This is a genomic window from Bhargavaea ginsengi (assembly GCF_900109165.1).
GTDB lineage: Bacteria > Bacillota > Bacilli > Bacillales_A > Planococcaceae > Bhargavaea > Bhargavaea ginsengi.
Genome location: NZ_FNZF01000001.1, coordinates 403733 through 460714, shown reverse-complemented (window position 1 = coordinate 460714; position 56982 = coordinate 403733). Strand labels below are relative to the sequence as shown.

Here is a 56982-nt window from a genome sequence, read left to right as displayed (position 1 = left end):
GGGATAACGGCGAACTCATCGATGCTGTTTGTTGCGATCAACCGGCTCGGCTTTCCTGTGAAGAATGTTTCATTTGTCTACTCTCTTGGGGTGCGGGAAGGAGAACTGATCTGGAACCGGGTCCGCATTCATCTTTCTGAAGATCAGATGGGCATCATCATGCCTAACCGGGCCATGCCGTTCCTCCTTGATCTTTCACCTGAACAGGAGGCGCTGTTCGACCGGATGACAGAAAGCAATCAGGTCGGAGAGTTGGATTTCTTTACATACGACCGGATGGAAAACAATTAAACTGGAGAATTAGAAGAGAGCCGCACGCCAGATATCTCTGGGTGTAGGCTCTCTTTATGTCTTATTGAGCGTCCTTCTCGGTATGGACTGCAATCAGCAGGATCGCCTCGGTGTCCCCGATGTTTTTTACGAAGTGGGGCACGCTGGCGTTCCAGCTGAATGAATCGCCTTCTTCGGCGATGACCGAGTCTTCTCCCTGTTCGGCCAGGACGGTGCCTTTCAGGACGATATGGGCCTCTTCGCCTTCGTGGGCGATCGCTTCTCCGGTCGAGGATCCGGGCGGAAGTTCGATGTGCATCATCCGGAGGCCGCTCTGGGAAGTGAGGTGCTCAATCTTGATATCATTAAATGACGTGTACACCCGCTCGGCTTTCCTCACCACTTTCATGTGCTCCTTTTTTTCAAGGAGCAGGTAGGGGAGCGGGACATCCAGAAAGGCAGCGATGGCCTGCAGCGTATTGAGGGAGGGCGAAGTATGGTCGTTTTCGATATTGCTGATGAACCCTTTGGAAAGGCCTGTCTGCTCACTCATCTGTGCAATCGTCAGCCCTTTCCGTTTGCGGATTGCACGTATTTTAGAACCGATCTCCATATCCAGCCCTCCCTGAAATCTTATTTTCGCATATAATCGTAACATGGATAAATTGACGTTATCCATCATAAGGTGTTACTTTATAGAAAACAAATATTCATGTGAGAATACTTTTGATTTGAGTATACAACCCAATATAATGGCCAATCTAAGAAAAATTTATAGATATAAGGAATGATTTTATATGGTTCAAGCAAAGCTGGAAACCAGAGTGCTGGATGTTCTGAAAGAAAAGATCCAAATGATAGAAACCGGGGAAGGTGCCATCTACCTGGTGGGCCCCATCAGACTGCCCGTCAACCTTTACGGGGAGACTGTCGTGTTCCAGTGGTATTGCTGGCTGAACCAATGCCAGGTAACGGATGATTACCAGGAAATCATCGATCGGCTGTCCTCTGCCAATCTGGCGGAATACCAGCAGTCGAGCGTCCTCGTATATGGTGACTTTGAACATGCGGATGATGCGCTGATCCGTCTGCACTCCATCTGCCATACCGGTGATATCTTCGGCAGCAAACGGTGCGACTGCGGGTATCAGCTCAAGCAGTCCATGAAGAATATCGTGGATCATGGAACGGGAGCCCTGTTTTATCTCGCGAACCATGAAGGCCGCGGAATCGGCCTGTTCTCCAAGGCGATGGCCTACGTTCTGCAGGAGCATGGCTACGATACCGTGGAAGCAAACGAAAGCCTCGGGTTTGTCGATGACTCCAGGAACTATGACGATGCAATCCGCGTCCTGAAAACTCTGCGGGATAAGCCGGTGACCCTGATGACCAATAACCCCAAAAAACTGGATGCCCTGCAGGATGCAGGCCTTCCGATTTCCGGACGCCAGGCGCTATGGGGCGATCGATCGGAGTTCAATGAAAAGTATCTGCAGACCAAGGTCCAGCGATCCGGACATTTGGAGGGAGGCACGACAGATCCAGATGACCAGCCATGACTTCTATATGAATCTTGCACTTGAAAACGCCCGGGCAATGAAAGGGCAGACCGATCCGAATCCGCTCGTCGGTTCAGTTATCGTCAATGACAACCGGATCGTGGGCATCGGGACTCATCTGAAGGCAGGCGAACCGCATGCGGAAATCCATGCCCTCAGGATGGCCGGGGACAAGGCAAAGGGCGGGACCATCTACGTCACACTTGAGCCATGTTCTCATCATGGCCGGACAGGGCCTTGTGCGGTCGCCATAGTAGAAGCCGGGATCCGAAAAGCCGTCATCGCCACGCTTGATCCGAATCCGGTTGTCGCCGGAAACGGGGTCAGGATCCTGGAGGAAGCAGGCATTGAAGTGATAGTCGGCGTTATGGAAGAGGAATCCCGCAGGATGAATGAAGTGTTCAACAAATTCATCGTGACACAAAAGCCGTTCATCACGATGAAAGCGGGCAGCACACTGGACGGGAAAATTGCCACCCATACAGCCGACAGCAAATGGATCACCTCTGCAGAGGCGCGCAAGGATGTCCACCGGCTTCGGAATGAACATCAGGCTATCCTGGTTGGCGTCAATACGGTGATCGAGGATGATCCTGAACTGACGACAAGGATTCCGAACGGCCGGAACCCGATCCGCGTCATCCTGGATTCCACACTCCGGGTTCCGCTCGAATCCAAAGTGGTCACGGACGGGCAGGCTGATACCTGGATCTTCACTGCACAACATTATGACCAGAAGTCCAGAAAGGTTTTGGAGGAAAGAGGGATTTCGGTTTATCCGACTTCGGGAGCCGAACGGGTTTACCTGGATGACGTGCTCCGGATTCTTGGTGAACAGCTTGTCTCCTCTGTCCTGGTCGAAGGGGGAGGCTCGATTCATGCGGCTTTCCTGGAGAACAGGCTCGTGGATAAAGTGGAGATCTATATGGCGCCGAAACTGATCGGCGGTGCCGAGGCGCCCACATTCCTCGAAGGCACAGGCATCGGGCTGATGCGTGATGCCGTGGAACTGGACGATCTGGAGATCACGAAGATTGGAAAGGATTTCAGGTTTACGGGATATCCGAACTACAATACGGAACAAAATGAGGGAATCTGATTTGAAATTCGGTTTTGACATCGACGACACACTGATCAACCTGAGGGAGCATGCCTTCCATCTCTACAACCGGAAATTAAACCGGAATGTGGACATCTCCCTTTTTCATGATTTGGACAAGGTGGAGATCCATGAACTGTTCGGCATGACCGCCGAAGAAGGCGGGAAGATGTGGAAGAATTCGCTGGAAGAGATCTATTACATTTCCTGTCCCCAGTATCCGGATGCCGCCGAAACGCTTCAGAAGCTGGAAAAAGAGGGGCATGAGATCTACTATATAACGGCCAGGCCGAAGGAACACGGCGAGCGCACGATGGAATGGATGATCCAGAACGGCTTTCCGGTCCAAAAAGACAGGTTCTTTTACGGCATGAACGATGAAGAAAAAATCCACATCATCAAAGATCTGCAACTGGACTATTATTTCGACGATAAGCCGGCGGTGCTTGAAACACTGAGGGACCTTCCACTGAACGTGTTTGCGAAAAACCAGTCCTACAACCGTCACTTGGATACACCCCGGATCACGGAGTGGTCCGAACTATTCGATTTGCTGATTGAAAAAGCAGAATAAGCACATGCAAAAGGCACCTCCGCAATCGTGCGCGAGGTGCCTTCTTTCAGTTATCTGATAATTTCCCATTCCCGTTCAGCCGCGATATTCCGCAGACCTTCCTCAGGACGGACAGCAACCGGGTTTCCTACGAGTTCGAGAACCGTCATGTCGGACAGCGTATCGCCAAATGCGGAGCTTTCTTCCCAGGCAACCGGAGTGTCTCCGAGGGCGGCGAGGATGCGCTCATTCTTCCGTTCGCTCCGGATATGGTAAATATTCGTCCGTCCGTCATATGTATTTCCGGAATACGGGATGTCGGTGCCGATGACGTCATCAAACGGCAAATCCCTCACGGCCTCAAGCAGGAGCGGAGTGAAGGCACCGGAGACGAGCATGACCCGGTCACCCGATTCCGCGTGGTCACGTACCCGCCGGACGACTTCCGGATTGAATCCGCTCCGCATCGCTGCGGCCATCTCGCCAAAGAAACGGTTCAGCTGTTCTTCCGCAAAGCCCGAGAAAGGGGCGAGATAGGCCTGCATCGACTTTTCCCTCATCACTGGAGAGGGGACGAGTTTCATCTTGTAGCCCGTATATACAGGCAGGATGCGCCTGAAAAACTTTCCGTAGAGTCTTCCGTATTCGGGATGATGCTTGAGGTGGCTCATCATAAAGTCAAATGTCTCGTTCTGGTAAAGTGTCCCGTCAAAGTCGAAGATTGCGACGCGCATGCGGCGGACCGTCCTTTCCTTTTCCGGCGGGCGTAACCCGCTTATCCGGCGAACTGATATTCTTTAAGCAGATTTTCCAGCTTTAGTGCGAAGCCGACATTGCCCCGGACCTTCAGCTTGCCGATCGTAAATGCCGCCATGCTGTTCAGGTCTCCTGTCAGAAGTTTCCGGAAGTGCTTGCCGCTCATCTCCAGTGTACAGGATGCTTCACCCGCGACTCCGGAGAATATTTCCGCCCGGCCATTCTCGAACAGCAGCTGCCAGCGGCTGACTTCACCTTTCTCATCGATAATGAATTCGTATCGGATATGTTCATCCTGATAAGGCTCCGGCTTTGCTTCCAGTTCCTGTCCGATTTTTGCCCAGATCTCGTCAAGCGAGAGGGCATTTAGAGGATTGCCCATGTTCATGCCCCCAACATTATAATGACTACTCATTCATCTTATGGAATCCGGAACATTTTGGCAAACTTCAGAATCCGTATAACGTATTGCCGACGATGGTTCCGATATAGTTACCGATGATGTATCCCATCGTGCCGACCAGCATGACGGGAACAATCAGATCCTTCCACCCTTTCGCAATCGCCATCGCAGCCGCCGTGGTCGGCCCGCCGATGTTGGCGTTGCTTGCAAGTATCATCTCTTCCAGGTTGAACTTGAACATCTTACCGACACCGAACGTAACAAGCATGTTGGTCAATACCATCAGGAAGACGAAGACGAGCAGCAGCGGTGCATTCTGGATAAGGAGCGGCAGGGAGGCCGGGACCCCGATGACAACGAAGAATATGTAAATCAGATACGTACCGATTTCCTGGGCTCCGTTCAGGCTGTCAAAAAACTTAGGCATGAGGGTGACTGCGGTAACGGTGATCGTCGTCAACATCAGGTACTTGTCTCCGAGCAGGCCGCTGAGCAGCTGCCAGCCTGCCCCTTCATCAGGAATGATCGAGCCGAAGATTTCGGCAATCTTAAACGATACCGCGACAATGGCGAATGCGCTACCGGCTGAAAGCGCGATGTCCTTGAGGGAAATTTCCTTGCGCTGCCAGTAGGAAGCCGCAAGCGTGCCGTCTTCTTCGTCTGCTGATTGTTCGACGCGGTCGATATGTGGCGTAGGGAACCGGCGCCGAAAAAAGCCGACAGCAGGAATGGCAATCAGAACAAAGAAGTAAAGCGCCATCATCAGATTATCAGCAACGATTGTGGAAGAGAGCATTCCCTCACTGACATCGAACTTGGCGGAAAGTGCGGCCAGATTTACGCTCCCCCCGATGTAGGAGCCTGTCATGACCGCTGTGATCAGGGCCAGCTCGGGGATAAACTCGCTTAAAGCGAAAAAGGCGATGTAGGCACCGATTACGGTTCCGATAGAGCTGACGAGGAACAGAATCAGCAGGCGGCCGCTCTCATTCCAGACACGCTTCAGGTTTGCCTGATACAGGAGAAGCGGAATGGCGAGCGGGATGACATAGGTCCAGACGGCATCATAGGCAGGGGCATCGGTGGGGATAATGTTGAGGTTGGCGAGGATCAGTGCCCCGGCAAGCGCAATGATCGCCCCTGTTACCTTCGATGCCCATTTGTACTTTTGTTCGAGATAGATGCTCACGGCAGCCCATCCGGCCAGAAATGCCCAGAGCAGCCAAGTGTCCTCCGGTTTGATCAAGGTTGTATCCATGCGGCACCTCCTATTGTTCCCACTATTATAAAGGAATGATGGCAGCGGAGGGAGGGGTCAGGGGAACGAGATGGGGGGGCGTTGGTCCCGGAATAAGAAAAGACCGAAGGTGCAAGATTCCACACTCCGATCCAGACTTCTTTATACACCTTAATCTTTATCTTCATCCTGCACGTAAGAAAGAAGCTTCAGTGACAGTGCCGCGGTAACCTCTGCTTTGGATTGACCTTTTTCGCCTTCCTCCGGCACACAGTTCTTGAGCGTCACAAGATCTCCTTCTTTAAGCGGCAGTACTGCCATCCGGAAAGCTTCCTGCTGGTCCTCCCGAATCAGACATTCTGATTCCGTAACTTTTTCTCCGTTTACAAAAACGGCCCAACGACTTGTTTCTCCTGCTGAAAGTGCAAGGATCATTTCATAAAGGCCGCTCCGGCTGATTTTAACCGATGTTTTCCGGCCTTTGACCGAAATCCCGGATGACAGGACAGACTCTCCATTGAACCTGACCATAGTTCCCTGGCCGACTTGCAGCCCGGGGGTGGTGGCAAGGAAGGCGAATTCTGCAATTCCGCCAGCATCCCCCTGGGGTCCTCTCTCTCCGCGTTCACCAGCAGGTCCCCGATCTCCCTTCGGTCCCTGTATGCCGGGAGCACCAGCCGGTCCTTCTGGTCCAGTTTCTCCGGTTTCACCTTTTGGTCCCGGAGCCCCCTCGGGTCCGGCAGGCCCCTGATCTCCCTTTGGCCCTTGTAGGCCAGCAGTACCGGCCGGTCCTTGGGGTCCGGTTTCACCTCTTGGGCCTTGGGCGCCGGCAGGTCCCATCGGTCCCTCCGGCCCTTCCGGTCCGGGCGGTCCGGGTTCACCTCTTAGACCGGTGAAGCCTCTAGGCCCGCGCTCACCGCGAAGGGGTTCAAGCGATTCCTGTTCGAACGGTTGAGCCGGGCGGTCAGAGGGACGAAGTCCATGAAGTTCCGCTGCTGCAACCTGTCTCCTGCGATGACGCCGGCCGCATTTACGGCAGGTATGCCGCTGTCCGCCACTTCCGCCGCCGGATAATGGTTTATCCATTTCCGCACCTCCCTCCTGACAGATTATGCGGTGGGCAAGGGGCCGGCACGGCAACAGCCCGATGTGAGATTGATTTGACCCGGTGTTCCCGATAAACTGAAAAGGTAAAAGGGGGGTCTATAATGAAAATCATCAAAGCAACCGTTCACGCGGTCCGATTCCCTCTCAGGGAACCATTCATCGTCTCTTATGCGACTTATCCCGACATGCCGGCGGTCATCCTCAGACTGGAAACAGACACCGGGCTTGTCGGCTATGGTGAGGCGGTGACGGACGAACATGTGACGGGAGAATACTACCTGTCGGCGTATGAAATTCTGAAACATCTGCTCATCCCGGCGGTCATTGGAGAAAATCCATTTGATATTGAGCGCATCCACGGCAAGATGAACGGAGCGGTCTCGGGAAATCCTGCTGCAAAGGCTGCCATCGATATTGCCTGCTATGATCTGATGGGGAAAGCTGCAGGACAGCCGGTGTACAATCTGATCGGAGGACGTGCCCATGAACGGATTGAATACCCGCGCGTCCTCAGCATCGAGGCCCCTGAAATCATGGCTGAAAAAGCGGTCCGTGCAGTGGAGGACGGGTATTCCTCGCTTAAGCTGAAAGTCGGCAAAGGGGATCCGATGGATGATGTCGCTCGCATCAAGGCAGTGCGGAAAGCTGTAGGCCCGGACGTCCCGATCCGTGTCGATGTCAATCAGGGCTGGAAAACTCCAGGGACTGCAGCAGCGGCTATCCGGGAGCTCGAAGGGGAGAACCTGAAATGGATCGAACAGCCGATCCGCATGGGGGACATCCGGGGGCTGGCGGATGTCCGGAGAAAAGTGACTGTACCTGTTATGGCAGATGAAAGCCTTCATGGCATGGAAGAATTCCTTGAGATCGTTCGTCTTGAGGCGGCTGATGTGTTAAACATCAAGCTTATGAAATGCGGAGGCATCTATCCGGCGATCCATATCGGCAAAGCGGCAGAGGCGGCAGGAATGCCATGTCAGGTCGGATCGATGGTGGAGTCGTCTGTCGGATCGGCGGCAGGGTATCACGTCGTTATGAGCCGGTCGAACATCCAGTCCGCCGAATTGACCGGGCCGCTCCTGTTCAGCGAAGAAATCGGCGATCTGAAATACGAGCTGCCGCAGGTCCTCCTGGCCGGACAGCCGGGCCTCGGTATAACGGTGGACGAAGAACAGCTCGAAAAACTGACGGTAAAAAAAGAAACGGTGCAATAAGCCAAACCACACAAAAAGGTTGTGCCCCCCCTGTTTCGGGAAGCACAACCTTTTACGTTTGCTTAGGAAATGAGAAATCGTCACTCTGTGGAATAACGGCTATTCACGTGGCGTCCCCGTCCAGCTCCAGCACCCAGCAAACTTCACCATTCTCCACTACGATAAGTTCAACATCGGCCCGTTCCTCGCCGTATTTCCTTTATCTCATTGCGGAGGGTTCCAGTTTGTACGTTGCTGAACGGGCGCTTGCGCTTTTGTTCTTCTCAGTTCTGTTTTTGTGCTTCGAAGAAAATACCCGCGAAGGTCCTTGCGGCCATTTCAAGTGCCGGCTCATGGAAGTCGAATTTCTCATGGTGATGCGGATAGGCAGTACGTCCATCCTCGACCTTGGCGCCGACGAAGAAGTAGGCCCCCGGGCGATGCTGGAGGTAGTAGGCGAAATCTTCAGCGGGCATGACCGGATCAATTTCCTGGTACACACCGTCGCCGTAAACACTGCCGACCGCATCCTCGATGAGGCGAACGCCTTCGGTATGGTTCTTGACCGCATCATAGCCGAATTCCACATCGGCTTCCGCGGTGCATCCGAGCGCCTGTGCGGTGAATTCCGCAATCTCACGGATTCTGCGGGCGCCGAGGCGGCGCAGTTCTTCATCAAAGACGCGCATCGTTCCTTCCATCTCGGCTGTCTGTGGAATGATGTTGCCGGCAGATCCGGAGTGGAACTGTCCGATCGAGATGACCAGCTGTCCAAGCGGGTCCGCGTTCCGGCTCACGACTGACTGGAGTGCGGTCATGATATGGGCTGCTGCAAGAATCGGATCATGTCCGTTATGCGGCTCGGCACCGTGTGTGCCTTTCCCGTTGACGGTGATGCGGATCGTGTTTTCCGCAGCCTGCAAATAGCCGTCACGGCTGTAAACATGTCCTGCAGGCATTAATGACTGCAGGTGGGCACCGAATACCATGTCGACGCCATCCAGGCAGCCGTCCTTGATCATGCCGAGGGCGCCGCCGGGATTCACTTCCTCGGCATGTTGGTGGATCAGGACAATGTTGCCCTCAAGCTCTTCCCTGAACTCGTTCATCACTTTGGCGAACACGAGGAGGGAAGCGGTATGGCCGTCATGTCCGCAGGCGTGCATGACACCGGGAACGGTCGATTTATACGGAACATCGGTTGCTTCCTGGATCGGGAGTGCGTCAAAGTCCGCGCGGAACGCGATCGTCTTTCCGGGCTTGCCGCCGCGGATCGTGCCGACGACACCCCGGCCGCCGACGTTGCGGCGCACCTCGATACCGAGCTGTTCCAAGTAATTGGCGATGTATTCGGGTGTTTTCTCTTCTTCAAAACTCAGTTCCGGATTCATGTGGAGATGACGCCGGATTTCTATCATGTCATCCAGCGATTCCCGGATTTTCCGGTCGATTTTCTGCAGGTCCATCCTATGCAACTCCTTCCGGAAATGATTATATCACCGGAAGGAGGGCAGGACAGCGGAAAAAGAAAATCCGGAAAGCAGAAAAACGCTTCCCGGAAAATATACAGTGTCAGCTTGTGCTGAAATCGCCGCCGTCGATGTGGATGGTCTGTCCGGTCATGTAACTGCCGTCCTTGGATGCAAGCAGGACATAGGCCGGTGCAAGCTCTGCCGGCTGTCCGCGACGCTTCATCGGGGTTGTGGAACCATGCTCTTCAACTTTGCCGGCATCGAAAGTCGCGGGAATCAGAGGTGTCCAGATCGGGCCCGGTGCGACTGCGTTCACACGGATGCCCTTTCCGGCGATGTTTTGCGCAAACGATCGCGTAAATGCAGTGATGGCACCCTTAGTGGCGGAGTAGTCCAGCAATGCCGGTGAACCGTTATAAGCCGTTACCGAGGATGTGTTGATAATGCTGTCGCCTTCTTTAAGATAGGCCATCGATTCACGGGTCAGATAAAACAGTCCGAAAAAGTTCGTCTCGAACGTCTTCTTCAGCTGGTCAGCGGTGATCGCTTCGATATCTTTCTGAGGATACTGTACGCCCGCGTTGTTGACAAGAATGTTCAATCCGCCGAGCTCATCCGCAACTTTCTTTAAGAGTTTCCTGCAATTTTCTTCGCTGCTGATATCTGTTTTGATCTTCATCGCGCGTCCGCCGTATTTCTCGATGTCCCGGACAGTCTGATCTGCATCCGAGTCCTCGGCATCGTCGAGGTAAGCGATGGCGACATCTGCGCCTTCCTTTGCATAGGCGACAGCCACCGCACGACCAATTCCCGAATCACCGCCTGTGACGAGGGCGACTTTGCCCTCGAGCTTTCCGGAGCCCTTATATTCGGGGTCATCATAGATCGGTTCAGGTTTCATCTCTGTTTCAACGCCTGGCTGGCTCTGCTGTGATTGGGGCGGGACTTGCTGATCCGCCTTTTCGTATTCTTTTCCGTTGCTCTGGTTTTCCGTCATGCTGATCGCCTCCTTGATTGATTGCGTATTCAGATACCGTCCATGTCGAAACGGACGCCGTTCCGGCTGCACCATTCATTAAGGAGCTTCTGGCGGGAGAGCTCCCTGTGATTTTTCCACTCATGCAGAAGCCCTTCGTTTTTTAGGATGTCCTCGAATTCTTCTGCCGGCCGGTTATAGGCGAAGATTTCGCCGATTTTTTCCTGAAGTCCGGGGTGGTCCTGCATCGTATGTGTGAAAGCCACCCGCATCTGCTGTTCGGCCGTGTCATCAAAACGGGGAAGCTCGATATAACGCGGCAGGTCATAGTCGGCCTCGTGCTGGATGACCTGACCTGTTTCCCGGTCGTACCAGGAAGGCTTTTCATCATGGGCCGCTTCATACAGGTCGCGGTATGCAATCCGATTGTGCTCCATCCGCCGATCCCTTCCTTTCCTGACTTCTCCATTCGTATACCCTGCTGCTGAGAGGAGATAAACGCAGGGCCCCAATGGGTACAAAGAAGTAGGGAAGGATGGTACAATGGGGAGATGGAACATGCAGACAATGAAAAGGAATGATGACTGTGGTCAGACGTAACGATCCGTGCCCGTGCGGCAGCGGAAAAAAATATAAGAAATGCCATGGCCGTTCGGAAAACGGCACACATATTCTTGCCGAAGAAGAACTCAAGCGGATCATGGCGGATTACATCAGCGGCACGCCGGCTGCAGGCCCTGACCGCACCGAGCTGTCACTGCTTGTGAAAACATGGATGTCCAGGCTCGGCGGACTCATGAAATCAGGGGCAATCGAAGGTGCAGCGTATGAACATTACGCATTCAACATCCGCCGCGACCTTTGGCAACGCCACTTGGCAACCTCTGCTTCCGGTTCCCGTGATGAAGTGAAGCGGGTACTTGCGGCGTGGAATGAGCCATTCATCATGTTCGCGGAACTGACCGGCAAAGAAGACGGCTATATCCTGCTCGAGGATGTATTCGGGGATGGAAAATGGGCGATGAAGGAAAACGACCGCGTCGCCTCCCCTGAAGGGACCCTCCTGTTTGGCACGGTGCTGGCAGACCCGCGCGAGAGGGAAGATGCCATACAGCCTGTATCCACTCTTTATTCGGTTCCTGTGCCAAATTCGTCTGTCAAGGACCGGATCAGCGAATTTGCTGCAACTGCAGGGGAAACGGCGGATGAAGCGTTTCTTGAGTCCCATCTGCTGGAGATTTTCGCCATTCTGCATACCCCTATGGAAGATGCAGAACTGCAGTCTGACAAGATGAGCGACGGAGAATCCAAAAAGGCGATGGAGGAAGAGGTTGCCGTCGCAGATGCTCCGGCAGCAATAGATTCTGTAAAAAGCACTGAAGTGGAGGCGATTGAGGATCTGACGGACGGGCAGCGCGGAGCTGTTGACATGCTGACGTCGGAACTGCAGTCTGACGATCTGGATCGGAGTGGCACTGAGAGCCTGCGGAATGCAATGATCCGCTACTTCCGGGAGGAGAATCCGATCGTCCGGAAACCGGGCGGCATCGTGGCCGGCCTCTATCTTGCTGCGCAGGAAGCAGAAATTCTTACGGGCGAGACCTTTACCGCGAAGGAAGCCGCCAAGCGCTTTGGTGTATCGGAAGGCACCGCACAGAAATATGCAACTGTCTTCTCCGACCGGCTGAAATAATTGATATACAGAAAAACGGGCTTGTCTCCAATGGACAAGCCCGTTTATTTTGGCTTCCGGATTAAAGCAGCCCTACCCATTTCCAGTAAGTGGCACTGAACAGCAGAATCAGCAGATAGCCCACGACCGTGAGAGGGATACCGGCCTTGATAAAGTCTTTGACTGTAAATGCACCTGTACCGTAGGCGAGCATGCTCTGCGGCGCGTTGACCGGAAGCAGAAAGCCGAACGAGATGACGAACTGCTGGATCAGAACGAACCCGACACTGTTTTCGCCAAGCGCAAGCGTCGAAGTCAGTGCGATAAAAATCGGGATCAGTGCTGACGCAAGGCTGGTGGCACTTGCGAATCCGAGATGGATGAAGATGTTGAATAGCGAGACGAGCGCAATCGTTGCCAGGAGCGGCATCGAATCAAGTCCCAATGAGCCGAACACTGTGTTTGAAAGCCACGAAGCACCGCCAGTGTTCAGCAGAATCGTGCCAAGTGTGATTCCGACGGCAAAGACGATGATTGTTCCCCACGGAATCAGCTTTTCGGCGCTTTTCCAATCGAACACACCGATTTTTGGAAGAAGCATAACAGAGACAGCGAGCAGCGTTACGCTTGTCGTATCGAGCGGGTGCAGTTTTTCTTCCGTCGACCAAAGAATAAGGAGAATGATGGAAAGGACGATCAGGCGTATCTCAACCGGTTTCAGCGGACCAAGTTCTGCGAGCTGATCCTGGACCACCTGCTTGCCGCCCTCTATATTGTCTGTCTCTGGTTTGATCAGGCGGATCATGATGAAATAAAGCACAATCGACATGATGATTGAGAACGGAGCAGCATAGAGGAACCATGAACTCCAGGCGATCGTTTCTCCAAGCTCATCCTCGATGAATCCGATGGCGACCATGTTCTGGGCTGCTCCTGTTTTGAGCCCGATGTTCCAGATCGATACAGCATTAACTGCGGTCAGCACTAGAAGGGCGGCAAGGCGGCTGTTGTTCTTTAGACCGAATGCCGCGACCATTCCCAGTAGGATCGGCACGACAGCTCCGGCACGCGCTGTCGCGCTTGGCACGAAAAAGGCAAGGATAATCGATACGATGATGGCGCCCATGACGATGGCGTTTGTCTTTGTGCCGACCCTTGACAGGATCCAGAGCGCCAGGCGCTTGTGCAGATTCGTCGCCTGCATTGCTGCGGCAATGAACAGCGCACCGGCAACGAGGGCGACCGCACTGTTGGAAAATCCGGCCAGCGCAAGCTTCAGGGCTTCTTTCGTTCCGAGCAATTCACCGGTCCCTTCGGGGTCCGGTGAGAACCCGAGCAGCAGGGTGATCAGCCCGATAATCATCGCAGCACTGACCGGATAGGTGACCGCCTCTGTCATCCAGACAATAACAGCAAATGCCAGAATGGCGAGCGCGCGATGTCCCATGACAGACAGCCCTTCGGGTGTAGGCAACAGGAGGACGATAATCAATGCGGCAAAAGCCAACAGTAGAAAAAGTGCTTTTCGGCTTTGTTTTTTCTTGGACGAATGATCTTCAGCGGGTTGTGGATGCTGATCCAGGTTGCTTTCTGCCATTTGGTCCGCCTTTCCGCCCGGAATACGGGCATCTTTTTCCACAATATACCCGACTGCTGCCGGTGGTAACCGGCATGAAAATTGTTTGAAATCAGGGTAAGTCTGTTATAATAGGGTCCCCACCAAGGAAGAAGATGGATGAAAGGGTGTACGGCAACACGATGGCATCAGATTACATCAAGAGGAAAGTCACGAAGATCGGGAATAGCCATGGGGTGACACTGCCCTCTAAAGTAATGGAACATCTTAAACTGGGACCGGGTGACGAAGTGCGATTTCGAATTGGCAACGACGGCCGAGTCGCACTGGACAAGCATGAAAACACATCAGGCCCAGAAGACAGGAGTGACGGGTTCCGTCAGCTGATGGACAACTATGAAGCGTCTTTCCGCATCATGAAGAATCGTCAGAACCCATAAACAGCACTTCGAACAACAAAACCGGCCTTCCGTTAACGGAAGGCCGGTTTTGTTGTTTATTGCGTTGCTGTTACTTCCCGCCGAGCAGGTCGAACAGTCCGCCGGCGACGCTTCCTTCGCCTTTGGTCTCACCCGGTGTGTACGGAGCCGCTGCAAAGACGCGACTTGCGAGGCGCGAAAACGGGAGGGACTGTATCCACACTTTGCCGGGTCCACGCAATGTCGCGAAAAACAGTCCTTCGCCTCCGAACAGGGCCGTCTTGATGCCTTTTACGGTTTCGATGTTGTAGTCGACATCCTGTGTCATCGCCACGAGGCAGCCGGTGTCGACCCGGAGGACTTCTCCTGGTGCCAGCGTCTTTTCGTGAATGGTCCCGCCGGCATGGATAAATGCCATGCCGTCACCTTCAAGTTTCTGCATAATGAAGCCTTCGCCCCCGAAAAATCCGGTGCCGAGCCGGCGCTGGAATTCAATGCCGACGGAAACTCCTTTTGCAGCTGCAAGAAATGCGTCTTTCTGGCATATGATTTTGCCGCCTTCCTGACTCAGGTCAACCGGGATGATCTTGCCCGGATATGGAGAGGCGAATGAGACATGTTTTTTCCCTGTGCCGGTATTCGTGAAAGTTGTCATGAACAGGCTCTCACCCGTTAGCATCCGCTTGCCGGCCCCTTTCAGCTTGCCGAACAGGCCTCCGCCTCCGCCCGAACCGTCGCCGAAGATCGTCTCCATCTGGATACCGTCTTCCATCATCATGAGGCTCCCCGCTTCCGCGACGACCGTCTCTGACGGATCCAATTCGACTTCCACGAATTGCATGTCGTCTCCGTGAAGGACAAAATCGATTTCATGGTTGTTCATTTGTTTAACCCCGCTTCTTGTTTTGTTAATGAAAGATACGGGATGGGCCGGACAAAGGTTTCAACTTCTTCAATCTTCTTTTCCGGGTTTTCCATCTGCAGTCCCGAGCAGCTGCCAGACCGCGGACATGACAGTCCGTACTTCAGGTTCCAGTGGAGTCCCATCAAACAGCTTCCGGAACGGACCGGCGATTGTTCTGACAAGAGAAGTCCTCGGGCGTTCCGCTTCCAGTTCAGCGGACAGAAAATCAGCATACTCCCGTCCTGCTTCCCTGTCTGCAGGCGACAGATAAGCCGCAAGCCTTCTGATTTCTCTGGCTGTTTGTGAGGCAGAGGGGAGGGGAGGTGCTCCTGCCCGCTCATTGAACTGGTCCGCTTCAAGAAGATGTTCGCGGTGCTCCGCCATATCGCGCAGCAGGGCTTCAGTTCGCCGGATAACAAAGCGGATGCGCTTCGTCAGCTCGTCGGACGACGTGACGTCAGGGGCAAACTGCAGGTACTGGCCGAGCATCCCGAAGTGCATGAGAGCCGCATCGGCTGAATATGGTTCTGCCCATTCACCAAATACCTCTGTCAGGCGCCGTTCAAGCCAGGCCAGCTCGGCAAGATGGACGGTTTTCATAAACTTCCGAAGTTCGGCATCGCCCGAATGAAGAATCGCCTCATATAGTCGGATGAGCTGCTGCTCCCGGTTCATCCGAAGCCGGACAAGCAGCTGATCGATCAGCAGTTCCGGTCCATCACGTCTGTCCGCGGCAAGTTCATCTCTGAGAATCGTCGAGGTCTCCCTCGATTCCTCAATGATTGAAATCAGGCATTCATTTTTGGAGCTGAAGTAATTATAGAATGTTCCTTTCGAAATGCCGGCCTCATCCAAAATATTCTGGATGGATGTATCAGCAAATCCATTGTCGAGGAAAAGCCTTCTGGCTGCATCGAGCACGTGCCGTTTGCGTTCGTTCAAACTCAGTCACCTTTCTGTATTTCAACATTTGAAAACGTTTTTATACCGATAGTATAAACCTTATTATAGTTGATTCCATGCAGTTGCTCAAACTTTTATGGCCGGAAGAGATTTATATGTTGAAATGATTGAACCACCGGTATAAAATAGTTTGCATGCGATTTTATTCGGCTCACGGAACAATAAGGTCGCTTTGAACGGAGGAATGAAATTGAATCAGCAGGAACTTCACGCCAAACCCCCGTATGCAATGATTGCAGTCCTCTTTTTCGGGGCGTTTGTTGCGTTTTTGAACAATACTCTATTGAACGTGGCATTGCCGGTCATCATGGTGGAATTCCAGGTGAATCCCGCACAGGTGCAGTGGCTGACGACAGGCTATATGCTTGTAAACGGAATTCTTATCCCGGCGAGTGCATTCTTTATCCAGCGGTTCACGAACCGGAACCTCTTCCTGACTGCGATGACATTGTTCACGATCGGTACGCTGGCCGCAGCGCTTGCACCATCGTTTATCATGCTGGTCATCGCCCGGATGATTCAGGCATCCGGATCCGCAATGATGATGCCGCTCTTGATGAACGTCATGCTCGTCGCTTTCCCGGTGGAAAAGCGGGGGACTGCGATGGGTTACCTGGGCCTCGTCATGATAACGGCGCCGGCGATCGGGCCAACGCTCTCCGGCTGGATCGTCCAGCAATACTCATGGCGGGTGCTGTTCTGGATGGTGCTGCCGTTTGCGGTGCTCGTGATTCTGATCGCGTTCTTCAAGCTCCGGAACATCATGGAAACTAGGGATGTCCGGCTTGATGTCCTGTCGATCATCCTTTCGAGCCTCGGGTTCGGCGGACTGCTCTATGGGTTCAGCATGGCCGGCGACAAAGGCTGGATGGACCCGCAGGTCTACGTGACGATCATAATCGGTGCCATTGCCCTGACCGCCTTTATCCGCAGGCAGCTGAGCATGCCGGTGCCGATGCTGGAATTCCGGATCTATAAACACCCGATGTTCACGTTGTCTACAATCATCATGGTCGTACTCTCGATTGCGATGTTCTCGGGAATGCTGCTGACGCCGATCTATGTGCAGAATGTACGGGGGATTTCACCATTCCACTCAGGGCTTCTCATGCTTCCGGGTGCGATCATCATGGGTATCATGTCGCCGATCACCGGACGGCTGTTCGACAAATACGGACCGCGTACACTTGCGATTTCCGGACTCCTGATCACGACTGTCACGACGTTCATGCTGAGCCGTCTGGAACTGGATTCCGGCTACTTCTATATCATGGCCGTGTACACGATTCGGATGCTGGGCCTATCGATGGTGAACATGCCGATCATGACGAACGGGCTGAACCAGCTGCCGATGCAGATGAACCCTCACGGAACTGCGATGAATAATACGCTTCAACAGGTAGCGGGAGCAATCGGTTCGGCATTCCTCATGACGGTCATGAACAAGCGGACAGAAGCGGAAACCGCATCTTTGATCGGTGAAGCGGCCGGGCTTCCCGACGCAGAAGCCACGGCGGTAAAAGCGCAAATTGCCCAGGAAGCTTTGCTCCACGGCATCAACTTTGCATACTTTGTGTGTACAGTGTTCGTTTTCATCGCACTGATCCTGACATTCTTCGTAAAGCGGGTTATTCCGCCGAAGGAAAAGACGGAGGCTATGAAGGCGGCAGGCGGGAATCCGGTCAAAGCCGGCAAGACCGGTGCTCATACTCCGCAGACGGATTGAATAAGATGTATCCGCAGGCAAATCAGCCTGCGGGTTTTTTATTTTCATGGACAGGCAGTGCAACTGATTGTGCCGCAGTACAAAGAGTTTACTCATTCAGGAAGGAATCCGGCCGAAGTTGTCGAAAAAGGACAATGAAAGCGGTTTCAATAAAGAACGGAGAAAGGGGAGTTGGGCATGAAGCTGAACAACTACATCAACGGATCCTGGCAGGAAGGCGGCGGGGCCGAATACACGGCGGTCGTGAATCCTGCAAACGGGGAGACGCTATGCGAGGTAAAGCTTTCCGGCAAATCTGATGTGGATGAGGCGGTAAAGGCCGCAAAGAAGGCACAAAAGGAATGGGCACTCGTTCCCGCGCCGAAACGGGCGGATTATCTATATGAAATCGGCTGGCTCATGAAAGAGCGGAAAGAGCATCTCGCGCAAGTGCTCACCAAAGAGATGGGCAAGGTGATCGAGGAGGGGCGCGGCGAGGTACAGGAAGGGATCGACATGGCGTTCTATATGGCCGGAGAGGGACGCCGGCTGTTCGGTGAGACGGTTCCTTCAGAGCTGCAGGACAAGTTCGCTATGAGTGTACGGGCCCCGATCGGTGTTGTCGGTCTGATCACTCCGTGGAATTTCCCGGTCGCCATCGCGACGTGGAAATCGTTCCCGGCAATGGTCGCTGGCAACACATTTATCTGGAAGCCGGCAACCGAGACACCGATGATGGCCTATGAAATGGCGAAGATTTTTGATGAGGTCGGATTGCCGCCGGGAGTCGCCAACGTCGTCTTCGGAAGCGGAGGAGAGGTCGGCACGGCGATGATCGAGCATCCGGATGTCCGTGTCATCTCGTTTACAGGGTCGACGGAAACCGGCCGCAGTGTCGCAGAACTGGGTGGCCGGCACCTAAAGAAAGTATCGCTTGAGATGGGCGGAAAAAACGCGGTCATCGTCATGGATGATGCCGATCTTGATCTTGCCGTCGAAGGCATCTTGTGGAGCGCGTTCGGGACGGCCGGACAGCGATGCACCGCCTGCAGCCGGGTCATCGTGCACAGCTCGGTGAAGGAAGAGCTTGAACAGCGGCTGCTCGAGCAGATGAAGGGCCTGACAATCGGTGACGGAATTGATGAATCCGTGAAGGTCGGCCCGGTCATCAATGCTTCTGCCCTTGAGAAGATCCATGGTTATGTGGAAGTCGGCAAACAAGAGGGAGCCAAACTGCTGGCCGGCGGCCGGGTTCTTGAAGACGGGAGCCTGAAAGACGGCTATTACTATGAGCCGACGCTCTTCACTGATGTGAAGTGGGACAGCCGGATCGCCCAGGAAGAGATTTTCGGCCCGGTCATTTCCCTGATCGCCGTGGACAGCCTGGATGAAGCGATCGAAGTGAACAACAGTGTCACCTACGGTCTTTCGAGCTCAATCTTCACCCGTGACATCAACCAGGCATTCCGCGCACAGCGGGACTTGGATACAGGTATTGTCTATGTGAATGCAGGCACGACCGGAGCAGAGATCCATCTGCCGTTCGGCGGAACGAAAGGGACAGGCAACGGCCACCGCGACTCCGGTGTCGCAGCACTCGACGTCTTCACCGAATGGAAGAGCATTTACGTGGACTACAGCGGCAGGCTGCAGCGGGCACAGATCGATACAGAATAAGCAGCGAAAGGGGAGGACAGTATGAAAGTCGTCGTACTCGGAGCGGGATTGATGGGGAAGGAAGCAGCGCGGGATCTGGTGAAAAGCGAAGGGGTCGAAAAGGTCTGGCTGGCGGACCTGAATGTGCGACAGGCGGAGGATTTCGCAGAAAAGCTGATGTCGGACAAGCTGGACGTCCTCAGGCTGGATGCATCGGATGATGTCCAGCTGAAGGAAGTCATGTCGCTCGGCGATGTAGTCATCAATGCACTGTTCTACACATTCAACGAAAAAGTCGCCCGTACCGCAGTCGAGGCAGGCGTGCACTGTGTCGATCTCGGCGGCCACATCGGCGGCGCGACCGATGCCGTACTCGGCCTATCAGAAGCGGCGCTTAAAAAGGGCGTCACGATCATTCCCGACCTTGGAGTTGCTCCGGGGATGATCAATATTCTGTCGGGATATGGAGCAGGGAAGCTTGACCGGGCAGAATCGGTCCGTCTTTATGTCGGAGGAATTCCCGTCGAACCGGAACCTCCGCTCAACTACAATCTCGTCTTTTCACTGGAAGGCGTATTCGATCATTACACGGACCCTTCGCTCGTCATCCGCGATGGCGAGGTCCGGGAGGTGCCTTCCCTGAGCGAGATCGAGACGATCACCTTTGATGGCTACGGGGAACTTGAAGCATTCCATACGTCCGGAGGCACATCCACCTTGTCGAAGTCATTCCCTGACCTGGACACGCTTGAGTACAAAACAATCCGGTATAAAGGGCATGCGGAGAAATTCCAGCTTCTTGTCGACCTGGGCCTTCTGGCGCGTGATTCCGAGGTGGCGGTTGGCGGTCAGCATGTGAAAGTCCGCGACGTCATGAGAGAACATCTGACGCCTAAGCTGAGGCTTGGAGACAAAAAAGATGCGGTGCTGCTGCGGGTCATCGTCGAAGGGAAAAAGAACGGCGACGCGGTTAGCTACGAGTATGACCTGATCACCGAGAAGGACGCGGAAACAAACGTGACCGCTATGGCCCGCGCCACAGCAAACACGATCTCCGTCGTTGCCCAGATGATCGGAAACGGGACCATTTCAGAACGGGGGGTCCATCCGCCTGAGCTGATTGTTCCCGGTGATACCTATATCCGCGAAATGAAAAAGCGGGGCGTGGAAATCATTGAGACGTCATCAGAAACGGCAGCCACGGTCTAGGGAGGAGACGGAACAATGGATTTCCGGTTCACTGATGAGCAGGAGATGCTGCGGAAAACTGCTCGCAAGTTCACGGATGATGAAATCATGCCGAACATCGCCAAGTGGGATTCAGAGGGCGGGTTTGATCCGGCGATATGGAAGCGCCTTGCCGAGCTAGGATTTATGGGTGTCTGCATCCCGGAAAAATACGGAGGCAGCGGGATGGACTACAATTCCCTAGCGATCTTGTGCGAGGAATTGGAGCGCGGCGACACGGCATTCCGTACCGCCGTATCGGTCCACACCGGTCTGAATTCAATGTCGCTTCTGCAATGGGGGAACGAGGAGCAAAAACAGAAATACCTCGTCCCGCAGGCGAAGGGAGAGAAAATCGGCGCGTTCGGGCTGACCGAACCCGGCGCCGGGTCAGACGTAGCGGCGATGTCGACTACCGCCGTGCGTGACGGCGGCCACTACGTGCTGAACGGTCAGAAGACATGGATTTCTCTTTGTGACCAGGCAGACCATTTCCTCGTCTTTGCTTATACAGACAAGTCGAAAAGACACCACGGCATCACCGCATTCATCGTCGAGCGCACGATGCCCGGATTTTCTTCAAAAGCGATCAAGAATAAATATGGCATCCGCGCCGGGAACACAGGCGAATTATTCTTTGAGAACGTCCGGGTGCCGGCGGAGAACCGTCTCGGCGAAGAAGGCGAAGGCTTCAAAATCGCGATGGCCTCACTCGATAACGGGCGCTTCACTGTCGCAGCGGGAGCGGTCGGGCTGATCCAGGCCTGCCTCGAAGCAAGCGTGAAATACTGCCATGAACGGGAAACCTTTGGCAAGCCGATCGGAAAGCATCAGTTGGTCCAGCAGATGATCGCCAACATGGAGGCCGGATACCAGATGAGCCGGCTGCTTGTATACAGGGCGGGCGAACTGAAAAACAGCGGCGTCCGGAACACCCGAGAAACGTCACTTGCCAAATGGCAGGCGTGCGACTTCGCCAACAAAGCGGCGGACGACGCCTTCCAGATCCACGGTGCTTACGGCTACTCTGATGACTACCCGGTCGCCCGGTTCCTGCGAAACTCCAAAGCGCCCGTCATCTACGAAGGCACCCGGGAAATCCATACGATCATGCAGGCAGATTACGTGCTCGGATACAGGCAAGACAAACCGCTTAACAACATGCTTCCCGCATGGGATTCTGCTGAATAACGTATTAAGCCCCGCCCAAGCCGGCGGGGCTTTGCTTGTGCGAGCGGCACAGACGCACATAATTGTTCAGAAATGTTGGAGTGCGTCGTACGTTCGTTTGGGACTGTCCAATAAGTAATTAAATTCTTGTATCTATGGCAAACAGCAGTGGCGTCGGGAGACTCCTGCGGGAATAGCGTTAGCCGAAGACCCCGCAGGACGGAGTCCGAGGAGGCTAAGGCAACGCCCGCGGAAAGCGACCAGAGCCACTGCTGTTTGTTTTTTGCTGGTAATACACTTTTCGGACAGCCCCACGCTAGTTGCTCTGTGTCACGCTAATCATGAATATAAACACAAACGACGCCCGACCGGTCTTACCGGCAGGCGTCGTTCGGGATCATATATTTTTTAGAAGAAATAAAGCCCGATGGAGATGACAATCCCGGACAGGACCAGTACAAACACACAGTAACCCATAATATCTTTTGCCTTCAGGCCGGCGATGGCAAGTGCGGGAAGCGCCCAGAATGGCTGGATCAAGTTTGTCCAGGCATCTCCCCAGGCGATGCTCATGGCTGTCTTTGCATAGTCCACTCCAAGCGCCTGCGCGGCGTCCAGCATGATCGGAGCCTGTACAGCCCATTGGCCGCCGCCGGATGGCACAAAGAAATTGACGATGCCTGCCGCATAGAATGAGAACAGCGGGAACGTATGCTCATTCGAGATGGACACGAAGGCATCCGAGATGACACCGGCAAGTCCGGAGGAAGTCATCATCCCCATGATGCCCGCGTAAAACGGGAACTGGATGATGATTCCGCCGGCAGTTTTCACCGCATTTGCTACAGCGGCGAGGAAACGGCGCGGTGTTCCGTGAAGAATGATGCCGAGGATCAGGAAAATCAGATTCACGATGTTCAGATTCAGGTCGAATCCGTTCCGCACAAAGTGATGGACCAGATAAATGAGTCCGAGCGCGCCGATCAGCATCGACAGGATCATGCTGTCTTCCAAACGGGAGGCAGGTGTCTTCTCGGCCGGCTCTTCCACTTCAATGGGCTCTTCAAGTTTGGCCGGATCGACTGTCACGGTATCTTCAGGCTTCGGCATCATCCAACGGTTCAGAAGCGGAATGGTAATGAACAAGACGAGAACGATAAACAGATTATAAGTTGTAAATATTGTTTCCGTTGTTGAAATAACGCCCATTTGTCCGGCAAACGGATGGTCCGGCGTCGCAATCGACAATGGTATGGATCCGCCGAGTCCGCCGTGCCAGACGACAAATCCCGCATAGGCGCTTGCCACAAGCAGGCGGTAATCGACATTTGTCACTTTTTTTGCGATTTCCTTCGCAAACAGGGCGCCGATGACCAATCCGAATCCCCAGTTGATCCAGCTTGCGATGATGGAGACGACCGATACGAGGAGTATGGCGGCTCCCGGTGATTTAGCAAGTCCTGCTAGAGAACTGAGCAGTCGCTTGAAGAACGGGCTATTGGCCAGAACGTGGCCCGCGACCAATACAATAACCATTTGCATGGCGAAGGCCAGAAGCCCCCAGAACCCGTCTCCCCAATAATCGACCATCTCGATAGGCCCTGTATCTGTAAGACCCAACCCGAGCAGAAACACAACCAATGTCAGGACTGCGACAAAGATGTACGGATCCGGCAGAAACCGTTCCATGAGCGTGTTTGAGATTCTCGTTAATGTTTTCAAAGTTCTTTCCCCCTTGTCGAAAGTTGTTGAACATCCCCAATTCCAATGTAGACGAAGAAGATTCATATTGCCAGATTATTTTTATAGTATGTGATACCAACTTTATAAATGAACGGAGGATGTAACCCTTTGCATCAATCTAAAGACTAATCAGAAAAGGGAGGGGTCCTGATGCAGAAGGGGAAGAAGGCGATATGGCTCGGGCTCGCGGCGTTGCTGGTCATTGCCGGGATTGCCGCAATCAACGCGGCAAGCCGGGAGACGCCGGAGGTGCATGCGGATGCAAGCGTGGTCAGCGGAGATCTGTGGCGGGCGGCGTTCACTGCCGATCTTGCGCAGGATGCCGCTGATAGCGGAGCGCTGAAACTCACGGACGAAGACGGAAATTCCGCGGATGCGGAAATGAAGCTGACTGGCCGTCAGCTGGAAGTTGGCGGACTTGTGCCGGGACGTTACATTCTCCATGTTTCCGGGAAAGCTTTCGGAAAGATGTCGCAGTCTGGGGAGGAAAAGATTCCGTTCACGGTCAGGGAGGACATCGCGCCTGTCGGTTCACTTGAGGAACTTGAGGAACATTTCCAGAAGATCGCCGCCAGGCAGGAGCGGGAAATGGAGCTTTACAGGGAAAGCAACCCCGGAGAAGAAACCGCGACAACAGAGGACAGCGCCGCGGGACCGGCTGGGGGCGCCGGACATTCAATGACAAACAACCAGGTATCGGGTGTAGATGAGGGGGACATCGTCAAGACGGACGGTGACTATCTGTATTCGACTGCCGACGGAATGCCTGTAAAAGTCTATGACATCAGAAAAGGCGGAAAGCCTGAGCACATCGCCACCCTCCAGGGGGAGGAAGGATTGCAGCCGATCGAGCTATATCTCTCCGGAGATATCCTGGCAGTGATCGGAAATCGGTTCCAGTATGATCCTGAATACCGAAAAGCAGGAGGGCCGGCGGACATCATGCCGACCGGCAGCAGCGCGGTTACCCTCAGGCTCTATGACGTCAGCAATCCTGCAGAACCGAGGCTGGTCCGGGAAGCAGGCAATGAAGGCTGGCATGTCTCTTCCAGGTTGAACGGGAATATCCTCTATCTCATCACTTCGATGACACCGTTTTACCGGGGGATGGAGAATGAAGGAGATATACGCCCTTACCGGTATGACAGCGCAAATAAAGATTCAGACGGACCGATGGATACGGATTTGATCACCATTCTTCCGGGGCCGGCCGGTGATTCCTATACGATCATTACGGCCATTGATCTTGATGGGGGGCCCGATGCATCTATTGAGTCGGAAGGGTTCATCGGAAGCGGCGGCGGTGTGTACATGTCCACGGAAAACTTATATCTTGCATCTTCGGAACACCAGGCACAGCTGTTTCAGGAAGACGGCTTAAAAGCAACCGGATCAAAAACAAAAATCTTCAAGTATGCGCTGGATGGAACAAATGTCACATTTGCTGCATCCGGGGAAGTGCCGGGCACTCCGCTTAATCAATTTTCGATGGATGAGCATGAGGGTCACTTCCGTATCGCCGTCACCAACGGCAACATGTGGGATGAACGGAGTCCTTCCGAATCAGCGGTTTATGTCCTTGATCCGGAACTGAACGAAACCGGATCGGTCACGGGCCTGGCAAAAGGCGAACGGATCTATTCCGCCCGGTTCATGGGGGACCGCGCATATGTCGTGACATTCCGCGAGACGGACCCGCTGTTTGCAATCGATCTGTCGGACCCTGCCGCGCCGGCTGTGCTCGGTGAACTGAAAATTCCGGGCTTCAGCAATTACCTTCACCCGCTTGGTGACCGCCACCTTATCGGTTTCGGTCAGGAGATCGTCAGCGTCAAGGGGGATGGCCCGGAGCCACGGTTGCTGAACGCGGGGATGAAAATCTCCTTGTTTGATGTATCGGATATGACCTCGCCGAAGGAAATTGCGGTGGAAATCATCGGGGGCAGGGGGACCGAATCGGAGTTGCAGTACGACCACAAGGCGCTTTTTGAACATAGGGAACTCGGCCTGTACGGATTCCCGGTTTACCTCTATGAGGGCAGCGCGGCAAGCGAGGAAGTCCGCTATGAGGGAAGCGGCGCGATGATCTATGAAATCACTCCCGAAAACGGAATCCGCCTCAAGGCTAATCTTGTTTCTGACAAAGGGGTCGCCCAGGGATATCCGGTTTACGAAGAGAGGATCCTCAGGATCTTATACTCGGGCAATACAGCATTTACGGTGTCGCCCGAAGGAGTGACCGCGTACTCGCTTGATGATTTTAGCCGCCTCGGTTCTTCTGAGGACTAACGCTGTCGTTGAGTTTTCGGGCCGTTTCCGCTACGATGAAATTCAATGAATCGGAACGGACGGCGGTGAGCGAATGGACGATGCAAGGGAAGAGATGGGGATCGATGCCTGCCTGCTTGCGGGCAGGCTCATGATGGAAGCAGGGGCGGAAACATACCGCGTTGATGATACGATGACCAGGATGGCCGCGACGCTTGATATGGAGGGGGCCGACTCGTTCACCACCTCAACCGGGATCATCTTCTCCCCGGGAGGGCATCGACGGGTAAAACTGACCAGCATCCGGAAGCGCGCCACGGACCTGGAGAAGATCGCCCGCGTCAATGCCATCTCCCGTTCGCTGACATCAAAAGAGATGACGCTGGAGCAGGCATATGCGGAACTGAAGAAGGTGGAACGCGGCAACTTCATGTTTCCGTTCTGGCTACAGGTGCTGGCGGCGGCTGTTGCAAGTGCAAGCTTTCTCATCCTCTTCGGGGGAGATTGGGAGAACATGCCTTTCGCTTTTGTCGCGGGAGGCATCGGCTTTGCGATATCCGAAAAGTTCCATGAGCGGACACGGGTGAAGTTCTTCTCGGAATTCACAGGCTCCGCTGTGATCGGCCTGATCTCACTGGCGACGGTCAGCGCGGGACTCGGTAGCCAGCTGGATATCATCGTAATTGCTTCGGTCATGCCGCTCGTGCCGGGTCTCCTCATCACGAACGCAATCCGTGATCTGATGGCCGGCCACTTCATGGCCGGTATCTCGAAAGGCGCGGAAGCGTTCCTTACCGCTTTTGCGATCGGTTCCGGCATTGCGCTGATCCTATCGCTCCAGGGGGTGGGGATGTGACTTACGTGATCCATGGAGTGTTCAGCTTTCTCGCATCAGCGATGTTCGGCGTCATCTTCAACTCTCCAAGGAAACGGCTGCTGCATTGTGGATTCGTCGGAGCGGTCGGATGGCTGGTATTCCTCGCCTCACGGGACCTGCTGCTTGAAGGGGATGCGGTTAAAGCATCTTTCCTTGGGGCATTTGCAGTCGCGGTTGTCGCCCATCTGTTTTCCAAATGGTACCGGACCCCCATGATCATCTTTAGTGTCGCCGGAATCATTCCGCTTGTTCCGGGCGGGACGGCCTATAATACAATGCGCAATGTCATGGAGAAAAGTTATGATGCTGCTACTGTCTACGCGATGGAAGTCCTGATGATCTCAGGCTCGATCGCGATGGGCCTGGTGTTTGCGGAAGTGATCATTCAGATGATCTTCAAAAAGAAGTCCACAGAAAAGTAGAAAACCGCCCCGGAAAAATCCGGAGGCGGTTTTAAATATTGTTGGGTTATCGCCGGGCCTGCAGTTGCTCTGTCAGCTGGGCGGCGGTCATCGGCCGTCCGGTGAAAAAGCCCTGTACTGCATCACAGCCACTTCTATCAAGTGCTTTCCACACCATTTCATCCTCGACGCCTTCGGCAACGACAATCATCCCGAGGGAATGTCCGAAATGGACCAGGCCATCGACAATTCTGCCGACCTGTTCGTTGGTCGGGAAGGAGGCGATGAACTCTTGTCCGATCTTGATTTTGGAGAGGGGAACGGTCTGCATATAGCGGAAAGAGGCTGAACCTGTCCCGAAATCATCCAGTGCCAATGAGATGCCTTCCTGCTGCAAAGCCTTAAGCTGATGCATAATGGCCTCCTCGGCTTCGGCTTCAAAGGCGAAGCGTTCGGTGATTTCGAGTTCCAGCAGGGAGGATGGGCAGCCGGTCCGATCCAGGATATCCCGGACCCTCGAAGTCATGCCGCCATTTCGGAATTCCCGGACAGACGAGTTACAGCTGACACGGACACTGAACCCTTCCTGCTGCCAGGCGACGGCCTGCCGGCAGGCCGCTTCAATCATGAGCTCTCCGAGTGCGCCGATCAATCCGCAGTCTTCCGCGACCGGAATCAGTTCAGCCGGACTCACGGTACCCAGATCCCGGTCCTCCCATCGTACGAGGGCTTCAGCAGCGATGATTTTGCCGGTTTTCATATCAACCTGGGGCTGGAAAACGGGTTTAATCGTCTTTTCCCTGAGCGCCTGGGGAAGCTTTTGCTCGATACGTAGCTTCCGGGCAACGGCGCGCTGCTCGGATTTTGGCAGGGAAGCGATCAGGCCGCCGCCTTCCATCCGGACACGGTGGCGCGCCATCGATGAAGCGCTCAGAAGATGCTTGAACGATTGCTGATCATCAGGGAACTTTGCGATGCCTCCGCTCACACGTACTTGGAGACCTGTCAGTTCCGAGCGGATCGGATGCTCATCCAGGAAGCTCAGGAACCCTTCTGCAAACCAGCTTCCGAGTGGGGTAAGGACAGCAAATTCATTCATGCCAATCCGGGCGAACAGGCTATTTCGGAAATAAATCTTCATGCTGCGGACAAATTCCTGCAGAATACGCTTTTCCGCATCCTGGTCGCCCGGTTCGATGAGGGTATGGAAGTTTTCGATGGAAAGGTAAACAAAAGTAAAGTGCCGGTCTTCCGAGATGAGTCGTTCCGCCTCATCCGATAGCTTATGGCGGTTCATGAGACCGGTATCGGGGTCGATATAGGCAATTTCTTCAAGCTTTCTCTGGACTTCTCTTTCTTCCGTCCGGTCCGTCCCCAGCATGATTGTATAAAGAAGGCTGCCGTTCGAGAAGACGGGCAGAGCAGTCAGCATGACATGGTAGGGGCTGCCGTCTTTCGTGACCTGTTCCACATCACCTTGCCAAGGCCGGCCGGCCCGGATCCGGCGCCAGATTTTCAAAACCTCTGCCTTGCCGTCGCGTGTATCCGGGAACATCAGGCGAAAGGGCTTTCCGAGTACGCGTTTCGGTGTCCAACCGCTTTTATCAAGAAATCTGGTATTGGCTTCCAGAATGAGTCCTTCCGCATCGATCTTGTAGATCATGAATTTCTTGTCCAGACCTCCGAGCAGGCTTTCATAGGCGCTTTCCTGCGGAAAAGTGGCTGTGCTTTCCTCAAGCTGATGGTTGTCCTTCAACACGCTCCGACCTCCTGAATAGCAGGTTATTTTCATCCAATATACAGGATACCGCACGAAGAGGCATCCTTTTTCCGGCATTTTCCTGCAAAAGTCCGGGTCTTTGGGGACGAAATGAGTCCAGAGAGGGAAGAGAAACATATAAGTCTTTCGCATATATGGATTTTGTGTAGAATAAATGAAGCCGAAAACGAATCATGAAAAATGGAAGGAGGGCCGCGGATGCAACGCATAAAAGGAATAGCCATGATCGTGATCGGGGCAATGCTATGGGGGGCGACCGGTCCGATGATGGAGTGGCTGCTCGCGGAGAGGCCGATCGAGGTCGCCCCGTTCATCGTGTTGCGCCTGCTGCTCGCCGGTGCGGTGCTCCTCCTGATTTTACGATCACAAGGAAAAAGGATCGGTCTTGTATGGCGTCAGAAAGCTTGGGCGCGTCAGCTCGTCATCTTTGGCATTGTTGGAATGCTTGGCGTCCAATACACCTTCCTGAAGACGATCGAGGAGAGCAACGCGGTCATCGCGACACTTCTGCAGTTCCTGGCACCGATCTTCGTGATTGCCTTCGTCACATTCAGCCAAAGAAGATGGCCGCCGGTCTACCAGGTTCTCGGTATCACAGTGACGCTCGCGGGGCTCGTCCTGCTGCTGACAAACGGTTCCCTGTCTTCACTCGAAGTGTCCAGATCAGCGCTCGCCTGGGGGGTGACCCTGGGATTCACGTTTGCATTCTACACACTATATCCCGCACGTCTCATGCATGAATACGGGGTTATCCAGATAGTCTCCTGGGCCATGGTGATCGGGGGGACGGGCCTGTTCTTCACACAGCCGCTTGCCGTATTCCGGATGATCCCGCTACTTTTCGATCCTATTGCGCTAGTCATGATTCTCATGATTATCGTGTTTGCGACGGCCGGATTTATCATGCTGCTCGGCAGTACGAAATATATCTCGCCGGTCGAAACAAGCGTCCTTTCCAGCTTCGAACCGTTGACGGCCATGGTTGTCTCTATCTTCTGGTTCGGCCAGCTGCTTGGGCAGTGGCAGTTCGCCGGAACGGCTGTCATGCTGATTGGCGTCGTCTGGCTGTCAGTCGCAGGCAGCAAAGCGTCCAAGGTCGAGGCGGAGCCTCCGAAGACAATGTGATGGCCGGAGTAAACAATGAGCCCTCCCCCTGCACCGGTGCAGGGGGAGGGCTTCTCAGATTTCGATTAGGTCGATCGGGCCTTCTGTCTTTACTTCGGTGCCTTCAGGAATCGTGATCAGATAAATCGGCAACCTGTGATAGCTGGAGTAGCCGTCATTTTTTGAGAAGGGCGGAAGGTCCGGTCCGCTGATCTGATTGATGGTCAACTCAAGAAGCGGAGAGCCAAGCGTGAGAATCTGTCCATCCGGAGAAATGTCCGCCTCGGGGAGGGGAAGGACATCCGTTAAATCATACCCGTTCGCGATCAATGCGGGTCGGAAAATGGTGAGACTTGCATCTTCCGATTTGTGGGACCGTATGACTGCCTGGATATAGGACATCTCATCCGCCGTTTCTATGGTGCGGAGCGTCAGGGTTCCGTCTCCAATTTTGAACGTCTTCCGGATGAGAATCTGATCTTCAGGTACCGCATCCGGATTTTCATCGATGATCACTTTTCCATAGATGTCATCCAGTTCGCCGGCGGCATCCTCACCGACATAAGGAAAGCTGTCCGCTTCGGGACGGACAAATTGCGCCACCACTGCGAGAACGGCAAGAATGGCAATCAGTGCGCCGAACAGCCTGAGGACCGTCCGGCCTTCTGCGACGGGGTACCGCCACCGGAACGCCAAAATCAGGAACAGGATGAGAAGCATGACGGGCAAAACGGCAAGTCCGATCATGCTCTCACCTCCTGCCGGCTTCCGGCGGCCATCGCTGCCAGGAAGAGGAACGCGGAAATCAGAAGGCATATGAGAAGGATCATCGATGCCGGACCCTCTCCGGCAAACCGGATGATGGCGGCAAGCAGTTCATTCAATGCTGTCACCCTGAGTAAAATCATGACCAGCGCAAACAGGGCAAAGGCGGCAATGCGCGAAACACTGAATAAAGTTCCTGCAAAATAGCTGAGCGCTGCAAGCAAAAGGCAGTAGCCGGTAAGAACAGCAAACAACGAGGCATAGTGGGCTGTGCCGCCTTCCGGCATGATAAGCGGACGGTCAGAAATGACGGTAAATAATACCGAAGCCATATGGGCAAGTGTTGCAACGAGTGAGCCTGCGAGCACGAGCGCTGAAAGATACAGGACATTCCCGGTGTGCCGTATTGTCCGGCTTCCGGGAAATGTGAGATCTGTCTGCAGCGAGTCGCGGCCGCTCAAGTAAAGAGGGGAGATGAGTGCCCACAGGAGTGTCAGCCCGATGACCGGATTGGCCGAGTAATCGACCACGTTAATGGAGATCTGTCCGTCACTGGTCCCGAAACCGTTGCCTCCGAAAAAGGACAGGGCGATGCCAATGACCTGCAGAGCCAGAAGCGACCCCAAAATGCCGGAGCGGCCGAACAGATTGCGCATGAACTGATTTATTACGGCGTTACCTGCTGTCGGTTGCGTCAGCGTAGACACGGTCGATTCCTCCTTTCTTTCGGGTCATGGCGACATAGGCGTCGCCGAGAGATACGGAAGTGCTCTTAAGCCCGGATCCTTCATTCATAAATAATGTGGTTCCCGGCTGGACCATAATGATCGCCTCCGCCATGCCGGGCAGTGTTTCATGAAGCTCCAGCACCTGTACCTTTGACGCGGCCCGCCGCACTTCGGACGCAGGGCCGCTGATGCGGGCAAAGCCTTCTTTGAATTCGTCGGCATTGCCATGGTGAAGGAGACGGCCTTGGTGCAGGATGACGACTTCCTCGAACAGATCTTCCATGCCCTCCAGCTGATGGCCCGACAATAGAATCATCCTCGGGCGGGCGATGTAATCTTTCAGGAGCACCTGAAGCAGGTCGCTCCTCACTCCTGCATCCATTCCGTTCAGCGGTTCATCAAACATCGTAAGCGGTGTCCGCGCGGCAATCCCCGCTACCATATTGAACGTGTTTTTCATTCCTTTGGAGAGCTGGATATGAAACGCATTATCCGGGATGCCGAAATGTTCCAGAAGACTCCGTGCGAGCTTTTTGTCGAAGGAGGGGTACGCACGCTCCATCTCTCCGAGGATGGCATTGAGGCGGAGCGCCGGGGGAAAGGACATCCCCTCATGGACCAGGAGCGTATTCGCCGAAGCGAAGAGCGAGTTGAACGGGTTCTCACCGAATATGCTCACCTTACCGCCGGATGGTTTCAGGTGGCCGGCCGCAATCTGCAGTGCAGTGGATTTTCCGGCTCCATTCCGACCGAGTATGCCGATGATTTTATCGCCGTCCAGATTAAGCGTCAGGCCGCTGAGCGCCTCTGTTTTTCCATACTGCCTGACCACCTGCTGAAACGTCACTTCCATCATTTTTCTCCCCCCATTTCTTCCCTGATCATAGTAATCAGCTCTACTTCAGTCAGTCCCAGCAGACGCGCCTCAGTGATCGCATCCCGGACCTTTTCCTGCAGGACACCGTTCCAGCGCCTGGTGAAAATGATTTTCCGGGCATCCGGGGAGACGAACATGCCGAGTCCGCGCTTTTTATAAAGAATTCCCTGGTCCGCCAGCATTGACAGGCCTTTCGCGGCTGTGGCTGGATTGATGCGGTATTGTTCGGCAAGCTGGTACTGGGAAAAGACTTTTTCATCTTCTTGGAAGAGGCCGGTCAGGATGCCGTCTTCTATCCAGTCCGCAATCTGCAGGTAGATCGGGGTGCCGCTTTCCGGATTGATCGGCATGGACTCACCTCCAGGTGACTAGGTACATTACTGTTGTAATGCACTATACTATGTGAGTAATATCCTGTCAATACCAATCGACTGAAAATTCTCCCTGTGCCTATCCGGTCAGGGAGGAATATGGCATAATAGGAAGCAGTTGATTCGATACGCGAAGGATATCTGGGGTGAAACTTTGAAAACTGTATTCTCTTATGCCAAAGCCTATAAATGGCCGATCGCCATCGCGCTCCTGCTCATGCTCGTGGAGCTGGCGGTCGAACTGATCCAGCCGCTCGTCATCGGAAAAATCATCGATGACGGTATTATCGCGGGAGATGCCGGAACGGTCTGGACATGGGGGGCTGTCATGATGGGCCTCGCGCTCGCAGCATTCGCTTCGGGGATCACGAACTCGTTTTTCGCGGCGCATGCGGCACACAGTTTCGCATTTGATCTGCGGGCTGCCATGTTCAGGAAAATCCAGTCGTTCACGATGTCGACATTCCTGCGTTTTCCGCAGTCGGGACTTCTGACGCGGATGACAAGCGACATCACGATGACGTCGAACGTGCTTTATATGAGTTTGAGGATTATGCTCCGGGCACCGCTTGCCGCAGCAGGCAGTCTCATCATGGCTTTTGTCGTGAATCCGAAGCTTGCACTGTTTCTCATGATCGGCGTGCCGTTCCTCGTCATCTTCCTCGTCTTCATGGTAAGGAAAGGGGTGGCGATGTTCGGCCGTGTCCAGCGCCGTCTGGACCGTGTGAACCGGGTCGTTCAGGAAAACCTTCAGGCGGTGCGCCTGGTGAAAGCGTACTTGAGGGGGACGTATGAATCGTCCCGGTTCTCCAAAGTGGCGGGCGCACTCCGTTCGGATACGGTTTCGGCCGTACGCCTGATGGAGCTGATATTGCCGCTTCTGCTCTTCGTCATGAACATCAGTTTGCTGGCCGTGCTCTGATTTGGCGCGCAGGAAGTCCGGGGAGGCGGAGCGGAAGTCGGTGAAGTGGTGGCCATTGTCAACTACGCGCTACGGATGACCGGCTCGTTCTCGATGTTCTCATTCATCATTGTGGCGTACTCGCGTGCCAAGGCATCCGCAGAGCGGATGGAAGAAGTGCTTCTGGCCGACGGCGGCACCGAGGAGCAGGAGAGCGGGAGCGGACGCCTGCCTGCCGGAGATCTCCTTTTCGAAAACGTCTCCTTTACGTATGAGGGCGCCGAAAAGGACGTCCTCCACGGGATCAGTTTCCACGTGAGGCCGGGGGAAAAGCTTGCGATCATGGGAGCCACTGGCTCCGGCAAGTCGACATTGCTGAACCTGATCCCGAGATTTTTCGAACCGACGTCCGGCAGGGTGCTGCTGGACGGACGGGACATTCTGGATTGGCCGCTAAAGGATCTCCGCAATGCGATCGGCTATGTTCCGCAGCAGTCGATGCTCTTCACCGGCTCGATCCATGAAAATCTCGGATGGGGGGATTCGGAAGCAGGGTTGGATGAATTGGAGGAAGCGGCTCGGAAAGCCCAGATCCATGACTCCGTCGAGCGCTTCCCGGAAAAGTACGGGACGCGGGTCGGGCAGAAAGGGGTCAACCTTTCTGGAGGCCAGAAGCAGCGACTCTCGATTGCCCGGGCGCTCGTGCGTCATCCGTCAATCCTGATTCTGGATGACAGCACATCCGCGCTTGATGTAAAGACGGAGAACGCCCTGTGGGAAGCACTTGAGGGAGAGCGGGCGACGATGCTGGTCGTCACGCAGAAAGTGGGGACCGCGGCAGGCGCCGACCGGATCCTCCTTCTTGACGAAGGCCGCGTGTCAGGCTATGGCACGCATCAGGAACTGCTTGCACAGTCGGAGCTGTACCGGCAGATCGTCGAATCACAGAGCACGAATGCCGGGGAGGTGAACGGGGATGTTTGATTTCATCAGAAGGCCGTTCGGTTACGAGCCGATCCTCACAAAGGAAGACCTGAAGAAACCGAAAGAAAAAAAGGGGGAGCGTCCGAACAATTGGAAGGATGTGCTTCTGCGCATCTGGCGTCTTGTCGATGAGCAGCGTGCGCTTCTCATCACGGTGCTCGTACTTGTTGCCCTGAGTTCGGGACTGTCCATACTGGGGCCTTATCTGGTCGGCCATATCGTGGATGAGTATATCGTTGCGGGCCGCTTTGACGGATTCGGAAGGATGGTCATCATCCTGATTGCGGTCTACGCCGGACTGTCTGTCGCGATGTACCTGCAGAGTTTCTGGATGATCGGCATTTCCCAGCGTGCGGTCTTTAAGATGAGGACCGGGCTGTTCAGCCATTTCCAGCGGCTCCCGGTGAAGTTTTTCGACCGCAGGCAGCATGGAGAACTGATGAGCCGGATGACAAACGATATCGAGAACGTCAGCCAGACATTGAACAACTCCTTTATCCAGGTGTTCTCGAGCATTCTGACGCTTGTCGGGACACTTGCCGTCATGATTTCGCTGAGCCCGCTGCTCACCGTGCTCACCATGACGATTGTTCCGCTCATGTTTGCGGCTGTCCGGTGGGTGACGAAGCGTACCGGCCGGCTATACAAAGCCCAGCAGCGTGCAGTCGGTGAAATGAACGGCATGATTGAGGAATCGATCTCCGGACAGCGCATCGTCAAAGCCTTCTCGCAGGAAGACCGTGTTATGGAGGAATTCACCGAGAAAAGTGAGCGCCTCCGCAGGACCGGTTTCTGGGCACTGACTTATGCCGGGTTCATCCCGAAAGTGATGAACTTCCTGAACAACGGGGCGTTCGCGGTTGTTGCCGGCATCGGCGGCATCCTCGCACTCACAGGTGATGGGCTGGTCACGATCGGAACGATTGTTATTTTTACTGAGTATGCCCGCCAGTTCACCCGGCCGCTCAATGACCTCGCCAACCAATTCAACACCGTGCTCTCAGCCATAGCCGGAGCGGAGCGTGTGTTTGCCATCATGGACGAGGAACCGGAGCGGGACGACGCGACAGGTCAATCGGACACGATCCTTAAGGGGGATGTTGAGTTCCGCAATGTCGCTTTCGGATACGGTGAGGGCGACTATACGGTTGAAGGGGTAAGCTTTCGGGTGCGCCCAGGCGAAGCCGCGGCATTTGTCGGGGCGACCGGAGCCGGAAAAACGACCGTCATGCAGCTCCTGGCCCGTTTCTATGACCCCAATGAAGGCCAGATCTTGATCGACGGCATTCCGATCACCGAGCTTCCGAGAAAAACGCTCAGAAGCCAGACGGCATTTGTCCTCCAGGACCCATTTTTATTTGAGGCGAGTGTCATGGAAAACATCCGCTACGGCCGTCTGGATGCGTCTGATGAGGAAGTGATTTCGGCGGCTAAGGAAGCCAATGCACATGACTTCATCATGAAGCTGGAGGACGGATATGAAACGATCCTTTCTGCAGATGGCGGGGAAATCAGCCAGGGGCAGAAACAACTTCTCTCCATCGCCCGTGCGCTCGTCGCCGATCCCGTGCTTCTCCTATTGGACGAGGCCACTTCCTCGATCGATACTGTCACTGAGATGAAGATTCAGGAAGCGCTTGAGCGCCTGATGGAAGGGCGCACGAGCTTCATTATCGCCCACCGTCTGAACACGGTGAGGAAAGCGGACATGATCTTCGTCATGCAGGACGGGCGCCTTGCCGAATCCGGCAGGCAGCAGGACCTGATCGGCAGCGGAGGACTCTACGACCAGATGCTGAAAGGTGCAGAATTATAATGAAGCCCGGAGCCAGCGCAGCTCCGGGTTTTGTTATGCGGGGGATGCCTGGTCTTTCATGGCTCCTCTTTATACACTCGTGACGCCTGCTCGGTCTTTCATAATCAATGTGCACAGAAAAACCGGAGAGGCAGCCTCTCCGGTTTTCTTTATCTGACCATAGCGGCGGATCCCGGTTTCTTTCTCGGGCGGAAGCCGCCGAGAAAAATCTTGCCGTAAGGAACGAACTTCTCAAGGGCCACCGATACAAGGATCGGCAGCACAAGGCCGATTGCGGTAAAGCCGATCAGGCCATAATTGAAGAAGTCATTCAGTACGATATCCGCAAAGATATGGAGGTACATGATCGAGATGGAGTGCTTCTCGATAAACTGCAGCCAGTTCAGCGGCATTTTCTGTGCGGCGCGCTGGAACAGTCCGATGACGACAACCGTGCAGGAGACCGGGATGATCAGATCCAGGAAGAAGTGATCATAGCGCAGAAATTTCATGCTGAGGTGATAATCGAACAATCCTGCAGCATCAAAGGCAAGGCAGGCTGCGACCGTGACAGCTCCGGCAGCAAGCCACTTGCCGCTGATCTCCATCCAGAATGTCTTCAGGTAATAGCCGATCGCGAAATACACGAGTGCCATCAGCGCCACATCGACGTTCCACGGCAAGGGGATCTGCTGTGCGGATTCGACAACATCGCCGTCCAGCATCCGTTGGGCAAACAGGCTCTCCGTGTGGGCGACTACGTAAGACAGGGCGACGAGTCCGATCTGGACCTTGCGGCTAAAGAATCGCGTCATGAACGTGAACAGCACGAAGACGGCGAACAGAGCCGTCACGAACCAAAACACTCCGTAGGCGCCCCGGACAAACCGGCCGCCGACGACGAGCGTCCACAGGTCGTTGAGATACCATTGCAGATCGGTGTTTCCATATCCGATTTCCATTCCGTAACGCACCGCAGTGATGGCGACGAGGAAAAACAGATAAGGAACGATCAGCTGCATGAACCGTTTCAATATGGAATCGCCTGCCTCCGCCCTTGTTTTCACTTCCTTGAAGAACAGGCCGCTCAATAGGAAAAAGGCCGGCATATGGAACCAGTAAATATATTTGGATAGGGGGAAGTCGAGCTCCCCGGGATAATGGCCGATGACGACAAGGATCATGAGAAATCCTTTCGTGACGTCGACCCAGGTCAGTCTCTGTTTTGCCATGGTGAGGACCTCCGTCGGTACATCATTCTTGGATTCTATCTCCGGTTTAGTTGCCCCTTTTTAGCCATTTTTAAACCTGGCAGGGGAATACGGGCATCTTACACCCTGAAGCTGCTTTTGAAAAGATACAAAAATTGGCGGCAGGTTCCGAATCGGAATCTGCCGCCAAGGTGGATCACTTATTTTCTTCGATGTTCAGGTTAGGACCTTCTTCGAAATTTACTTCGAGCTCAAATTTTGTGTAGTCCTGAATTTCGAGGGCGTTGAGGATTTTCTTCTTGGCCTCTTCCTCGTTCACATTCTGGTCGAGCATGATTTCCTTGAACAGGGCATCCAGCTCATTCATCGCTTCTTCCTGCTTGTTGTCATCGCCATAGTCGACGCCTTCAAGGGTGTTTTTATATTCTGCTTCAAATGTCCCGTCTTCCTGTGTCTCGTAACTTGCATCGACGGCATCCTTGCCGTCTACATCGATTTCCAGATCAAAGTCCTTAAAGCCGTAGCCTTGTGTTGTTTCGCTCTGACCGTCGTTCTTGCCGCCTGACGGGTTTTCACCAGCTTTGTCATCTTCGATCGCCGTTTCAGTCGCATCACCGGTTTCTTCGGTCGTCGGAGCCTGGTCATCATTGTCTCCACCTGCAGCATCATCCATTGCATCATTGTTGCTGCCGCAAGCGCCGAGTGTGAGAACAGCGGCGAGGGCAGTCATTCCGAGCATGTTGTATTTCATAAGGTGCACGTCCTTTCGGTTTATCTGTTTGTCCTTTATGTTTCCTGTTGCAGCGAATTTTAAACAGCGTTCTTCATGGCCGGCGGTATTTGGGTATGTCATAATCAGGGAAACAAAGGCGATAAGGAAAGGAAAGATGGCGTTGGAAATTTTTGCTCACCGCGGCGCATCCGGAATCCGGCCGGAAAATACGTTGGCCGCATTTAGGGAAGCTGCTGAATTGCCGATCGACGGGGTGGAATTTGATGTCCATTTATCAAGTGATGGTGTGCCGGTCGTGATCCACGATGAATCGGTCGATCGGACAACGGACGGCAGCGGTTACGTTAAAGACATGACTCTGGATGAATTAAAACAGCTAAGCGCCGGCTGCCGCTTTGCGGATGAATACTCTGATGAGCGCATCCCGACATTGAGGGAGGTGCTTGAGCTGTTCCGGGGCAAGCCGCAGAGGCTGAACATCGAGCTGAAATCGGATGTGTTTCCCTATCCGGGTCTGCGGGAGAATGTGATCGCGCTCGTGCGTGAATTCGGCATTGCGGATCGGGTCATTTTGTCATCGTTCGACCACGTGACACTGGAAGCGGCAAAACGTGAAGCTCCGGATATTGAGACGGGAATGCTGTTTGTTGAAATCCTGGCTGATGCCCGTTCTGCGGCAGCCGGTATCGGAGCTGATGCCCTTCATCCGGCGCTGCCTTTCGCGTTACGGGAGCCCGGCCGCAGGGCAGCGGCTGAAGGGTCCGTGCTGCGGGTCTTCACGGTCAATGACCCGGAGCATGCCCTTATGCTGCGAGAAGCGGGTGCGCAAGCGATTTTCACGGATTACCCGCATAGGATGCTCAATTTGTTCAAATGAAAACACAGGCACCGCGGGATGCGGTGCCTGTGCTTGTTCTTCACCAGGTTGCCCTGTGCTCCTCGCTGCAGCCAAGCAGCTTAACGAGGTGTAGGTTGACGCCTGCATCGGGGAGACGGATCCGACCTCTAAAGTAGCCGAACATCTGATGGACTTCCGATTTGACGAGTTTGGCATCAGTTTCGGCGGTGCGTTCGAAAAATGGTGTGAACGTCAGGTCAACTGAATCGGTGAACTTGGTACGTATTTTCCATGTTTTCATGTAGTCATCCGGATCGTAATCAAACAGCACGTCTTCACTGATCTTATACATCTTTCCATCTATGAACACCGCATTTTCGGTCATGCCGGTCCCGTCCGTCCACTGTCCCCCAAAATTCAGTCCGATGCGGCGGCGCCCATATTGCTGGGAGGCCATAGCCCAGTTCCACGTAGCTTTGCGGGGCCAGATGCCTCGGCCGAAATCAAGGACGGCGAACGATTCCTCCCTGCCGATCCGGAAACGGCGGTCATCGATCGTGACGAAGCCTTCGGCCGGCAGGAGATGGTGCTTTGCTGTAAACTGATACTGGTTGCGGTTCCACGGAACAACTACATTCAGGGATTCTTCACCCTCCGGATGGCTGATATGCAAATCAGCATGGAGGAGATCACCGTCAAAGTCAGGCACGGTGACCAGCAGGTGAGTCTCGCCCTTGATGTGGATCATCTGAATGTTCATATCCGGGTGGGTGAATGACACATTGCCGAGCACCTCGTCGCCCATCCGGACATTGCGGCCCAGCGGTACGGTGACCGTCTTCTCGAAAAACCGCTGGGTCTCATAGTTGAATACGTAGACGAAGCAGGAGGCGGCATAGTCAAGGTGGGACACTGTCACCGAAAACAGCACATCTTCACTGTATACGCACCAGTAGTTCCAGCGCTTTTTACGCATATAGTTTTTGGCAAGATTGCCGGTGATAATCGGATTCCGGCTGAATCCGATCGCTTCCGGATTAAGAGTCCCGTCCGGGTTGGATAGCCGGACGGGCCCTGTCAATTCGCGCTCTTTGTGCTGCATGTGATCACCTCGAAAACGGCTATTGTCAATTTTTCGTTTTGCTGATATACTCTTCATTGTACCAGAGATACGGGGCATTAGCTCAATTGGGAGAGCGTTGCGCTGGCAGCGCAGAGGTCAGGGGTTCGAGCCCCCTATGCTCCATCATACGAAACCGCCGGGATTCCTTTGCAGGGATTCCGGCGGTTTTTATTGTTTTTGGAAAAATGGTTTGAAAAGCGGCGCTAACAGGGGACAAATCGCGGCGGAAACTGGAGTCTGATTGTGAAATGCCCGTATATGACGGGTTGTCATTTCTTTGGGAGCATAAAGATTTCCCTTCTTTGCATAGGTTGCAGGAGAGGGGGTGCGGAAGTTGGCGGTCTATGACAGGGAGGCGGCTGTTGCCTATGCGAACCGCTGGTGGAATGACTATAATCCCGCATATCCAAAGTTCGCGGTCGACTGCACGAACTATGTCTCCCAATGTCTGAGGGCGGGCGGAGCCCCGATGTGGGGTTCGCCGAACAGGGAGCGTGGATGGTGGATCGGGGGAGGAAACTGGAGCTTTAGCTGGAGCGTGTCCCATTCACTCCGTTGGTACTTGGCCGGTTCGCAGCGAGGGCTGACAGCGAAGCGTGTCCAGTCGGCGGGGGAGCTTGAACCGGGGGACATCATTTCCTACGACTTCGAAGGGGATGGCGTCTTCAACCATACGACGATCGTGACGTCGAAGAGGGACGGCGTTCCGTATGTGAATGCCCATACGTATAATGTCCGCGACAGGCACTGGGCGTATAAAGATTCTTACGCCTGGCGGCCGGATGCCACGTACATCTTCTGGAAGATCAATGACCGGTTTGATTGAATATCAGACGGCCCCCGGCAGAACGCCAGGGGCCGTCATTTTCGTCTATATGGAACCATGATCAGTCAAAATCGTACCAGATAACAGCCATCGTTCCTTCGCCGGCATGGACGGCAAGAACCGCGCCGATGTCGCCTGTCTTCACTATTAAGTCAGGCATGGCTTCGAGCATTTGCGCCTTCAGACGGTCAGCCTCACCCGGGCTGTCTGCATGCATGAGGTGTATGGTTCGCCGGCCTTCATCATATGCCTTCTTCACTTTATCGACGAGATAGCGGAATGCTTTTTTTTCGGAGCGGACTTTGTCGGTGACATCCAGAGTGCCCTCGGGTGTGATCTGGATGATCGGCTTGATCTGCAGCATGCTGCCAAGATAGAACTGGACGCTTCCCATCCGGCCGCCTTTATGAAGCTGGTTCAGTTGCCCAATATAGATATAGGAGCGGCCCTTTCCGATATGGCGGCTGATTGCATCGACAATGTCATCCCGTTTTTTTCCTTCCTGCCCGAGTTCCATGGCGAGCCGGACGAGGCCGGTCGTTCCATAGGACAGGGACTTGCCGTCGACGATGCGGACATCGAATCCGCTCAGGTCTGCCCCTGACACGGCTGAGGCGTAAGTTCCGCTCATTTCTCCTGAAAGCACCACCGCGATACCCTGCTCATATTCCTCCTTGAGGCGGTCGAACAGTTCGGCGAACCGGCCGGCGGAAGGCTGTGAGGTTTTCGGAAGTTCTGTGGATGTCCGGATTTTCTCATAGAGTTCTTCGGGCCGGATACCGACGCCGTCCGCATATTCGTTGTCTCCAAAATGGACATTGAGCGGAACGACGTAGAGGTCCGGATGGTTCGCTAATTCATGTGAAATATGGGCAGTGCTGTCCACAATATAAGCAATCGGTTTTTTCGGCATGTTCAACCCCCTGAAAGCGCTGTCGTTTTCAAAATACTATACCATACTAGGAAATGAATAGGGGGAAGAAAAGAAAAAAGACTTATATTATAGCGATATAATATAAGTCTTTTGATGTTTTTATTATCTATCGAATAATGTCTAGTGCCGTCGCAGCGCTTCGTGAAAATCCGGTTTGTGCCGGAAAAGCACGAGTCCTCCCGCCATAACAAGCGGCCAGGAGACGGAAAGAACACCTGAAAGCCAGAGGGCGGCGGTCCAAGCTGCAAATCCGCCCGGCATGGCGAGCGTGGCACTTCGGAGCGGCAGCAGTCCGGCCGCGGTGCCGACAGCAAAGCCGATCAGGCTACCGGGTGAGAAGGCTAGCGCTGCACCGATAAAGGCTGATACACCCTTTCCGCCTTTTCCACGGAACAGTGGGAAGACATGCCCGAAAACCGCAAGTGCCCCGCCGGCAGCGACAAGCCATTCCGGATAACCGAGATACCGCCCGGAAACGACAGCCGCAACACCTTTCAGGGCATCTCCGGCAAAGACCGCCAGAAAAGCAGGAGCGCCAAACAGCCTGCCCGCATTTCGTGCACCGGGATTTCCGCTGCCCGACCCGGCCGGATCGGCACCGAGCATGCGGCCGAGTACCCGGGCCCACAGCACTGAACCCGCCACCCAGCAGAAAAGCAGGTATAGGATGATTTCCGGGTTAAAGGCGTTCATCGGCATCCCTCCATGGGGTCTGCTATAATCAGTGTGACTACTGGTAGCGAAGGAGAATTTACATGAGCCAACAGCAGATGAGTGTCCGGAAAGCGGTTACTGAACGCCGCTCCATCAAGAATTTTAACGGAACGCCGGTATCCCGTGAAAATGTCATGGAAGTCCTGTGCGATTCCAGATACGCGCCTAACCACGGCAAGCGCGAACCATGGCGCTTTGTCGTCGGAGCAGGAGAAAATCTTCCCGATGTACAGGGCCTGATCAGGGAATACGCCATTCCGAACTGGCGTGAACTGACGGAAGAAGCCCTTGAGCGCCAATCCGCCAAGTTCAAGAGCGCGGGAGCCATCGTCTTTGCGATTGTCCGTGAAGACATGCGCCAAAAGCAGCGTCTCGAAGACCATATGGCCATTTCCGCATTCCTGCAAAACGCCCAGCTCCTCGCGTGGGACAAGGGCATCGGCACATGCATCAAAACACCTGCCTGGCTGGATCAGCCCCAATTCCGCGAGGCGCTGGGCGCCGGTGACGGGGAGCGCGTGATCTGCATGCTGCACTTCGGGCATTCGGATACGATGCCGAAGGAATGGGATCACACCCCGATCGAGGAAAAAGTTACGTTTTACTCCGCTCCGGAAAGCGCGGACGACACTTCAAAATAATAGTCGCCGATAACGCGCAATCCCTTGTCGAAGTTTTCAAGATGGAAGTGTTCGTTTGGCGCATGGAAGTTTTCGGATGACAGACCGAAGCCCATGAGGACGACAGGGAGACCGAGAATCTCATCAAAGGCCGCCACAATCGGGATTGAGCCGCCTCCACGCGTATAGGCGGTTGGAACATTGTACACCCGTTCATACGACGTACCCGCTGCCTGGATGGCCGGATGATCGTAAGGGGTGAGAAACGGCTTGCCCTTGTCAAATTCGGTGATGTCCACCGTTACGCCGGCCGGTTTGTTTTTCTCGATATGGCTGCGCAGTTTTTGGACGATGTCATCCGGGTCCTGGTCCGGTACGAGACGGCACGTGATTTTCGCGCCTGCTTCAGCGGGAAGGACGGTCTTGATCCCTTCGCCTGAAAATCCGCCGAAGACGCCATTGATCTCGAGCGTCGGGCGGGTCCAAGTGCGCTCGAGATGCGAATACCCTGTTTCACCGAAGAGCTCGCTGACGCCGAGCTCTTTTTTCAATGCTTCCTCGTCGAAGCTGAGCTTCCGGTATTCTTCACGTTCCTCTTCGGTCGCGGGGCGCACATCATCATAGAAACCGTCTACCGTGATTGTACCTTCCTTGTCACGGAAGGAGGCGAGAAGTTCCACAAGAGCGTGGATCGCATTTTGCACACCACCGCCGTAAAGGCCGGAATGAAGGTCGCCCTTGGCACCCTTGACGTCGATCTGGACGCCGGCAAGACCGCGGAGGCCGTAGCAGACAGCAGGCTGGCCGGGACCCTGCATGCCTGTGTCGGAAATGACAATCACATCTGCAGCAAGCTTGTCCTTGTTGTCTTCAACGTAAGCCGGGAGGTTCGGGCTGCCGATCTCTTCCTCGCCCTCGATGCAGAACTTCACATTCACCGGGAGTTTGCCGTTCGTCTTGAACAGGGCTTCGACGGCCTTCACGTGCATGAACACCTGGCCTTTATCGTCGCTGGCCCCGCGTGCGTACAGTTTGTTGTCGCGGACTTCCGGTTCGAACGGAGCGCTGTCCCAAAGCTCCAGCGGATCGACCGGCTGGACATCATAGTGGCCATAGATGAGGAGGGTCGGCTGGCCTTCGGCATGCAGCCAGTCCGCATAGACGACCGGGTGACCCGCCGTTTCATCAATAGAAATATTCTCGAGTCCCGCAGACTCGAGTGACCCTGCCAGCCATTCGGCGGCTTTTTTCATATCTTCTTTATGCCCGGAGAGCGAGCTGATGCTCGGAATGCTCAGGAAGTCATTCAGCTCTGCAAGATGCGCTTTGCGGTGTTCGCTGAAATGGCGGTCAAGTTCCTTCAGATGATCCATCAATTTATCCCTCTTTCCACGTTGGTTTTCGTGAATAAGTATACCAGAAACAGAGAAAGCGGATTTAAATGGGCATGGCAGGGGAAGTGTTTATGGTATGATGGTCAATAAGGTTTTTGAATTCCGTGTAAATTAGTTTCTTCAGGGGGAATGGCTTTTGTTTATCGTCTTGGGAATCCTGCTCTTCCTGTCCTTTTTCTTCTCGGGCAGCGAAACGGCGCTTACCGCCACGAACAGGATGAAGGTTCAGCTCCGTGCTGACCAGGGAGACAGGAAATCTGAGAAATTGCTGAAACTCATCAGCAAGCCTGACCGGATGATTACGTCGATCCTGATCGGGAACAATATCGTGAACATTCTCTTGCCGACTCTCCTTACGGCGATTGCGATTGACAAGGGCTGGCAAGTCGGGCTTGCGACAACGATCCTGACAATCACCCTCATCATCTTCGGCGAAGTGTTGCCGAAAACGATTGCCGCGACGTTTTCTGAAAAGGTCTCCTATCTGGTATTCCCGATTATCCGATTCCTGGTCGTCGTGCTTTCGCCGCTGACTTATCTGCTGTCGCTCTTCACGAACATATTCATCCGCATCATATCCCGCGGTGCGGTGACGGAGGCGACACTGACAAAGGAAGATCTGCGCTCGATGGTCGACATTGCATCGACTGAAGGAACGTTCGAGGAAGAGGAATCGATCCGCCTCAAAGGGGTGCTGGACTTCCCGGAAAAGGACGTGTCCGACGTGATGTCGGCCCACCGGACGGAGATCGTCGGCTTATCGCATGATGCCACTTATGTAGACGTCCGGGATACGATCTTGGATCACTGGTACACGCGTTATCCGGTGTACGTAGACAATATGGACAATATCGTCGGGGTATTTTATTCCAAGCAGCTCATCGAATGGTCAATGGCCACAGATTCGACCATTGAAGATTATATGGACCGAGAGCCGCTGTTCGTTGTCGAGACACTCAGCGTCGAACGTGTTTTCAAAATGATGCTTGCAAAAAAGAAGCATATCGCCATCGTGCTTGATGAATACGGCGGCACACTCGGAATTGTCACGCATGAGGACATCATTGAAGAGATGATCGGGCAGGATATCGAGGATGAGACCGACCAGGAAGAAGAAGTGCTCGTATATGAGATGACGGACACCCATCTGGTATGCTCAGGCCGCCTGGAGATGGACGACGTGAAAGAGACATTCCGGGCCGAACTTCCGGACGAGCATGATACCATCGGGGGGTTCGTCCTTCAGCAACTCGGACATGTCCCGTTGCCGGGAGAGAAATTCTCCTACGGTAATCTGGATGTCCTGATCGAGGAAATGGACCGCAACCGCATCACCCGCATGATGATCACCAAGCGGGAGCCTGATGAAGAGGCGGCCGCAGTCGAAGAATAAAGGAAACGGCAACTCGAAAAAGCGCTTCCCCTGGAGGGAGGCGCTCAGACTGTGGACAAAGTGAGTGGATTACTCCTTTGTCTGCAGTTTTTTCTTTTCATGAAAATCCTCCGGATTTCCGCTGCGGGCCCTTGCTTACCAAAACTGCGTTTTGGTCGCAGGAAGATCATTGTTGGACAACGCAGTCGCCTTTGGCCACAGACGCCGTTCTTCGTGACGGTGTCCGCTAGTCCGCGGGCGTTGCCTCAGCCGGCGCCAGTACGGAGACTGGCGTCTGTGTGCATCGCGTAGCGGAAGATCTTCTGCGAGCAAAAGCGACAGCGTTGCGGAGCATTGCGCAACATCCTGCGGGGTCTTCGGCTAACGCTTTTCCCGCAGGTGTCTCGGGCCCTCCGTTTCAATCCTCCAGTATCAATTGGAGTCTATAATTCAGCGTCCAGCTCTAGTGCCCGGCAACTATTATAGAATGAATAATTGAATCGAACATAATTGACATTATTGCTTGAAGTGGAGGCGCGGACTCCTGCGGAAAAGGAAGAGCGGAGAGACCCTGCAAGGGGCTCGATGCCTTCCCCGCGGAAAGCCTGCGCCGGAACGGAAAGCAACTACACACTATAGACCTTGTTTCCTTTATCTCATTGCGAAGGGCTCCAGTTTGTACATTGCTAAGCGGGCGCTTGCGCTTTTGTTTTGAACCTTTCCCCGTTTCTTACATCTTTGTAATGGACCTGAAAGAGAATCCGATGGAGGGCAAGGTTCCTCTATAGGACAATAAGGTCAACAAAGAACAGTACGAACGGGAGGGATCGGCCATGGCCGGTCGTAATATCGAAACCATCTATGAAGAATATGAACGGTTCATTTATCATCTTTGCCTGAAACTGACGCGCAACAAAGACGAGGCAGAAGACCTGATGCAGGACGTCTGGCTGAAAGTGGTCCGCAACGAGAAGTCGCTGGAGGGTGTTGACCATGTCAAAGCATGGCTCACTACGATTTGCATGAACACTTTCCGTGACCGCTATCGCAAAACGGTCCGGCGCAGCCAGCATGTCATGGAGCAGCCGGAAACGCTCGACGTTCCGATTCTTGACCTCGTGCCTTGTGCGGAACCGACCGCGGACGATCTGCTTGAACGTGATGATATCCGCCACATCGTCCAGTCGAAGCTGGATGAGCTGGACGGCATTTACCGTAAGACAGTGCTTTATTTTTACGTTAACCAATACTCACTCAACGAGATTGCAGAACTTATGAAAGTATCGATCGGGACCGTCAAGTCCCGCCTCTTCCGCGCCAAGCAGCGCCTGAAGGAAATGGTGCTGCTTGACGAGCAGGCCGAAGGCTATGTCACAGCCGGATAAGATAATCATTAGGACGGGGTTCCGGGCAGAAAGTTGCCCGGAATCCCGATTTTTATTTGGCTTTTTTCTTGATCGGCAAAACATTCTGGGGCCAGGTTTTCTATCGAACAGGAAAGGGGAATGGAAGGGGGACCAAAGGGGGAAGGCGCATGGACAAGAAGAGAATCAGAGAATGGAGTACCAGGCGGAGGGTGCTGACGATTATCGCCTGCCTGTTTATCCTGATCTACATCGGGATTGTGCTTTATCATACATATAAACCGCTTCCGGAAGGCATCTCCCATGACGGTACGCTTTACCGGACGGACAATGTCGAGATGTACACGGACCTGACCTATTCGCAGGACCGCTCAAAGGAAGGGATGGTACATGAGCTGGAGATTTTCGAGGAAGTGTTCGCGATGATCGACCGGGCGGAGGAATTTGTTGTAGCAGACTATTTCCTCTATAACGGCTATTATGACGAAAAAGAAGATTTCCCGGAACTTGCCCGCACGCTCACTGATCGGCTGGCTGAGAAAAAGAAAGAGAATCCGGAAATGCCGGTCATACTCATAACGGATCCTGTCAATAATGGTTATGGATCATTTAGATCAAAGGAAATAAAGCTTCTGAAGGAAGCCGGCGTCGAGGTGGTGGTAACTGCACTCGATCCTCTCCGGGATTCCACGCCGATCTATTCGGGAGTCTACCGGATCCTCTTCCAGAGGTGGGGGGAGGATGGAAAGGGGTGGCTGCCGAACCCGATGGCCGAAGATGCTCCTGAAATGACTGTCCGTTCCTATCTGAAACTGCTGAACGTGAAAGCGAACCACCGGAAAGTGATTGCAACAGAAGAAGGTGTCCTTGTAAACTCAGGCAATCCGCATGACGCGAGCGGCTGGCATGGGAATGTCGCGTTCAAGGCGGATGGACCTGTGATCAATGACGTGCTTGAAGCGGAAGAGGCGGTTTCCCGCTATTCGGAAGGTCCTGAGGAGTTCCCGCGCACTGAAGCGGAAGAGAACCCTGATGGACTGTACGGTGTGCAGTATGTGACGGAGCGGCCGATTCTGGAGCACCTGCTTGAAGATATCGGAAAAGCAGGGGAAGGGGACGAGGTCTGGCTTGGCATGTTCTATATCGCCAAGCGGGACATCCTGTCGGCTCTGATCGGAGCGGCTGAACGGGGTGCGCAGGTGCGCATCATCCTGGATCCGAACGAGAATGCTTTCGGAAACAAAAAGACCGGCCTGCCGAATATGCCTGTAGCCGAAGAGCTGATCGAGGATTCCGAAGACCGGATTGAGGTCCGGTTCTACAATGCCGTCATCGGCCAATACCACACTAAGCTGGTTTACGTGAAGGACGGGGAAGAGGCCTACATTTCGAGTGGTGCAGCGAATATGACGGAGCGGGCGCTGGATGATTACAACCTCGAAGCCAACCTCCGCATCGAGGCGCCGGCGGACAGCCCGCTTGTGGAGGAGCTCGATGGCTATTTCAGCCGCCTCTGGAACAACGAAGATGCCCTCTATACACTGGAAGCCGAAGAGAAGCTGGACGGATTTTCACAGGCCCAGCGGGTCGTCTACGGCTTGCAAAAACTGCTGAAGCTGACTACTTACTGACCAAAAACCGGCCCGCGCATCCCATGTAAATGCGCGGGCCGGCTTCTTGGATGCTCAGTCGAGTTCATCCAGCTGCTTGTTTAGTTCAGACAGCCTGTCTTCCATTGCGGCAAGACGCTGTTCAGCATTCCTGACCTGGGTTTCGTGGCCGGTCGACTCGAGTTTTTCGATGTCGCCCTGCAGACTGATATAATCCATCTTAAGCTCTGCAATTTCAGCTTCGAGGGATCGTTTGTCCATTTCGAACGCCTCCTTGTCGCGGACATTGTATCATAAAGCCCGGACTGTCGGAGGCAAATTCGAATCAATGCCGTGGAAACGGCCTATTAGGCTTCCCGCCCCGCGGCGGATATTCCAGATAATACAGCACTGCCTCGCTCACCATATCAATTCCATCTTCGACACGGAGTGCCGCCTGCCGCTCGATTGCGCGCTTTCTGAGTGGTTCATGCAGAAGCAGTTCCATCACCGCGTTCAGCAGCATCGACTGCTTGACCTTGCGTCCCAAACCCAGGGGGATAAACCCGTTTTCCTCATTCGGCAGTGCATGCCCCAACTCTGCCTCATTCTGGGCAAGGACAATGCAGGGGATGCTCAGGAAAGCGACGTCAAAAGGTATATGGCCGGATGAACAGATCACGATATCGGCGGATGCAAGTTCCCGGCCGTAGTCATAAGGCATTTTGCGTATGGTGACATTTCGCTTACCTAGCGCCATCATCATGAGAGGATCGTCAGGATGGGTGTAAGCCTCACCGAGCAGGACGGTCACTTTCAGGGGGATGTGCAACTGAGTCAGATGCCGAAGAGTCCGGTATGACAGGTTGGACGGATCTGCCGGCCCATGGGTGACGACTACATGCGGCAGGTCACCGGGCGGATGTTTGGCGAGTCCGGCGCGGCGGTGACGGATCAGGCTCGGGTCCGCAATGAACCCCGTCTGGCCCTCTACGACGTTGGAAGGCACCGCCCCCCTCGTCTCGCCTCCGAATGTCCGGAAAATGAGATCGGCAGGCGAAGTATCTTCGCCGTTGTCATCAAAGTGTATAATGGCTGGGACAATCTCCTTCAGCGCCGCTGTTTCTTCCGGTTCGGCTCGCCCGTCCCTGAGCAGAATATCCGGCTGCAGATCTCCTGCAGCCTTCCTGAGCCCGTCCTTTCCATGGATTTTATCGACGCGGAATCCGGCCGCTTCGACATGGGGGAGCGGGCGTTCGGAAAGGAAGATTACTTCAATATCAGTAAGCGCATGAGCGATGCGCAGCGCACGCCGTGTCCGGTAGGCGGATGGAATATCAATTGCCGTACAGTAAAAGACCGCTTTCTTTTTCGGTTGTCCGGTCAAGGCCCTCACCCTTTCTGGCTGCAATATCGGTTCCTGTCCAACATATGGGACCAGCCTGGCGAATATGAGGATTTGGGCTAGAAGACCCGGCTGAATATGGTAAACTGGATATTATTTTATCGTGAAAAAGGGGGGATTTCCCATGTTCGATTCATTCCTATTTTCCTTCATGGCGGTCGCAGCACTCGGCATCGGCTCTCAGTGGCTGGCCTGGCGGCTCCGTCTTCCGGCCATTGTCGTCATGTCCATTGCGGGCCTTTTGCTCGGTCCGATTCTGGGGCTTCTGAATCCGCAGCAGCAACTGGGCGACTTCTTCTCGCCAATCATCTCGATCGCGGTTGCCATCATCCTTTTTGAAGGAAGTCTGAATCTGGATCTCCGGGAAATCCGGGGGTTTTTCAGGCCGGTTGGCCGTATCGTAACGCTGGGTGCATTCCTCGCCTGGATATTCGGCTCGCTCGCTGCGCACTACGTGGCCGGACTCAGCTGGGAAGTGGCCTTTGTTATCGGGGGACTGTTCATCGTCACGGGGCCGACGGTCATCCTTCCGCTTCTGAGACAGGCTAAGCTGAAGCCGCGGGTCGGGGCGATCTTGAAATGGGAAGGAATTATCGTTGACCCGTTCGGAGCACTGCTTGCACTGTTTGCGTTTGAGACCATCCGCTTCCTGAAGGGTGACCTGTCAGGCACAGGCATCCTGATCTTCTTCGCGGCTTCGGCATTTGCGGGGATTCTCGGCTGGTTTGTCGCTTGGATACTTGGCAAGTTGTTCGAAGCTGACAAGGTGCCGGAGTTTCTGAAGTCGCCGGTCCTATTCGCGGCCGTCCTGTTCGTGTTTGTCCTGTCCGATGAGATCATGCATGAGACGGGGCTCCTGGCAGTCACCGTCATGGGTGTAGCAATGGCGAATATGCACTTGTCATCAATCGAGGATATTCGCCACTTCAAGGAAAACATTACTGTACTTCTCGTTTCCGCCATCTTTGTGATGCTGACAGCGTCACTTTCGGTGGATACGCTGCTGGCAATCTTTGAACCGCGGATCATCGCTTTTGTCCTCGCGACGCTGTTCGTCGTCCGGCCACTGTCGATCTGGCTATCGACAATCGGCACAGATCTAACCAAGCAGGAACGCACTCTAGTCGGTTGGATTGCGCCGCGTGGAATCGTCGCACTCACCGTTTCCGGTTATTTTGCCTCGATTCTGCTTGAACAGGGCTATGAGGACGCGGAACTTCTGACGGCGCTGACATTCGCGCTTGTCTTCGGCACTGTTGTGGTGCATGGCTTCACGCTCGGGCCGCTCGCCAAGAAACTGAACCTGGTCGCGGCGGATAATTCCGGTGCGCTGATCGTCGGTGGCGGACCCTTCATAGCACGGCTTGCCGCATCCATCAAAGAGGACGGCAAACCGGTCGCTCTCATGACCGACGCCTGGAACGATGTGTTCGAGGCGCGCAAGGAGGGGATCAAAGTGCTCTCGGGAGACATCCTTTCCGAGCAGGTCGACTACAGGTATGACCTGGCGCCTTACCAGAACCTGCTGTCGATGACGCCGATGGATATGTATAACGCCCATATCTGCAGTGACTTCGTCCATGACTTCGGTCCAACGTTCGTCTACCGTTCCGGGCTGAAAGGAGACCCGAAACGCTACGGGGTCGACAGAGATCGGCTCGTCCGCTCGCCAGGCAGATTCCTGTTCGAGCCGGCGCTCCCTGTGGGCGTGCTGGATTCACGTATCCGTAATGGATATGTTGTCCGGAAAACGCCGATTACGGAACGCTATAAATACACTCAGTACCTCCGTGAGCGGGATGAGAGTCCGGTCCTCCTTTATATATTGCGGAAAGACGGGAAAATCGATTTCTACTCACCGGGGAAGGAACTGGCGGCGGAGCCAGGCGATCTGGTTGTCTCCCTGAGTCCGCCGGACAAGACTGTCGAAAAAGTGAAGGAAAAGCTGGAGAACAAAACAGATGGCAGGACATCTGCCACCAAGGAACAGATCGAGAAACGTCTGAACGGCGACCATCCGGCAGGCGGGGACGGCAACGGCGGGAAACCGCCGCTCCCGGGCCCGGCACCGGACTCGGCACTTAAATAATGCATTGTGGCCGGGAGCAGGTGCGCTCCCGGCTTTTCTGATTGTCCGGAGGAGTTAATGCCTTCAGAGGCTCGGACTTAGCGGTCAGGACTCGGATTTGCAGATCGGAATCCGGACCTGGCCCCGGAGAAACTCGGACATGCCGGATTCCCCCGGCACTTCGCCATCCGTCCTGCCGTGCTCATCGAAGTCAAACCGGCAGGGTGCGGTGAAATCCCGCCGCAGGTCTTGTATAATCAGAAGGTATGAGAGGAGTGGACGCACATGTCCAAATCATTGGTTCTTGCAGAAAAACCTTCCGTTGCACGTGACATCGCACGTGTGCTCGGATGCAACGATAAACGGAACGGCGCACTGGAAGGAAAGGACTATGTCGTCACATGGGCGCTTGGCCATCTTGTGACACAGGCCGACCCTGAGCAGTATGACGCGAAATATAAGGACTGGAAAATGGAGGACCTGCCGATTTTGCCCGAGCCGTTCAAGCTCATGCCGATCCGGCAGACGACCAAGCAGTACAACGCCGTCAAGGCGCTCCTTAAGCGAGGGGACATCCGGGAAGTCATCATCGCGACCGATGCCGGGCGCGAAGGCGAGCTGGTCGCCCGCTGGATCCTGGAAAAAGCGAAGGCCAACAAGCCGGTCAAGCGGCTTTGGATTTCGTCCGTCACCGACAAGGCGATCAAAGATGGTTTCCGCAATCTGAAAGACGGACGTGAGTATGAAAATCTCTTCGAGGCGGCGGAAGCGCGTGCCGAGGCCGACTGGGTTGTCGGCATCAACGCGACGCGTGCCCTGACCGTGAAGCATAACGCCCAATTGTCGACGGGGCGCGTGCAGACACCGACGCTTGCGATGATCGCGGAGCGGGAAAGGCAAATCCGTGAGTTCCGGCCGAAGGCGTTCTACGGCATAGAAGCGCTCACCGATTCCGGCAGGTTCAAATGGACAGCGAAATCGGGAGATGGCCGTACTTTTGACAAAGGAGAGGCGGAGGCGCTCCTCGGCAAGCTGGAGAGCATTCGGGAAGGCATTGTCGAAGAAGTGAAGCGCACGCCGAAAAGTCAGCCGGCACCACCGCTCTTTGATCTGACCGAACTGCAAAAGGAAGCGCATAAACGTTTTGGCTGGTCAGCGAAGGAAACGCTGAACACCCTTCAGGGGCTTTACGAGTCACATAAGGCGGTTACTTATCCGCGGACCGACTCCAAGCACCTGACGTCCGATATGGCGTCTACCCTGAAGGATCGGCTGGAGGCCGTGCGCCTTGCCCCTTATCGGAAGGACATTGCTGTAATCATGAAAAAAGGCAACCCGAAGCCGCAGAAGGGTGTCATCGATGACGGCAAAGTCAGCGACCACCACGCTATCATCCCGACAGAGGAACCGGCGATCCTCGAGCGTATGTCCGACAGCGAGAAGCGGCTGTTTGACCTGATTGTAAAGCGGTTCATCGCGGTCTTCTCAGGTCCTTACAAGTACGAGGCTGTCACTGCGGTGCTCGGTGCAGGAGGCGAGCGCTTCCATGCAAAAGGCAGGACCATCAGTGACGAAGGCTGGCGCGCTGTGTATGGCCTGGATGCGGAGGAGGAAGACAACAAGACGCTCCCCCCATTCGAGAAAGGCGAAAAACTCGGCATCCGTGCGTTTTCGATGACCGAAGGGCAGACCAAACCGCCTGCGCGCTTTAACGAAGGGACACTTCTCGCCGCAATGGAGAACCCTGCGCAGTTCATGGCCGGTGAATCCAAGGAACTGATCCGGACACTCGGTGAGACGGGGGGACTCGGTACAGTTGCGACACGGGCGGATATCATCGAAAAATTGTTCAATTCGTTTGTCATTGAAAAAAAAGGCAATGATATCTTCACAACATCCAAGGGCCGGCAGCTTCTCGGGCTGGTTCCGGAAGATCTCAAGTCCCCGGCATTGACCGGAGAATGGGAACAGAAGCTGACAGAGATTGCAAAGGGCAGGCTGTCGAAAAAGGAATTCATGAAAGAGATGACCGGCTTTGCCAAGCAGGCCGTTTCAGAAGTGAAGGCTTCAGAGAAAAAGTTCAAGCACGACAACGTCACCGGCAAGATGTGCCCGGACTGCGGCAAGCCGATGCTCGAGGTGAACGGCAAGCGCGGCAAAATGCTTGTCTGCCAGGACCGGGAGTGCGGACACCGACAGAAGGTTTCCCAGCTGACAAATGCCCGCTGCCCGAACTGCCATAAAAAGCTGGAACTTCGAGGAGAAGGGGAAGGGCGGATCTTCACCTGCCGCTGCGGCTACCGCGAGAAGCTGTCCGCATTCGAAAAGCGCAAGGCGAAGACGAACAAAGGGAAAGTGTCCAAACGCGACGTGCAGAAGTACATGAAAAAGGATGAAGAACCGGTGAATACGGCGCTTGCAGACCAGCTGAAAAAACTGCTTGGCGACCAAGACTGACGGAGGTGTCCGGTTTGGCGAAAAAGGACAAAGTCCAAAAGACAAATGCCGTCCGCATCCTGGATCGGCAAAAGGCCGAATATGAGCTGATTGAATACGATACGGATGACGACCGGATAGACGGAGTATCGGTAGCGGAAAAGACGGGCCAGGCGGAAGAGACTGTCTATAAGACGCTTGTTTCCACCGCAGGCACGGGAAAGTATTTTGTCTTCGTCATTCCGGTCGCAGATGAACTTGATCTGAAAAAGGCCGCTAAAGCCGCCGGCGAAAAGAAAGTCGAGATGCTGCACCTTAGGGATCTGACCGACGTGACAGGCTATGTCAGGGGCGGCTGTTCGCCTGTCGGCATGAAAAAAGCCTTTCCGACGTACATCGACGAATCGGCCAAACAGCTTGGCCGGATCATTGTCAGCGCAGGGAAACGCGGTCTCCAGGTGAAGCTCTCGCCGGAAGTTCTCGCAACGGCCGCAGATGCGGTATTTGTACCGCTCCGAAAATGATCCGTTGCCGGATGAACAGACTGGAGGTGCCTGAATGCAACGATATCAGGCTTTGAGATGGACATTCTTTTTGGTTGGCCAGCTGTTTCTGGCCCTTGGCATCACATTGACGATCAAAGGCGCCCTGCTCGGCATCAGCCCATGGGATGTCCTTCATGTCGGCCTGTTCAAGCAGCTTGGACTGACGATCGGCACATGGTCGATTCTTACAGGATTCTTTATCGTCATCTCCACGTCCATCTATCTTCGCAGGCTGCCGCAGGTCGGCACATGGATCAATATGCTCCTGATCGGCTCATTCATTGATTTCTTCAACTGGATCCTGCCCGATGTCCATTCACTCGCAGGACAGATATCATTATTCCTGGCAGGGATCACGGTACAGGCGATCGGACTCGGCATGTATGTGTCTCCGGGCATCGGGGCCGGCCCAAGGGATACACTGATGCTGGTCCTGATGGAGAAGACAGGTTGGAGTGTGAAAACGGTCAGGACCGTCCTGGAGGCCACCGTTGCTCTGACCGGATGGCTGATCGGGGGTCCCGTCGGCGTGGGAACAGTCATCATCGTGCTGTTTTTCGGGCAATTGCTCCAGTACACGATCCCTTACTTCAAAGGGCTCCTTGAACGACTGTCAAAGCCGGTGGAAGAGGTCGGCGTGAACTAGAGGAAAGCACGGCAGGGACATGTCCCGCCGTGCTTTTTTCGCGGCTCCGCGCATATACTGTCCCGTCAAGAGGAAAGGGTGATCGCTTGAAGGGGACCATCACATCCTATATGAGCACGGCCTACACATCCGAGGGGATCCGGCACAATTACAGGGAGCTGCTTTCGGGGGCATCAAAGGCGTTTCTCCTGAAGGCCCCCCCGACAGGAGCCCTGTCCGTGCTTCTTAGAGAGGTCGCACAGTATTATGTGAAGCGCGGGTGGGACGTTGAACTTTTCCATGATCCGCTTACCCCGGACGGGCTTGATGCCGTCCATGTCGTAAAGCCGGGAATCCTGTTTGTCCAGGCCTCCCATCCGGTGGCACTCGAGCCCGTGCAGATCGGAGGCGCACACCGTGTGGTGACGTTTTACGACGGCTATGACGAGGACCGGCTGAAGCTGCAGAACGGATTCATCCGGGAAACTGCGGAAAAGGCCGAGGAGGCGCTCCGCAAGACATTCGCTTCACTGAAGCGCGCGAAAGAGCTGCATGACCGGTGGGAAGAGGCAAACAGGGCACGCATGTCCTGGGAGCTCGCGGACAAACTCTCGGACAGCCTCGCCGGATCGCTGTTCGGCGATCTTTCGCTTAATAAGGCGCCTTCCGTAGTG

54 protein-coding genes, 1 tRNA gene and 1 pseudogene (2 of these 56 only partly in view) are annotated in these 56982 nt (G+C 54.4%); 30 read left to right on the top strand and 26 right to left on the bottom strand.

All coding sequences use genetic code 11. From position 1 onward, the window contains the following. Positions 1 to 291, top strand: the 3' portion of a protein-coding gene (locus BMX91_RS02205; protein WP_092049412.1) for a hypothetical protein. Its footprint begins 147 nt before the window's first position; 291 of the gene's 438 nt are visible here — the last part of the coding sequence; its start codon lies off the left edge, out of view; its stop codon occupies positions 289 to 291. Between the two features lie 61 nt (positions 292 to 352). Here the strand turns inward: BMX91_RS02205 and BMX91_RS02200 are convergent, their stop codons facing one another. After that, positions 353 to 883: a helix-turn-helix domain-containing protein gene (locus BMX91_RS02200; protein WP_092049409.1), complete on the bottom strand. Its 531-nt coding sequence runs from the start codon at positions 881 to 883 to the stop codon at positions 353 to 355. Between the two features lie 184 nt (positions 884 to 1067). On the opposite strand from BMX91_RS02200, the gene BMX91_RS02195 reads away from it, so the two are divergent. From BMX91_RS02195 to BMX91_RS02185, 3 genes are read left to right on the top strand one after another with little or no spacing between them, the layout of a single operon-like run. Beyond that, positions 1068 to 1829: a GTP cyclohydrolase II gene (locus tag BMX91_RS02195; RefSeq protein WP_092049407.1), complete on the top strand. Its 762-nt coding sequence runs from the start codon at positions 1068 to 1070 to the stop codon at positions 1827 to 1829. Next, positions 1816 to 2928 (top strand): bifunctional diaminohydroxyphosphoribosylaminopyrimidine deaminase/5-amino-6-(5-phosphoribosylamino)uracil reductase RibD, encoded by a 1113-nt coding sequence (gene ribD, locus BMX91_RS02190; protein WP_092049404.1) that lies wholly within the window; start codon positions 1816 to 1818, stop codon positions 2926 to 2928. The genes BMX91_RS02195 and ribD overlap by 14 nt, the downstream gene beginning before the upstream one ends. A 1-nt stretch (position 2929) precedes the next feature. Next, positions 2930 to 3502: a 5' nucleotidase, NT5C type gene (locus BMX91_RS02185; protein WP_092049402.1), complete on the top strand. Its 573-nt coding sequence runs from the start codon at positions 2930 to 2932 to the stop codon at positions 3500 to 3502. A gap of 50 nt (positions 3503 to 3552) precedes the next feature. On the opposite strand, the gene BMX91_RS02180 is transcribed toward BMX91_RS02185, so the two are convergent. The 5 genes from BMX91_RS02180 to BMX91_RS15845 form a co-directional block, all read right to left on the bottom strand. Further along, on the bottom strand, positions 3553 to 4215 hold the full coding sequence (locus tag BMX91_RS02180; protein ID WP_092049400.1) for an HAD family hydrolase: 663 nt from the start codon (positions 4213 to 4215) through the stop codon (positions 3553 to 3555). Positions 4216 to 4256: 41 nt separating this feature from the next. Further along, positions 4257 to 4619, bottom strand: coding sequence for an SCP2 sterol-binding domain-containing protein (locus tag BMX91_RS02175; RefSeq protein WP_177168230.1), 363 nt, complete (start codon positions 4617 to 4619; stop codon positions 4257 to 4259). A gap of 67 nt (positions 4620 to 4686) precedes the next feature. Then, complete coding sequence (locus BMX91_RS02170) at positions 4687 to 5898, bottom strand: DUF819 family protein (RefSeq protein ID WP_092049396.1); 1212 nt, start codon at positions 5896 to 5898, stop codon at positions 4687 to 4689. Between the two features lie 150 nt (positions 5899 to 6048). Beyond that, a complete protein-coding gene (locus BMX91_RS15850; protein WP_218143870.1) occupies positions 6049 to 6198 on the bottom strand; it encodes a hypothetical protein in 150 nt (49 codons plus the stop codon). 563 nt (positions 6199 to 6761) lie between these two features. Then, a complete protein-coding gene (locus BMX91_RS15845; protein WP_218143869.1) occupies positions 6762 to 6971 on the bottom strand; it encodes a hypothetical protein in 210 nt (69 codons plus the stop codon). A gap of 114 nt (positions 6972 to 7085) precedes the next feature. On the opposite strand from BMX91_RS15845, the gene BMX91_RS02160 reads away from it, so the two are divergent. Then, on the top strand, positions 7086 to 8198 hold the full coding sequence (locus tag BMX91_RS02160; protein ID WP_092049394.1) for a mandelate racemase/muconate lactonizing enzyme family protein: 1113 nt from the start codon (positions 7086 to 7088) through the stop codon (positions 8196 to 8198). 263 nt (positions 8199 to 8461) lie between these two features. On the opposite strand, the gene BMX91_RS02155 is transcribed toward BMX91_RS02160, so the two are convergent. The 3 genes from BMX91_RS02155 to BMX91_RS02145 all read right to left on the bottom strand — a co-directional run bounded on the left by BMX91_RS02155 (position 8462) and on the right by BMX91_RS02145 (position 11062). After that, a complete protein-coding gene (locus tag BMX91_RS02155) occupies positions 8462 to 9643 on the bottom strand; it encodes a M20 metallopeptidase family protein (RefSeq protein ID WP_092049392.1) in 1182 nt (393 codons plus the stop codon). A 106-nt stretch (positions 9644 to 9749) separates the two neighbouring features. Next, positions 9750 to 10646, bottom strand: coding sequence for an SDR family oxidoreductase (locus tag BMX91_RS02150; protein ID WP_092049390.1), 897 nt, complete (start codon positions 10644 to 10646; stop codon positions 9750 to 9752). Between the two features lie 29 nt (positions 10647 to 10675). Further along, positions 10676 to 11062 (bottom strand): UPF0158 family protein, encoded by a 387-nt coding sequence (locus BMX91_RS02145; protein ID WP_092049388.1) that lies wholly within the window; start codon positions 11060 to 11062, stop codon positions 10676 to 10678. Positions 11063 to 11211: 149 nt separating this feature from the next. Between BMX91_RS02145 and BMX91_RS02140 the strand changes: the two genes are divergently transcribed. Next, positions 11212 to 12318, top strand: a complete 1107-nt coding sequence (locus BMX91_RS02140) for an SEC-C domain-containing protein (RefSeq protein WP_177168229.1) — start codon at positions 11212 to 11214, stop codon at positions 12316 to 12318. Between the two features lie 61 nt (positions 12319 to 12379). Here the strand turns inward: BMX91_RS02140 and BMX91_RS02135 are convergent, their stop codons facing one another. Continuing rightward, positions 12380 to 13789: a DASS family sodium-coupled anion symporter gene (locus BMX91_RS02135; protein ID WP_245744208.1), complete on the bottom strand. Its 1410-nt coding sequence runs from the start codon at positions 13787 to 13789 to the stop codon at positions 12380 to 12382. Here BMX91_RS02135 and BMX91_RS15870 point away from each other — a divergent pair. Together BMX91_RS15870 and BMX91_RS02130 are read left to right on the top strand one after the other, a co-directional pair. Then, positions 13789 to 13983: a hypothetical protein gene (locus BMX91_RS15870; protein ID WP_245744206.1), complete on the top strand. Its 195-nt coding sequence runs from the start codon at positions 13789 to 13791 to the stop codon at positions 13981 to 13983. The two genes, BMX91_RS02135 and BMX91_RS15870, sit on opposite strands and share 1 nt — an antisense overlap. Positions 13984 to 14028: 45 nt before the next feature. Beyond that, positions 14029 to 14313: an AbrB/MazE/SpoVT family DNA-binding domain-containing protein gene (locus BMX91_RS02130; RefSeq protein WP_092049384.1), complete on the top strand. Its 285-nt coding sequence runs from the start codon at positions 14029 to 14031 to the stop codon at positions 14311 to 14313. Between the two features lie 70 nt (positions 14314 to 14383). Here the strand turns inward: BMX91_RS02130 and BMX91_RS02125 are convergent, their stop codons facing one another. Both BMX91_RS02125 and BMX91_RS02120 read right to left on the bottom strand, forming a co-directional pair. Then, on the bottom strand, positions 14384 to 15175 hold the full coding sequence (locus tag BMX91_RS02125; protein ID WP_092049383.1) for a TIGR00266 family protein: 792 nt from the start codon (positions 15173 to 15175) through the stop codon (positions 14384 to 14386). 69 nt (positions 15176 to 15244) lie between these two features. After that, positions 15245 to 16138, bottom strand: a complete 894-nt coding sequence (locus BMX91_RS02120; protein WP_177168228.1) for a TetR/AcrR family transcriptional regulator — start codon at positions 16136 to 16138, stop codon at positions 15245 to 15247. A gap of 205 nt (positions 16139 to 16343) precedes the next feature. Between BMX91_RS02120 and BMX91_RS02115 the strand changes: the two genes are divergently transcribed. The 4 genes from BMX91_RS02115 (at position 16344) to BMX91_RS02100 (ending at position 21938) form a co-directional block, all read left to right on the top strand. Continuing rightward, entirely contained in the window at positions 16344 to 17885 is a 1542-nt protein-coding gene (locus BMX91_RS02115) for a DHA2 family efflux MFS transporter permease subunit (RefSeq protein WP_245744204.1), read from the top strand. 177 nt (positions 17886 to 18062) lie between these two features. Then, a complete protein-coding gene (locus tag BMX91_RS02110) occupies positions 18063 to 19541 on the top strand; it encodes an aldehyde dehydrogenase family protein (RefSeq protein WP_092049379.1) in 1479 nt (492 codons plus the stop codon). 21 nt (positions 19542 to 19562) lie between these two features. Beyond that, a complete protein-coding gene (locus BMX91_RS02105) occupies positions 19563 to 20729 on the top strand; it encodes a saccharopine dehydrogenase family protein (protein ID WP_092049376.1) in 1167 nt (388 codons plus the stop codon). A 15-nt stretch (positions 20730 to 20744) separates the two neighbouring features. Next, the gene (locus tag BMX91_RS02100) at positions 20745 to 21938 is read left to right on the top strand and encodes an acyl-CoA dehydrogenase family protein (RefSeq protein ID WP_092049374.1); all 1194 of its coding nucleotides are present in this window, start codon (positions 20745 to 20747) and stop codon (positions 21936 to 21938) included. Positions 21939 to 22325: 387 nt separating this feature from the next. Here the strand turns inward: BMX91_RS02100 and BMX91_RS02095 are convergent, their stop codons facing one another. Beyond that, positions 22326 to 23639 (bottom strand): short-chain fatty acid transporter, encoded by a 1314-nt coding sequence (locus BMX91_RS02095; protein ID WP_092049371.1) that lies wholly within the window; start codon positions 23637 to 23639, stop codon positions 22326 to 22328. 171 nt (positions 23640 to 23810) lie between these two features. Between BMX91_RS02095 and BMX91_RS02090 the strand changes: the two genes are divergently transcribed. From BMX91_RS02090 to BMX91_RS02080, 3 genes are all read left to right on the top strand, one after another. Beyond that, positions 23811 to 25949 (top strand): beta-propeller domain-containing protein, encoded by a 2139-nt coding sequence (locus BMX91_RS02090; protein ID WP_092049368.1) that lies wholly within the window; start codon positions 23811 to 23813, stop codon positions 25947 to 25949. Between the two features lie 73 nt (positions 25950 to 26022). Continuing rightward, positions 26023 to 26784, top strand: a complete 762-nt coding sequence (locus tag BMX91_RS02085; RefSeq protein ID WP_092049366.1) for a threonine/serine exporter family protein — start codon at positions 26023 to 26025, stop codon at positions 26782 to 26784. Beyond that, entirely contained in the window at positions 26781 to 27227 is a 447-nt protein-coding gene (locus tag BMX91_RS02080; RefSeq protein ID WP_092049363.1) for a threonine/serine exporter family protein, read from the top strand. The genes BMX91_RS02085 and BMX91_RS02080 overlap by 4 nt, the downstream gene beginning before the upstream one ends. Positions 27228 to 27273: 46 nt before the next feature. On the opposite strand, the gene BMX91_RS02075 is transcribed toward BMX91_RS02080, so the two are convergent. Further along, positions 27274 to 28965: a putative bifunctional diguanylate cyclase/phosphodiesterase gene (locus tag BMX91_RS02075; RefSeq protein ID WP_245744202.1), complete on the bottom strand. Its 1692-nt coding sequence runs from the start codon at positions 28963 to 28965 to the stop codon at positions 27274 to 27276. Positions 28966 to 29184: 219 nt separating this feature from the next. Here BMX91_RS02075 and BMX91_RS02070 point away from each other — a divergent pair, with 219 nt between their 5' ends. Continuing rightward, positions 29185 to 30111: a DMT family transporter gene (locus BMX91_RS02070; RefSeq protein ID WP_092049357.1), complete on the top strand. Its 927-nt coding sequence runs from the start codon at positions 29185 to 29187 to the stop codon at positions 30109 to 30111. Positions 30112 to 30165: 54 nt separating this feature from the next. Here the strand turns inward: BMX91_RS02070 and BMX91_RS02065 are convergent, their stop codons facing one another. The 4 genes from BMX91_RS02065 to BMX91_RS02050 are packed head-to-tail and all read right to left on the bottom strand — an operon-like array spanning position 30166 to position 32810. Continuing rightward, positions 30166 to 30837: a hypothetical protein gene (locus BMX91_RS02065; protein ID WP_092049355.1), complete on the bottom strand. Its 672-nt coding sequence runs from the start codon at positions 30835 to 30837 to the stop codon at positions 30166 to 30168. Continuing rightward, complete coding sequence (locus tag BMX91_RS02060) at positions 30834 to 31562, bottom strand: hypothetical protein (RefSeq protein ID WP_092049353.1); 729 nt, start codon at positions 31560 to 31562, stop codon at positions 30834 to 30836. Before BMX91_RS02060 ends, BMX91_RS02065 begins: the two co-directional genes overlap by 4 nt. Continuing rightward, entirely contained in the window at positions 31531 to 32436 is a 906-nt protein-coding gene (locus BMX91_RS02055) for an ATP-binding cassette domain-containing protein (RefSeq protein ID WP_177168227.1), read from the bottom strand. Before BMX91_RS02055 ends, BMX91_RS02060 begins: the two co-directional genes overlap by 32 nt. Further along, entirely contained in the window at positions 32436 to 32810 is a 375-nt protein-coding gene (locus BMX91_RS02050) for a GntR family transcriptional regulator (RefSeq protein ID WP_092049349.1), read from the bottom strand. Before BMX91_RS02050 ends, BMX91_RS02055 begins: the two co-directional genes overlap by 1 nt. Positions 32811 to 32985: 175 nt before the next feature. Here BMX91_RS02050 and BMX91_RS02045 point away from each other — a divergent pair. Further along, positions 32986 to 34716: pseudogene (locus BMX91_RS02045) on the top strand (ABC transporter ATP-binding protein). Then, entirely contained in the window at positions 34709 to 36532 is a 1824-nt protein-coding gene (locus tag BMX91_RS02040) for an ABC transporter ATP-binding protein (RefSeq protein ID WP_092049347.1), read from the top strand. The pseudogene BMX91_RS02045 and the gene BMX91_RS02040 overlap by 8 nt, the downstream one beginning before the upstream one ends. A gap of 149 nt (positions 36533 to 36681) precedes the next feature. Here the strand turns inward: BMX91_RS02040 and BMX91_RS02035 are convergent, their stop codons facing one another. Together BMX91_RS02035 and BMX91_RS02030 are read right to left on the bottom strand one after the other, a co-directional pair. Continuing rightward, the gene (locus tag BMX91_RS02035) at positions 36682 to 37743 is read right to left on the bottom strand and encodes an acyltransferase family protein (protein WP_092049345.1); all 1062 of its coding nucleotides are present in this window, start codon (positions 37741 to 37743) and stop codon (positions 36682 to 36684) included. 175 nt (positions 37744 to 37918) lie between these two features. Beyond that, positions 37919 to 38473 carry a YusW family protein gene (locus BMX91_RS02030; RefSeq protein WP_092049343.1) on the bottom strand — a complete coding sequence of 185 codons (555 nt, stop codon included), beginning with the start codon at positions 38471 to 38473 and terminating at the stop codon, positions 37919 to 37921. A 136-nt stretch (positions 38474 to 38609) separates the two neighbouring features. Between BMX91_RS02030 and BMX91_RS02025 the strand changes: the two genes are divergently transcribed. Next, a complete protein-coding gene (locus BMX91_RS02025) occupies positions 38610 to 39332 on the top strand; it encodes a glycerophosphodiester phosphodiesterase (protein WP_322787436.1) in 723 nt (240 codons plus the stop codon). Positions 39333 to 39372: 40 nt separating this feature from the next. Here BMX91_RS02025 and BMX91_RS02020 read toward each other — a convergent pair whose 3' ends face one another. Further along, entirely contained in the window at positions 39373 to 40395 is a 1023-nt protein-coding gene (locus BMX91_RS02020; protein ID WP_092049341.1) for a DUF2804 domain-containing protein, read from the bottom strand. 71 nt (positions 40396 to 40466) lie between these two features. Between BMX91_RS02020 and BMX91_RS02015 the strand changes: the two genes are divergently transcribed. Next, positions 40467 to 40539 (top strand) — tRNA-Ala (locus BMX91_RS02015). 211 nt (positions 40540 to 40750) lie between these two features. Then, positions 40751 to 41242: an amidase domain-containing protein gene (locus BMX91_RS02010; protein ID WP_092049339.1), complete on the top strand. Its 492-nt coding sequence runs from the start codon at positions 40751 to 40753 to the stop codon at positions 41240 to 41242. A 61-nt stretch (positions 41243 to 41303) separates the two neighbouring features. On the opposite strand, the gene BMX91_RS02005 is transcribed toward BMX91_RS02010, so the two are convergent. Beyond that, positions 41304 to 42155: a DegV family protein gene (locus BMX91_RS02005; protein ID WP_092049337.1), complete on the bottom strand. Its 852-nt coding sequence runs from the start codon at positions 42153 to 42155 to the stop codon at positions 41304 to 41306. Positions 42156 to 42296: 141 nt separating this feature from the next. Beyond that, positions 42297 to 42869, bottom strand: coding sequence for a glycerol-3-phosphate acyltransferase (locus BMX91_RS02000; protein ID WP_177168226.1), 573 nt, complete (start codon positions 42867 to 42869; stop codon positions 42297 to 42299). A gap of 62 nt (positions 42870 to 42931) precedes the next feature. Between BMX91_RS02000 and BMX91_RS01995 the strand changes: the two genes are divergently transcribed. Then, the gene (locus BMX91_RS01995; RefSeq protein WP_092049333.1) at positions 42932 to 43531 is read left to right on the top strand and encodes a nitroreductase family protein; all 600 of its coding nucleotides are present in this window, start codon (positions 42932 to 42934) and stop codon (positions 43529 to 43531) included. Here BMX91_RS01995 and BMX91_RS01990 read toward each other — a convergent pair. Further along, the gene (locus tag BMX91_RS01990; RefSeq protein WP_092049331.1) at positions 43492 to 44883 is read right to left on the bottom strand and encodes a dipeptidase; all 1392 of its coding nucleotides are present in this window, start codon (positions 44881 to 44883) and stop codon (positions 43492 to 43494) included. The two genes, BMX91_RS01995 and BMX91_RS01990, sit on opposite strands and share 40 nt — an antisense overlap. A gap of 157 nt (positions 44884 to 45040) precedes the next feature. On the opposite strand from BMX91_RS01990, the gene BMX91_RS01985 reads away from it, so the two are divergent. From BMX91_RS01985 to BMX91_RS01975, 3 genes are all read left to right on the top strand, one after another. After that, positions 45041 to 46297 (top strand): hemolysin family protein, encoded by a 1257-nt coding sequence (locus BMX91_RS01985; RefSeq protein WP_092049329.1) that lies wholly within the window; start codon positions 45041 to 45043, stop codon positions 46295 to 46297. An 812-nt stretch (positions 46298 to 47109) separates the two neighbouring features. Continuing rightward, positions 47110 to 47661: an RNA polymerase sigma factor gene (locus tag BMX91_RS01980; RefSeq protein ID WP_092049328.1), complete on the top strand. Its 552-nt coding sequence runs from the start codon at positions 47110 to 47112 to the stop codon at positions 47659 to 47661. A gap of 149 nt (positions 47662 to 47810) precedes the next feature. Then, on the top strand, positions 47811 to 49271 hold the full coding sequence (locus BMX91_RS01975) for a phospholipase D family protein (protein WP_092049326.1): 1461 nt from the start codon (positions 47811 to 47813) through the stop codon (positions 49269 to 49271). Positions 49272 to 49325: 54 nt separating this feature from the next. Here BMX91_RS01975 and BMX91_RS01970 read toward each other — a convergent pair whose 3' ends face one another. Together BMX91_RS01970 and BMX91_RS01965 are read right to left on the bottom strand one after the other, a co-directional pair. Beyond that, on the bottom strand, positions 49326 to 49511 hold the full coding sequence (locus BMX91_RS01970) for an SE1832 family protein (protein ID WP_092049324.1): 186 nt from the start codon (positions 49509 to 49511) through the stop codon (positions 49326 to 49328). A gap of 64 nt (positions 49512 to 49575) precedes the next feature. Next, entirely contained in the window at positions 49576 to 50616 is a 1041-nt protein-coding gene (locus BMX91_RS01965) for a hypothetical protein (protein WP_092049322.1), read from the bottom strand. Between the two features lie 142 nt (positions 50617 to 50758). On the opposite strand from BMX91_RS01965, the gene BMX91_RS01960 reads away from it, so the two are divergent. The 5 genes from BMX91_RS01960 to BMX91_RS01935 form a co-directional block, all read left to right on the top strand. Next, on the top strand, positions 50759 to 52723 hold the full coding sequence (locus tag BMX91_RS01960; RefSeq protein WP_092049320.1) for a cation:proton antiporter: 1965 nt from the start codon (positions 50759 to 50761) through the stop codon (positions 52721 to 52723). A 264-nt stretch (positions 52724 to 52987) separates the two neighbouring features. Beyond that, positions 52988 to 55159, top strand: a complete 2172-nt coding sequence (locus BMX91_RS01950) for a DNA topoisomerase III (RefSeq protein ID WP_092049318.1) — start codon at positions 52988 to 52990, stop codon at positions 55157 to 55159. A 14-nt stretch (positions 55160 to 55173) separates the two neighbouring features. Further along, positions 55174 to 55662: a Cys-tRNA(Pro) deacylase gene (ybaK, locus tag BMX91_RS01945; protein WP_092049316.1), complete on the top strand. Its 489-nt coding sequence runs from the start codon at positions 55174 to 55176 to the stop codon at positions 55660 to 55662. 34 nt (positions 55663 to 55696) lie between these two features. Further along, a complete protein-coding gene (locus BMX91_RS01940; RefSeq protein WP_092049314.1) occupies positions 55697 to 56329 on the top strand; it encodes a YczE/YyaS/YitT family protein in 633 nt (210 codons plus the stop codon). A gap of 86 nt (positions 56330 to 56415) precedes the next feature. Beyond that, positions 56416 to 56982: the 5' portion of a hypothetical protein gene (locus BMX91_RS01935; protein ID WP_092049312.1), read on the top strand. The gene runs 501 nt beyond the window's last position; only the first 567 of its 1068 coding nucleotides appear in the window; its start codon is at positions 56416 to 56418; the stop codon falls past the right edge of the window.

Bases quoted from the DNA above. Each gene is read 5' to 3' on its own strand.
- BMX91_RS02200 (WP_092049409.1), bottom strand. From the start codon at position 883: ATGGAGATCGGTTCTAAAATACGTGCAATCCGCAAACGGAAAGGGCTG.
- BMX91_RS02195 (WP_092049407.1), top strand. From the start codon at position 1,068: ATGGTTCAAGCAAAGCTGGAAACCAGAGTGCTGGATGTTCTGAAAGAA.
- ribD (WP_092049404.1), top strand. From the start codon at position 1,816: ATGACCAGCCATGACTTCTATATGAATCTTGCACTTGAAAACGCCCGG.
- BMX91_RS02180 (WP_092049400.1), bottom strand. From the start codon at position 4,215: ATGCGCGTCGCAATCTTCGACTTTGACGGGACACTTTACCAGAACGAG.
- BMX91_RS02175 (WP_177168230.1), bottom strand. From the start codon at position 4,619: ATGGGCAATCCTCTAAATGCCCTCTCGCTTGACGAGATCTGGGCAAAA.
- BMX91_RS02170 (WP_092049396.1), bottom strand. From the start codon at position 5,898: ATGGATACAACCTTGATCAAACCGGAGGACACTTGGCTGCTCTGGGCA.
- BMX91_RS15850 (WP_218143870.1), bottom strand. From the start codon at position 6,198: ATGGCAGTACTGCCGCTTAAAGAAGGAGATCTTGTGACGCTCAAGAAC.
- BMX91_RS02160 (WP_092049394.1), top strand. From the start codon at position 7,086: ATGAAAATCATCAAAGCAACCGTTCACGCGGTCCGATTCCCTCTCAGG.
- BMX91_RS02155 (WP_092049392.1), bottom strand. From the start codon at position 9,643: ATGGACCTGCAGAAAATCGACCGGAAAATCCGGGAATCGCTGGATGAC.
- BMX91_RS02150 (WP_092049390.1), bottom strand. From the start codon at position 10,646: ATGACGGAAAACCAGAGCAACGGAAAAGAATACGAAAAGGCGGATCAG.
- BMX91_RS02145 (WP_092049388.1), bottom strand. From the start codon at position 11,062: ATGGAGCACAATCGGATTGCATACCGCGACCTGTATGAAGCGGCCCAT.
- BMX91_RS15870 (WP_245744206.1), top strand. From the start codon at position 13,789: ATGCGGCAAAAGCCAACAGTAGAAAAAGTGCTTTTCGGCTTTGTTTTT.
- BMX91_RS02130 (WP_092049384.1), top strand. From the start codon at position 14,029: ATGGATGAAAGGGTGTACGGCAACACGATGGCATCAGATTACATCAAG.
- BMX91_RS02125 (WP_092049383.1), bottom strand. From the start codon at position 15,175: ATGAACAACCATGAAATCGATTTTGTCCTTCACGGAGACGACATGCAA.
- BMX91_RS02115 (WP_245744204.1), top strand. From the start codon at position 16,344: ATGAAATTGAATCAGCAGGAACTTCACGCCAAACCCCCGTATGCAATG.
- BMX91_RS02110 (WP_092049379.1), top strand. From the start codon at position 18,063: ATGAAGCTGAACAACTACATCAACGGATCCTGGCAGGAAGGCGGCGGG.
- BMX91_RS02105 (WP_092049376.1), top strand. From the start codon at position 19,563: ATGAAAGTCGTCGTACTCGGAGCGGGATTGATGGGGAAGGAAGCAGCG.
- BMX91_RS02100 (WP_092049374.1), top strand. From the start codon at position 20,745: ATGGATTTCCGGTTCACTGATGAGCAGGAGATGCTGCGGAAAACTGCT.
- BMX91_RS02090 (WP_092049368.1), top strand. From the start codon at position 23,811: ATGCAGAAGGGGAAGAAGGCGATATGGCTCGGGCTCGCGGCGTTGCTG.
- BMX91_RS02085 (WP_092049366.1), top strand. From the start codon at position 26,023: ATGGACGATGCAAGGGAAGAGATGGGGATCGATGCCTGCCTGCTTGCG.
- BMX91_RS02070 (WP_092049357.1), top strand. From the start codon at position 29,185: ATGCAACGCATAAAAGGAATAGCCATGATCGTGATCGGGGCAATGCTA.
- BMX91_RS02065 (WP_092049355.1), bottom strand. From the start codon at position 30,837: ATGATCGGACTTGCCGTTTTGCCCGTCATGCTTCTCATCCTGTTCCTG.
- BMX91_RS02055 (WP_177168227.1), bottom strand. From the start codon at position 32,436: ATGGAAGTGACGTTTCAGCAGGTGGTCAGGCAGTATGGAAAAACAGAG.
- BMX91_RS02050 (WP_092049349.1), bottom strand. From the start codon at position 32,810: ATGCCGATCAATCCGGAAAGCGGCACCCCGATCTACCTGCAGATTGCG.
- BMX91_RS02040 (WP_092049347.1), top strand. From the start codon at position 34,709: ATGTTTGATTTCATCAGAAGGCCGTTCGGTTACGAGCCGATCCTCACA.
- BMX91_RS02035 (WP_092049345.1), bottom strand. From the start codon at position 37,743: ATGGCAAAACAGAGACTGACCTGGGTCGACGTCACGAAAGGATTTCTC.
- BMX91_RS02030 (WP_092049343.1), bottom strand. From the start codon at position 38,473: ATGAAATACAACATGCTCGGAATGACTGCCCTCGCCGCTGTTCTCACA.
- BMX91_RS02025 (WP_322787436.1), top strand. From the start codon at position 38,610: ATGGCGTTGGAAATTTTTGCTCACCGCGGCGCATCCGGAATCCGGCCG.
- BMX91_RS02020 (WP_092049341.1), bottom strand. From the start codon at position 40,395: ATGCAGCACAAAGAGCGCGAATTGACAGGGCCCGTCCGGCTATCCAAC.
- BMX91_RS02005 (WP_092049337.1), bottom strand. From the start codon at position 42,155: ATGCCGAAAAAACCGATTGCTTATATTGTGGACAGCACTGCCCATATT.
- BMX91_RS02000 (WP_177168226.1), bottom strand. From the start codon at position 42,869: ATGAACGCCTTTAACCCGGAAATCATCCTATACCTGCTTTTCTGCTGG.
- BMX91_RS01995 (WP_092049333.1), top strand. From the start codon at position 42,932: ATGAGCCAACAGCAGATGAGTGTCCGGAAAGCGGTTACTGAACGCCGC.
- BMX91_RS01990 (WP_092049331.1), bottom strand. From the start codon at position 44,883: ATGGATCATCTGAAGGAACTTGACCGCCATTTCAGCGAACACCGCAAA.
- BMX91_RS01980 (WP_092049328.1), top strand. From the start codon at position 47,110: ATGGCCGGTCGTAATATCGAAACCATCTATGAAGAATATGAACGGTTC.
- BMX91_RS01975 (WP_092049326.1), top strand. From the start codon at position 47,811: ATGGACAAGAAGAGAATCAGAGAATGGAGTACCAGGCGGAGGGTGCTG.
- BMX91_RS01970 (WP_092049324.1), bottom strand. From the start codon at position 49,511: ATGGACAAACGATCCCTCGAAGCTGAAATTGCAGAGCTTAAGATGGAT.
- BMX91_RS01960 (WP_092049320.1), top strand. From the start codon at position 50,759: ATGTTCGATTCATTCCTATTTTCCTTCATGGCGGTCGCAGCACTCGGC.
- BMX91_RS01950 (WP_092049318.1), top strand. From the start codon at position 52,988: ATGTCCAAATCATTGGTTCTTGCAGAAAAACCTTCCGTTGCACGTGAC.
- BMX91_RS01940 (WP_092049314.1), top strand. From the start codon at position 55,697: ATGCAACGATATCAGGCTTTGAGATGGACATTCTTTTTGGTTGGCCAG.